This is a genomic window from Bacillus sp. BML-BC051, assembly GCF_019656175.1.
Taxonomy (GTDB): domain Bacteria; phylum Bacillota; class Bacilli; order Bacillales; family Bacillaceae_G; genus Bacillus_A; species Bacillus_A mobilis.
The window spans coordinates 1-57,671 of sequence record NZ_BPLI01000002.1 but is presented as its reverse complement, the minus strand read 5'-3'; the positions used below and the strand labels follow the sequence as shown (position 1 = coordinate 57,671).

At 33.7% G+C, this 57,671-nt stretch carries 59 protein-coding genes and 1 pseudogene (1 of these 60 running past the window's edge); 42 read left to right on the top strand and 18 right to left on the bottom strand.

The window, feature by feature from the left end; all coding sequences use genetic code 11:
- The 4 genes in view from K5S59_RS00480 to K5S59_RS00465 are tightly spaced (at most 20 nt apart) and all read left to right on the top strand, a layout consistent with a single transcriptional unit that may run on beyond the window.
- Positions 1-905, top strand: partial view of an ABC transporter substrate-binding protein gene (locus K5S59_RS00480; RefSeq protein ID WP_000714680.1) — the 3' portion only. Its footprint begins 121 nt before the window's first position; the window shows 905 of its 1,026 coding nt (coding positions 122-1,026); its start codon lies beyond the left edge, outside the window; its stop codon occupies positions 903-905.
- Between the two features lie 12 nt (positions 906-917).
- The gene (locus K5S59_RS00475) at positions 918-2,588 is read left to right on the top strand and encodes an ABC transporter permease (RefSeq protein ID WP_000248141.1); all 1,671 of its coding nucleotides are present in this window, start codon (positions 918-920) and stop codon (positions 2,586-2,588) included.
- The gene (locus tag K5S59_RS00470) at positions 2,585-3,847 is read left to right on the top strand and encodes an MBL fold metallo-hydrolase (protein WP_033656023.1); all 1,263 of its coding nucleotides are present in this window, start codon (positions 2,585-2,587) and stop codon (positions 3,845-3,847) included. The genes K5S59_RS00475 and K5S59_RS00470 overlap by 4 nt, the downstream gene beginning before the upstream one ends.
- Positions 3,848-3,867: 20 nt before the next feature.
- The gene (locus K5S59_RS00465; RefSeq protein WP_000755323.1) at positions 3,868-4,701 is read left to right on the top strand and encodes a hypothetical protein; all 834 of its coding nucleotides are present in this window, start codon (positions 3,868-3,870) and stop codon (positions 4,699-4,701) included.
- Positions 4,702-4,753: 52 nt separating this feature from the next.
- Here the strand turns inward: K5S59_RS00465 and K5S59_RS00460 are convergent, their stop codons facing one another.
- Positions 4,754-5,176, bottom strand: a complete 423-nt coding sequence (locus tag K5S59_RS00460; protein ID WP_097843285.1) for a YfmQ family protein — start codon at positions 5,174-5,176, stop codon at positions 4,754-4,756.
- 41 nt (positions 5,177-5,217) lie between these two features.
- On the opposite strand from K5S59_RS00460, the gene K5S59_RS00455 reads away from it, so the two are divergent.
- The 7 genes and pseudogenes from K5S59_RS00455 (at position 5,218) to K5S59_RS00425 (ending at position 9,390) form a co-directional block, all read left to right on the top strand.
- Positions 5,218-5,334 (top strand): hypothetical protein, encoded by a 117-nt coding sequence (locus K5S59_RS00455; protein ID WP_002011946.1) that lies wholly within the window; start codon positions 5,218-5,220, stop codon positions 5,332-5,334.
- Positions 5,335-5,399: 65 nt separating this feature from the next.
- Entirely contained in the window at positions 5,400-5,561 is a 162-nt protein-coding gene (locus K5S59_RS00450; RefSeq protein WP_000109005.1) for a hypothetical protein, read from the top strand.
- 141 nt (positions 5,562-5,702) lie between these two features.
- A complete protein-coding gene (locus tag K5S59_RS00445; RefSeq protein ID WP_000098967.1) occupies positions 5,703-6,338 on the top strand; it encodes a cupin domain-containing protein in 636 nt (211 codons plus the stop codon).
- 97 nt (positions 6,339-6,435) lie between these two features.
- Positions 6,436-7,527: a serine hydrolase gene (locus tag K5S59_RS00440; protein ID WP_120449809.1), complete on the top strand. Its 1,092-nt coding sequence runs from the start codon at positions 6,436-6,438 to the stop codon at positions 7,525-7,527.
- Between the two features lie 50 nt (positions 7,528-7,577).
- Complete coding sequence (locus tag K5S59_RS00435) at positions 7,578-8,219, top strand: DUF3885 domain-containing protein (RefSeq protein WP_098259193.1); 642 nt, start codon at positions 7,578-7,580, stop codon at positions 8,217-8,219.
- A 157-nt stretch (positions 8,220-8,376) separates the two neighbouring features.
- A pseudogene (locus tag K5S59_RS00430) lies at positions 8,377-8,929 on the top strand (histidine phosphatase family protein).
- Between the two features lie 89 nt (positions 8,930-9,018).
- On the top strand, positions 9,019-9,390 hold the full coding sequence (locus tag K5S59_RS00425; protein WP_000461767.1) for a hypothetical protein: 372 nt from the start codon (positions 9,019-9,021) through the stop codon (positions 9,388-9,390).
- A 39-nt stretch (positions 9,391-9,429) separates the two neighbouring features.
- Here K5S59_RS00425 and K5S59_RS00420 read toward each other — a convergent pair whose 3' ends face one another.
- The 3 genes from K5S59_RS00420 to K5S59_RS00410 are packed head-to-tail and all read right to left on the bottom strand — an operon-like array spanning position 9,430 to position 11,029.
- Positions 9,430-10,269 carry an alpha/beta fold hydrolase gene (locus tag K5S59_RS00420; RefSeq protein WP_000531691.1) on the bottom strand — a complete coding sequence of 280 codons (840 nt, stop codon included), beginning with the start codon at positions 10,267-10,269 and terminating at the stop codon, positions 9,430-9,432.
- Between the two features lie 36 nt (positions 10,270-10,305).
- Positions 10,306-10,635, bottom strand: a complete 330-nt coding sequence (locus K5S59_RS00415; protein ID WP_098259191.1) for a DUF3147 family protein — start codon at positions 10,633-10,635, stop codon at positions 10,306-10,308.
- On the bottom strand, positions 10,619-11,029 hold the full coding sequence (locus K5S59_RS00410; protein ID WP_000654271.1) for a MarR family winged helix-turn-helix transcriptional regulator: 411 nt from the start codon (positions 11,027-11,029) through the stop codon (positions 10,619-10,621). The genes K5S59_RS00415 and K5S59_RS00410 overlap by 17 nt, the downstream gene beginning before the upstream one ends.
- Before the next feature lie 124 nt (positions 11,030-11,153).
- Between K5S59_RS00410 and K5S59_RS00405 the strand changes: the two genes are divergently transcribed.
- Complete coding sequence (locus tag K5S59_RS00405; RefSeq protein ID WP_002071245.1) at positions 11,154-11,981, top strand: PP2C family serine/threonine-protein phosphatase; 828 nt, start codon at positions 11,154-11,156, stop codon at positions 11,979-11,981.
- Positions 11,982-12,023: 42 nt separating this feature from the next.
- Here K5S59_RS00405 and asnB read toward each other — a convergent pair whose 3' ends face one another.
- Positions 12,024-13,847, bottom strand: a complete 1,824-nt coding sequence (asnB, locus tag K5S59_RS00400; protein WP_120449812.1) for an asparagine synthase (glutamine-hydrolyzing) — start codon at positions 13,845-13,847, stop codon at positions 12,024-12,026.
- A 267-nt stretch (positions 13,848-14,114) separates the two neighbouring features.
- On the opposite strand from asnB, the gene K5S59_RS00395 reads away from it, so the two are divergent.
- Together K5S59_RS00395 and K5S59_RS00390 are read left to right on the top strand one after the other, a co-directional pair.
- Positions 14,115-14,681: a sigma-70 family RNA polymerase sigma factor gene (locus K5S59_RS00395; protein ID WP_000840022.1), complete on the top strand. Its 567-nt coding sequence runs from the start codon at positions 14,115-14,117 to the stop codon at positions 14,679-14,681.
- Complete coding sequence (locus tag K5S59_RS00390; protein WP_120449814.1) at positions 14,678-15,784, top strand: DUF4179 domain-containing protein; 1,107 nt, start codon at positions 14,678-14,680, stop codon at positions 15,782-15,784. The genes K5S59_RS00395 and K5S59_RS00390 overlap by 4 nt, the downstream gene beginning before the upstream one ends.
- A 40-nt stretch (positions 15,785-15,824) precedes the next feature.
- Here K5S59_RS00390 and K5S59_RS00385 read toward each other — a convergent pair whose 3' ends face one another.
- On the bottom strand, positions 15,825-16,898 hold the full coding sequence (locus K5S59_RS00385; RefSeq protein WP_000825338.1) for a WD40/YVTN/BNR-like repeat-containing protein: 1,074 nt from the start codon (positions 16,896-16,898) through the stop codon (positions 15,825-15,827).
- Between the two features lie 265 nt (positions 16,899-17,163).
- Here K5S59_RS00385 and K5S59_RS00380 point away from each other — a divergent pair, with 265 nt between their 5' ends.
- Together K5S59_RS00380 and fbpA are read left to right on the top strand one after the other, a co-directional pair.
- Positions 17,164-18,063, top strand: coding sequence for a cation diffusion facilitator family transporter (locus K5S59_RS00380; RefSeq protein WP_000510059.1), 900 nt, complete (start codon positions 17,164-17,166; stop codon positions 18,061-18,063).
- A 193-nt stretch (positions 18,064-18,256) separates the two neighbouring features.
- Positions 18,257-18,427 carry a Fur-regulated basic protein FbpA gene (gene fbpA, locus K5S59_RS00375; protein WP_000098304.1) on the top strand — a complete coding sequence of 57 codons (171 nt, stop codon included), beginning with the start codon at positions 18,257-18,259 and terminating at the stop codon, positions 18,425-18,427.
- Positions 18,428-18,483: 56 nt separating this feature from the next.
- On the opposite strand, the gene K5S59_RS00370 is transcribed toward fbpA, so the two are convergent.
- Positions 18,484-19,155, bottom strand: a complete 672-nt coding sequence (locus K5S59_RS00370; RefSeq protein ID WP_097843272.1) for a GntR family transcriptional regulator — start codon at positions 19,153-19,155, stop codon at positions 18,484-18,486.
- Between the two features lie 16 nt (positions 19,156-19,171).
- Positions 19,172-20,137, bottom strand: coding sequence for a DMT family transporter (locus K5S59_RS00365; RefSeq protein WP_000371447.1), 966 nt, complete (start codon positions 20,135-20,137; stop codon positions 19,172-19,174).
- A gap of 254 nt (positions 20,138-20,391) precedes the next feature.
- Here K5S59_RS00365 and K5S59_RS00360 point away from each other — a divergent pair, with 254 nt between their 5' ends.
- From K5S59_RS00360 to fumC, 3 genes are all read left to right on the top strand, one after another.
- Complete coding sequence (locus K5S59_RS00360; protein ID WP_097843270.1) at positions 20,392-21,051, top strand: class I SAM-dependent methyltransferase; 660 nt, start codon at positions 20,392-20,394, stop codon at positions 21,049-21,051.
- A 325-nt stretch (positions 21,052-21,376) separates the two neighbouring features.
- Complete coding sequence (gene nhaC / locus K5S59_RS00355; RefSeq protein WP_097843269.1) at positions 21,377-22,780, top strand: Na+/H+ antiporter NhaC; 1,404 nt, start codon at positions 21,377-21,379, stop codon at positions 22,778-22,780.
- A gap of 124 nt (positions 22,781-22,904) precedes the next feature.
- A complete protein-coding gene (fumC, locus tag K5S59_RS00350; RefSeq protein WP_000456600.1) occupies positions 22,905-24,293 on the top strand; it encodes a class II fumarate hydratase in 1,389 nt (462 codons plus the stop codon).
- A gap of 91 nt (positions 24,294-24,384) precedes the next feature.
- On the opposite strand, the gene K5S59_RS00345 is transcribed toward fumC, so the two are convergent.
- Positions 24,385-24,807: a PH domain-containing protein gene (locus K5S59_RS00345; RefSeq protein WP_000669082.1), complete on the bottom strand. Its 423-nt coding sequence runs from the start codon at positions 24,805-24,807 to the stop codon at positions 24,385-24,387.
- Between the two features lie 145 nt (positions 24,808-24,952).
- On the opposite strand from K5S59_RS00345, the gene K5S59_RS00340 reads away from it, so the two are divergent.
- Positions 24,953-25,132 carry a hypothetical protein gene (locus K5S59_RS00340; protein WP_000230644.1) on the top strand — a complete coding sequence of 60 codons (180 nt, stop codon included), beginning with the start codon at positions 24,953-24,955 and terminating at the stop codon, positions 25,130-25,132.
- A 36-nt stretch (positions 25,133-25,168) separates the two neighbouring features.
- Here the strand turns inward: K5S59_RS00340 and K5S59_RS00335 are convergent, their stop codons facing one another.
- A complete protein-coding gene (locus K5S59_RS00335; protein WP_033656311.1) occupies positions 25,169-25,954 on the bottom strand; it encodes an MBL fold metallo-hydrolase in 786 nt (261 codons plus the stop codon).
- A 227-nt stretch (positions 25,955-26,181) separates the two neighbouring features.
- On the opposite strand from K5S59_RS00335, the gene K5S59_RS00330 reads away from it, so the two are divergent.
- Positions 26,182-26,946 carry a DUF2087 domain-containing protein gene (locus tag K5S59_RS00330; RefSeq protein ID WP_098257695.1) on the top strand — a complete coding sequence of 255 codons (765 nt, stop codon included), beginning with the start codon at positions 26,182-26,184 and terminating at the stop codon, positions 26,944-26,946.
- Between the two features lie 99 nt (positions 26,947-27,045).
- Entirely contained in the window at positions 27,046-28,455 is a 1,410-nt protein-coding gene (locus tag K5S59_RS00325) for an MATE family efflux transporter (RefSeq protein ID WP_120449816.1), read from the top strand.
- Positions 28,456-28,511: 56 nt separating this feature from the next.
- Here K5S59_RS00325 and K5S59_RS00320 read toward each other — a convergent pair whose 3' ends face one another.
- Positions 28,512-29,210 carry a peptidase E gene (locus K5S59_RS00320; RefSeq protein WP_120449818.1) on the bottom strand — a complete coding sequence of 233 codons (699 nt, stop codon included), beginning with the start codon at positions 29,208-29,210 and terminating at the stop codon, positions 28,512-28,514.
- 380 nt (positions 29,211-29,590) lie between these two features.
- Between K5S59_RS00320 and K5S59_RS00315 the strand changes: the two genes are divergently transcribed.
- From K5S59_RS00315 to K5S59_RS00290, 6 genes are all read left to right on the top strand, one after another.
- Complete coding sequence (locus tag K5S59_RS00315; RefSeq protein WP_016088463.1) at positions 29,591-29,986, top strand: DUF3942 family protein; 396 nt, start codon at positions 29,591-29,593, stop codon at positions 29,984-29,986.
- Positions 29,987-30,096: 110 nt separating this feature from the next.
- Positions 30,097-30,513 carry a BlaI/MecI/CopY family transcriptional regulator gene (locus tag K5S59_RS00310; RefSeq protein WP_000495067.1) on the top strand — a complete coding sequence of 139 codons (417 nt, stop codon included), beginning with the start codon at positions 30,097-30,099 and terminating at the stop codon, positions 30,511-30,513.
- A 1-nt stretch (position 30,514) separates the two neighbouring features.
- On the top strand, positions 30,515-31,327 hold the full coding sequence (locus K5S59_RS00305) for a M56 family metallopeptidase (RefSeq protein WP_000871953.1): 813 nt from the start codon (positions 30,515-30,517) through the stop codon (positions 31,325-31,327).
- Between the two features lie 54 nt (positions 31,328-31,381).
- Complete coding sequence (ccdA, locus tag K5S59_RS00300; RefSeq protein ID WP_000990434.1) at positions 31,382-32,095, top strand: cytochrome c-type biogenesis protein CcdA; 714 nt, start codon at positions 31,382-31,384, stop codon at positions 32,093-32,095.
- Between the two features lie 18 nt (positions 32,096-32,113).
- Entirely contained in the window at positions 32,114-32,668 is a 555-nt protein-coding gene (locus K5S59_RS00295) for a TlpA family protein disulfide reductase (RefSeq protein ID WP_000733167.1), read from the top strand.
- A gap of 15 nt (positions 32,669-32,683) precedes the next feature.
- A complete protein-coding gene (locus tag K5S59_RS00290; RefSeq protein ID WP_000454862.1) occupies positions 32,684-33,364 on the top strand; it encodes a prolipoprotein diacylglyceryl transferase family protein in 681 nt (226 codons plus the stop codon).
- 50 nt (positions 33,365-33,414) lie between these two features.
- Here the strand turns inward: K5S59_RS00290 and K5S59_RS00285 are convergent, their stop codons facing one another.
- On the bottom strand, positions 33,415-33,960 hold the full coding sequence (locus K5S59_RS00285; protein ID WP_000427651.1) for a helix-turn-helix domain-containing protein: 546 nt from the start codon (positions 33,958-33,960) through the stop codon (positions 33,415-33,417).
- Between the two features lie 150 nt (positions 33,961-34,110).
- On the opposite strand from K5S59_RS00285, the gene K5S59_RS00280 reads away from it, so the two are divergent.
- Positions 34,111-35,451, top strand: coding sequence for a D-serine ammonia-lyase (locus tag K5S59_RS00280; protein ID WP_000015620.1), 1,341 nt, complete (start codon positions 34,111-34,113; stop codon positions 35,449-35,451).
- A gap of 160 nt (positions 35,452-35,611) precedes the next feature.
- The gene (locus K5S59_RS00275) at positions 35,612-36,859 is read left to right on the top strand and encodes a DUF445 domain-containing protein (protein WP_000058326.1); all 1,248 of its coding nucleotides are present in this window, start codon (positions 35,612-35,614) and stop codon (positions 36,857-36,859) included.
- Between the two features lie 29 nt (positions 36,860-36,888).
- On the opposite strand, the gene exsE is transcribed toward K5S59_RS00275, so the two are convergent.
- The 4 genes from exsE to K5S59_RS00255 are packed head-to-tail and all read right to left on the bottom strand — an operon-like array spanning position 36,889 to position 39,827.
- Positions 36,889-37,845, bottom strand: a complete 957-nt coding sequence (gene exsE, locus K5S59_RS00270) for an exosporium protein ExsE (RefSeq protein ID WP_001261407.1) — start codon at positions 37,843-37,845, stop codon at positions 36,889-36,891.
- Entirely contained in the window at positions 37,842-38,912 is a 1,071-nt protein-coding gene (locus tag K5S59_RS00265) for a hypothetical protein (RefSeq protein ID WP_001039096.1), read from the bottom strand. The genes exsE and K5S59_RS00265 overlap by 4 nt, the downstream gene beginning before the upstream one ends.
- Positions 38,905-39,348, bottom strand: a complete 444-nt coding sequence (locus K5S59_RS00260) for a hypothetical protein (protein ID WP_000150235.1) — start codon at positions 39,346-39,348, stop codon at positions 38,905-38,907. The genes K5S59_RS00265 and K5S59_RS00260 overlap by 8 nt, the downstream gene beginning before the upstream one ends.
- A complete protein-coding gene (locus K5S59_RS00255; protein ID WP_001195472.1) occupies positions 39,345-39,827 on the bottom strand; it encodes an RNA polymerase sigma factor in 483 nt (160 codons plus the stop codon). Before K5S59_RS00255 ends, K5S59_RS00260 begins: the two co-directional genes overlap by 4 nt.
- A gap of 283 nt (positions 39,828-40,110) precedes the next feature.
- On the opposite strand from K5S59_RS00255, the gene K5S59_RS00250 reads away from it, so the two are divergent.
- The 5 genes from K5S59_RS00250 (at position 40,111) to K5S59_RS00230 (ending at position 45,223) form a co-directional block, all read left to right on the top strand.
- Positions 40,111-40,749, top strand: coding sequence for a response regulator transcription factor (locus K5S59_RS00250; protein ID WP_000694099.1), 639 nt, complete (start codon positions 40,111-40,113; stop codon positions 40,747-40,749).
- Between the two features lie 4 nt (positions 40,750-40,753).
- Positions 40,754-41,854 carry a sensor histidine kinase gene (locus tag K5S59_RS00245; protein ID WP_000397637.1) on the top strand — a complete coding sequence of 367 codons (1,101 nt, stop codon included), beginning with the start codon at positions 40,754-40,756 and terminating at the stop codon, positions 41,852-41,854.
- A 136-nt stretch (positions 41,855-41,990) separates the two neighbouring features.
- A complete protein-coding gene (locus K5S59_RS00240) occupies positions 41,991-42,929 on the top strand; it encodes an ABC transporter ATP-binding protein (protein ID WP_001093839.1) in 939 nt (312 codons plus the stop codon).
- A 37-nt stretch (positions 42,930-42,966) separates the two neighbouring features.
- Entirely contained in the window at positions 42,967-44,076 is a 1,110-nt protein-coding gene (locus K5S59_RS00235) for an ABC transporter permease (protein WP_001020159.1), read from the top strand.
- Between the two features lies 1 nt (position 44,077).
- Positions 44,078-45,223: an ABC transporter permease gene (locus tag K5S59_RS00230; RefSeq protein WP_000651865.1), complete on the top strand. Its 1,146-nt coding sequence runs from the start codon at positions 44,078-44,080 to the stop codon at positions 45,221-45,223.
- A 45-nt stretch (positions 45,224-45,268) separates the two neighbouring features.
- On the opposite strand, the gene K5S59_RS00225 is transcribed toward K5S59_RS00230, so the two are convergent.
- Entirely contained in the window at positions 45,269-46,207 is a 939-nt protein-coding gene (locus K5S59_RS00225; protein ID WP_001225401.1) for an esterase/lipase family protein, read from the bottom strand.
- Positions 46,208-46,326: 119 nt separating this feature from the next.
- Here K5S59_RS00225 and cls point away from each other — a divergent pair, with 119 nt between their 5' ends.
- The 5 genes from cls to K5S59_RS00200 all read left to right on the top strand — a co-directional run bounded on the left by cls (position 46,327) and on the right by K5S59_RS00200 (position 53,771).
- The gene (gene cls, locus K5S59_RS00220) at positions 46,327-47,538 is read left to right on the top strand and encodes a cardiolipin synthase (protein WP_000591901.1); all 1,212 of its coding nucleotides are present in this window, start codon (positions 46,327-46,329) and stop codon (positions 47,536-47,538) included.
- Between the two features lie 172 nt (positions 47,539-47,710).
- Complete coding sequence (locus tag K5S59_RS00215; RefSeq protein ID WP_000261439.1) at positions 47,711-48,766, top strand: ComEC/Rec2 family competence protein; 1,056 nt, start codon at positions 47,711-47,713, stop codon at positions 48,764-48,766.
- Between the two features lie 4 nt (positions 48,767-48,770).
- Positions 48,771-50,081: an ABC-three component system protein gene (locus K5S59_RS00210; protein WP_080000256.1), complete on the top strand. Its 1,311-nt coding sequence runs from the start codon at positions 48,771-48,773 to the stop codon at positions 50,079-50,081.
- Positions 50,071-50,649 (top strand): ABC-three component system middle component 1, encoded by a 579-nt coding sequence (locus K5S59_RS00205; protein WP_000228157.1) that lies wholly within the window; start codon positions 50,071-50,073, stop codon positions 50,647-50,649. Before K5S59_RS00210 ends, K5S59_RS00205 begins: the two co-directional genes overlap by 11 nt.
- Positions 50,649-53,771, top strand: a complete 3,123-nt coding sequence (locus tag K5S59_RS00200; RefSeq protein ID WP_000511537.1) for an AAA family ATPase — start codon at positions 50,649-50,651, stop codon at positions 53,769-53,771. The genes K5S59_RS00205 and K5S59_RS00200 overlap by 1 nt, the downstream gene beginning before the upstream one ends.
- Positions 53,772-54,538: 767 nt before the next feature.
- On the opposite strand, the gene pyrH is transcribed toward K5S59_RS00200, so the two are convergent.
- Positions 54,539-55,282: a UMP kinase gene (pyrH, locus tag K5S59_RS00195; RefSeq protein WP_000806134.1), complete on the bottom strand. Its 744-nt coding sequence runs from the start codon at positions 55,280-55,282 to the stop codon at positions 54,539-54,541.
- A 377-nt stretch (positions 55,283-55,659) separates the two neighbouring features.
- On the opposite strand from pyrH, the gene K5S59_RS00190 reads away from it, so the two are divergent.
- Positions 55,660-56,931 (top strand): cation:dicarboxylate symporter family transporter, encoded by a 1,272-nt coding sequence (locus K5S59_RS00190; RefSeq protein WP_000713277.1) that lies wholly within the window; start codon positions 55,660-55,662, stop codon positions 56,929-56,931.
- A gap of 24 nt (positions 56,932-56,955) precedes the next feature.
- The coding region (locus K5S59_RS00185) for a lyase family protein (RefSeq protein WP_259653012.1) at positions 56,956-57,671 on the top strand (716 nt) is incomplete at its 3' end.

Sequence of the window (57,671 nt, the reverse complement as noted above, 5' to 3'; positions counted from 1 at the left end):
AGAAAATTGTTGTATATAGTGCAGGACCAAAAGGATTAGCAGAAAAGATTCAAAAGGACTTTGAAAAGAAAACAGGTATAAAAGTAGAAATGTTTCAAGGAACAACAGGTAAGATTTTAGCGAGAATGGAAGCTGAAAAGAAAAATCCAGTCGTTGACGTAGTCGTACTTGCCTCATTACCAGCGATGGAAGGATTAAAAAAGGATGGGCAAACGTTAGCTTATAAAGAAGCGAAACAAGCTGATAAGCTTCGTTCTGAATGGTCGGACGATAAAGGACATTATTTCGGATATAGTGCTTCAGCGTTAGGAATTGTGTATAACACAAAAAATGTGAAGACAGCGCCTGAAGATTGGAGTGATATAACGAAAGCGGAATGGAAAGGAAAAGTGAATCTTCCAGATCCAGCACTTTCAGGTTCAGCTTTAGACTTTGTAACTGGATACGTGAAAAAGAACGGGAAAGATGGATGGAATTTATTTGAACAGCTTAAGAAAAATGAAGTTACAGTAGCGGGGGCAAACCAAGAAGCATTAGATCCAGTTGTAACAGGTGCAAAAGATATGGTCATTGCGGGTGTTGATTATATGACGTACAGTGCAAAAGCAAAGGGTGAACCGGTTGATATTGTTTATCCAAAAAGCGGAACAGTTATTAGCCCGCGTGCAGCAGGGATTATGAAGGATAGTAAAAATGTAGAAGGTGCAAAAGAGTTTATTGATTATTTATTATCAGAGGATGTGCAAAAACAAGTTGCTAAAGCGTATTTATTACCGGGCAGAACAGATATAAAAGCTGAAAATAGACCGAATGTAGAAGAGATTCCAGTATTACATATTGATTGGAAAACAGTTGAGAAAGAACAAGATGAAATAGGAAAACAATTTAAGAAAGTATTTCAATAAGATGGTGATTACATGGTAAATCGATTCGTATCAGTACGGCAAATTGGAATGACGGTAGCGCTGTTACTTGTGGCGATGTTAATCGTCATTCCGCTTTTTCTCATTTTATTTTCTAGTGTATATGAAAATAGTAGTTGGAATTTTTTAAAGCCTTTTGAAGTGATGCAGAATGGTGGGTTAGCTGGGATTTTTCTAAACTCGATGCTTTTAGGTGTACTCGTAGTAATAGGAGCAACCATATTTGCATTTCCATTAGCGTTCATTATGAGCAAAACAGATGTTGGAAAGTATAGTAAATTGGATATTGTTTTTATGATTCCATTTATGACACCGCCGTATATTGGATCGATGGGCTGGATTTTGTTCATGCAACCGAACGGCTATTTCGAGCAGTTTTTCCCGATGCTAAAGACGATTTCATCTTCGTTTTTCAGTTTAGGTGGTATGGTTTTAATTATGAGTCTGCATTTATTCCCATTTCTTTACTTCATGTTGAAAAACACGTTACTTCAAATTGGGAGTAGTAAAGAAGAAGCTGCAGCAGTTCATGGTGGAGGCTTTTTCTACCGTTTAAGAAAAATAATATTGCCATTATTAGTTTCAAGTTATGTAATGGGTGCTTTACTTATTTTCGTAAAGACGATTGCTGAATTTGGAACACCGGCTACATTCGGACGTAGAATAGGATTTCATGTATTAACATCAGAGATTCATAAATTTATTTCGAGTTGGCCGATTGATTTTAGTAGTGCAACAGCATTATCTTCTTTATTGCTTAGTGCATGTATGCTCATTTGGTATATGCAAAATGTATTGAATCGAAAGTATTCATATGCAATGGTTAGTGGAAAAGGCGTGAAATCTAAAAGGTATACTTTGTCTATATTTACAAGGGTTGTAGCATGGTTTTATGTAATTGGTTTATTAATTGTATCAATTGGGATCCCGTATTTTTCTATACTGATTGCTTCTTTGTCAAAATTAAGAGGCGGCGGCTTACATATAAACAACTTTACAACGAGCCATTATGAAGCATTGTTTACAATTGGATCTCCAGGATTAGAGGCTTTATGGAACAGTTTTCTTTTTTCACTTATAACAGCGATTATTGCTGCTACTATTGGAGTCTTTTTGGCGCTTATGATTCGAAAAGGGAAAAAGTCCTCTGAAAAGTGGCTTGATATGTGCGGTATGTTACCGAATATGGTACCAGGAATCGTGATGGTTGTAGGGCTTATTTTATTTTGGAATTCACCCTATATGCCCCTGTCAATTTACAATACACCCGTCATGGTTATCGTAACGTACGTCGTTCTTTTTTTACCTTATACGGTGCAGTATGTAAAATCATCGCTCGGGCAAATTGATGATTCTCTTGTACAGGCAGGAAGTATTTTTTCTGGGAATTATATTTATATTTTTAGAAAAATAATATTACCTCTTATTATCCCGGGCATTCTTGCTGGATGGGCGATGACATTTACAATCTCGATAAGAGAGTTAGTAGCATCGCTTCTCGTACTACCTCCATCAGTAGAAACGTCAGCAACATTTATTTTCGCTCAATTTGAACAAGGAGAAGTATCTATTGGGATGGCGATGGCTGTCGTTTCAGTTGGACTTACAACAGTATGTTTATTACTTCTGCAACATATGGAGCAAAAACGAAAAGGGGTAGCATGATGAGGATAGAAGTATGGGGAGGAGCGGGGGAATATGGTCGTTCCTGCTACTTCGTAAAAAATAAAGAGACGAAAATAGTATTTGACTGTGGTATTAATCGGTCATATGAGGATAGTTATCCAAAAATAGAGAGGGAAGTTGTACCATTTTTAGATGCAGTATTTTTATCACATATTCATGAAGATCATACGATGGGATTACCTTTATTAGCAAAGTATGGATATAAGAAAAAAATTTGGACGACTCGTTATACGAAGGAGCAACTTCCCGCTTATTATGAAAAATGGAGAAACTATAATTTGACGCAAGGTTGGAATGTACCTTATAACGACCAAAATGTTAAAGATTTAAATTATGTATATATTGATGAGATTAGTAATCCAAATGAATGGATACAGATTACTCCTACATTGCGTTTTCAATGGGGGTATAGTGGGCATGTATTGGGGGCTGTTTGGTTTTTAGTGGACATGAGTCATACATATGTATTTTATTCTGGCGATTATTCAGCAGAGTCTAACATACTACGAGCTAATTTACCTGAGAAGTTGCGCGGCGATATAAAAGTCGCAATCGTAGATGCCGCTTATCATACTGATGATGTTTCGCAACACGAACGAATAAACGAACTGTGTACAGAAATTGAACGAGTTGCGCAAAAGAAAGGAATAGCATTATTGCCATTGCCACCGCTTGGTAGGGCGCAAGATATCGTATTGTATTTGTATAAAAAATATAAAGAACTTCCCATTATAGTAGATCAAGAAATTTTGGATGGATTCCAAGAGATGTTCGTATATAAAGATTGGATCAAAAATAATGAAGAACTTGAAGGGCTTATGGAGAGTTTAAAAAGAAACATAATCGTTATGGATCATGACGTCGGTACGCAAAATAGTTATGGAATAGTTGTAATGAGTGATGCGAATATGCAAACGAAACGAGCGCAGTTATATTATGAACAACTGCGATATGAAGAACGAAATTCCATTATATTTACTGGACATATTGCTAAAGGGAGTTTTGCATACAAAGTTTTGAAAGAACGTGTAGGTAAAGAATGTAGGGTGAAGCGAGTTCCATATAAAGTTCACCAAAGTATAAGAGATGTGAAAGAGATGTTAAATACATTATTACCAGAACATACGGTGTTAGTACACGCTTTAAAAGAGGATACGGATCGTTTGCAGGAAAAGCTTAGCATAGCAGGGTATGAAAATGTGTATTCACTTACTATGGAGCGTATAGAAGTCATTTAAAATGTAAAGGGGATCGGTATATGAAAAAAGTATTTGTATTCGTAAGCATTTTCTTTTGTTGTTTCCTTTATAACGTTAAGGAAGGGTTTGCTGCCAGTCCGATGACACCTAGTTTTGAAGTGAAATTATTATTAAAACCAGAACAAGTATTAGGTTATAACAAAGAGATAAATCAAGAGGTACTCGAATATTTCAAGGCTGGTACAAATTATGAAAGAATACAAGTGCAATTTTTAGATACGGCAAATAAAAATTTAAGTAATGAAGGTTGGTTTGCGAGAATTCGAAAGAAAGAATTTAGTAAAGATTTTGAGCTAACATATAAAAAAAGATATCCCATTCAAAATGGTGTAATTCAAGATGCACTAGAAGTGGCTAAAAAGGATGGATTTGATAGTAAAACTGATAACTATGAGGCAGAAATAGATTGGGGATTTGAGAAGAAAACGTTAAGTATTTCAAATAAGAAAAGCTACAGTGCTAAAGGGTATGGAGTACTTGATTTACCAAACGAACGAGATGCTCAAAACATGTTAATAGAAAAGTTGCCAGGGAAAATGAACAAATGGTTGTATACGAATTGGGGAGAAGAAATGCTCAACAATTCTCGTATTTACGGTCCTGTATTAATGAAACGGTATACAGCTGAATTTGAAAATATTAAAACGAATATTGAAGTTTGGCCACTAAGTAATACAGGGAAAATAGAAGATGATTTCGTAATAGAAGTATCGTTTAAAACAAAAGAGGAAAGTATCGCAACAAAACAAAGAGAATTATTAATGAAGAGTTTAGAACAAAAAGGATGGTTGTTACCGAAAGATAGTTTGAAGACAGAGCTTATTTTTCAGTGAATAGTAAAAAGGAATCCATATTCCATGGATTCCTTTTTCTAATATATGAGTATTAAGCTAAATCAGCTGACACGAACATATCATTATTTTGAAGGTTTTTAGAGCGTAAACTATAAGCAACTACTTTCTTTTTATGTTGCTTTACAACATCAACATGCTCTTCATGACTATAAATGTAAAAGATAAAATCTTTTTTACCACGTTTTGCATTGATAATTAAAGGCGTGCCCTCATTGTGTGGCGGTGCATAATAGCGATCTAAAAATAAACCTTCGTTAAAATCATGAATAATTTTGGATTTTTGTTCGCCTTCTAAGTTATTTCCATTGATTGTAACAGTCGCATTCTCTTCTTCAAGTTGCGGATGTGTTTCGTACTTGCTAATAATGGATTCAATAACAGTGTTAGGAAGGCTCGAAACGATAATTTTAAATGCTCCAAATACAACTAACATAACAATAAACCAAGTCGTCATAGTATATCATCCCCTTTTTCCTATTAAATAATATAACTCATATGGTAATAGTACATATGGTGAAGTTTTGTATAATTTGTGAAAAATATGCCATTTTTACGAATGAAATATTAGAAAAATCAATTTTGTTACAAAAAGTTGAAATCGAAGTATTTTAAGAGAAAAAGGTTTATAATAAAAATATAACTAATAACCACATTACTAATTATAAGGAAGTGTAACTATGAGTACTGTAACAATCGTGTATGGTATTATTCTTTCCACAATTATCATTTTATTTTTCGTTGGGGTTTCACGTTATATTCATAAATGGAAAGAAGGCGTTGCGAAATTAAATCACATTGAAGAAGAACTTAGTGATTTAATGTTACATCATGGTAAGTAAAAAATGTGAAGAATATCACAAAACATGCTCTCCTTATGAAGGCATGTTTTTTTGTTATATGAATGATAGGCACATTCATACATTTTTTCCATACGATACAGTATGAAACTAGAAATGTTCGGAGTGGAAAAGAGGGATAAAATGAGTAGTTCAGGTTATGTTCCAGATAATAAAAATTTAAAGAAAAGTTCAGGAACTCCAAACCTTTTCTTTGATTCGAGAAAAAATATCTTTTTTAAAAGGGATGAGAAAAACGTTGCATATGAAGTTACGTCAACGCAGTTACCAGCGATGATAGGTGGAGCATTTGTTGATTTATTTATGACGAAAGGGCATATGCGAGAACCGCATTGGCATCCGAATGCGTGGGAGTTGGATGTTGTAGTATCAGGAGAAGCAGTTACATCCATTTTAAATCCCGAAACGAATCAATTGCAAAATTATCATGTAAAAGCGGGGCAAACCGTCTTTATTCCAATGGGATGGTGGCATTGGATCACAGCGGTAACAGAAGAAGTACAATTACATTTGTTCTTCAATAACGATCAGTTTGAAACAGCAGAAGGATCAGACATACTTAGATTAACACCGCCAGAAGTATTTCAAGCTGCATACGGTGTAAGTGCGGAAAAATTAGGGAAGGACCTTTCGCCAATTAAGGAGTCAGTTGTAATTGGTCCTCCTAACTCCAATCGATTAAAAGGTTTTAAAGAAAGTGACGACTCAAATATAATTGTTACGTTAAATGGACAAATAACATCATGTGAAATAGAGTAACTCTTTCTTTTTTAGGAAGAGTTACTCTGTTTTGTATAATTTTGTAATTGTATTCGTTATAATCATATAGAAGGGAATTTAGTAAAGGGGGCACATTGTGAACATATTAAAGATTATAGGAATTGTTGCAGGAGTTATTATAGTAGCCGTTATAGCTTTCTTTTTTATTATGAAGTACTACTTGTCAAAAGAAGATCCGGATTACGTATTAAAGTACATAAAAGAACATAAAGGTGATAAAACATGCTCATTACTAATTAGAAAAAATGGGGAAGTATTAACATCTATAAATGAAGATGTAAAATTGCCATTAGCGAGTATGGCCAAAATTGTAATAGCAGTTGAATTTGCTAAGCAAGTGTCAGAAGGAAAAATAAGTCGTGATGAACAAATTTCATTGCAGGAGCTAGAAAAATATTATGTTAAAAACACTGATGGTGGAATGCATCCTGACTGGTTAGAAGATGCTAAAGCGAGAGAATTAGTGAAAAATGGACAAATCGCTTTAGAAGAAGTCGCTAAAGGGATGATTCATTATAGCTCTAATGCAAATACAACATATTTGTTAGATAAGCTTGGAATAGAAAGGGTAAATGATAGTTTAAAAGAATTAGAGCTTACTAGTCATGACAAGTTCTCTTCGTATACTGCTTCACTATATATGAGAGGGTATGTAGAAAAAGAGCTTCATGAGCCAGAAAATCGATCGTTAGAAATGATACGTAACATGTCAAAGGATGAGTATAATAAGCATGTTTTACAAATTCATGAATGGATGAAAGATGAAGAAGAATGGAAAAAACGGGATATCCCCTTAAAAGTAGATATGGAATTTCAGCGAATTTGGTCAGATCGATTAGTGGGTGCAAAAGCTAAAGATTATATGAGTATAATGGAAAAAATAAATAGTAGAAAGTATTTTCCAAAATCAATGCAAGAAGAAATCGAGAACATTTTCAAAGGAACAGTTAAAAATAGTAAGTTCGAATATGCTGGTCAAAAAGGTGGTTCTACCGCATTCGTATTGACAAAAAGCTTGTATACTACAGATAAAAAAGGTAATAAGGTAGAAGCTGTCATTATGTTTAACGATATAGAAGATCAAGTTGTATACCAAAAGCTGAGAAATAATGTAGATTATTTTATTCGAGACATTATAACAAGTGAGGAATTCAAAAATAAATTATAATAGAATAATTTTATTATGTAAACAAGATGCTATTAAAGGTAGGTGTTGAGATGAGGTTGAATGAGTATATGCTTGAAACGTTTCCAAATTTAGAACTTAGACCACCTCTATTTTATAATGGGGATATTGGTATTCGCTTTAGATTAGGTGTGAACTATGATCGCAATAACATTTATGAAAACTGCCCATATTTAGAAGGCGTTTATAATAGAGCGATTACTTTATTTCAGTCTTTACATGCAACAGAAGATGATATTTATATCGTAGTGGATGTAAATGACTATGCAGACGGTGAAACTTTCAAACACAAATTGAATATCTTTTCTAAGTATGTAAAAGAGAAGTCCGATTTGTTTAAGTTACAGAAAAATACAATCCCTTATATTTTTCCAGAAGACGATGAAGACGGGGTATATAAAACTCATAGATATTCTTTGAAATGTAAAGTTTCAGACTTGAAATACATTCCTATGCTAAAAGCAATTTGTAATCAAGATATGGGAATAAAACCGTGTATTTTTCATAGGGTGTATTTCATAAATATTAACAAGAATACTATATTTCACGTTTATGATGATAGGGGTTGTGATGTATTAGCTACCTCTCCTAATGCAATTAGAGGTATTTATCATACATATAATGATTGGATATTAGAATACGACAGAAATAAAATTGATAAAGTATTTAATTGAATGTAGTCTATTTTAAATGAGGGAAATACCATAGAGGTGTTTCCCTTTTATTAATATGAAAATCAACATTCAAATTTGACAGCGCTTATTATAAAGGTAAAGGGATTTGATGGTAATGTATTGAATTTGGATAGAAACAGAAAAGGGGGATGAATGAATGACGACAATATATTTTGTTCGCCATGCTCACTCTATATATACAAAAGACGAAAGGGTACTTAGATGTAGAGAATGTAACACGCTTATTAAAAGATAAGCATATTGATGTTGTGATTTCTAGTCCGTATAAAAGGGCGATTCAAACGGTACAAGGAATTGCGAATACATATCATGTATTGATACAAATAGAAGAAGATTTACGTGAAAGGTTATTAAGTACAGAGCCGGTACAGGATTTTAATGATGCTATGCAGAAAGTGTGGGGAGATTGGAATTATGCATACGAAGGCGGGGAATCAAATGATGCAGCACAAAGACGCGTTGTAACATGTATGCAAAGTATATTAAAAAAATATAAAGGCAAGAATATTGTAATAGGTACTCATGGGAATATTATGGTATTACTAATGCATTATTTTGATTCCAAATATGATTTTCAATTTTGGAAAACAATTCGTATGCCCGATATATTTAAGTTGAATTTTCATAATGAAGATTTAGTTTCTGCCGAAAGGATAGAGAATACGGGTCATCAGATAAATAATTTGTAAAAGTTTATCAAAAAAAGAGGAAAGGGAGAAGTTATTGTAGAAGTATGACTTTGTAACATAAAAATTATGTGTTAAAGGAGGCTGTTTACATGTTTGAGAAAGAGAAAGAAGGGCTTATTGAAGTTCACAACGTATATGAAATTGCACCAGCAGATGGAACAATTATTGGTATGGCAACGGAAGAAGAAATGGAAATTGCTGCTGAACTAGAGCTGCAGTACTATGCCCATTCTCGTTTGCTAGAAGCAAATATTCAGTTAGACGGTTCCTCCTACAAAGAGTTACTTCAGGAGTTCCAGGAATACGAAAGAAAATCAATGAGCTTTTGGCGAGCAATACATAAGCGTTTAGCTGTGCCATGGGCATGGGTATTACGTATTGACGTTGCGAATGGCCCTATATATGTAAGTAATGGGAATTCGTATTACGAAGAAATCGATGATGAAGAAGATTATGAATAGATAAGTAAGGAAGCAGCTTTAGTTGCTTCCTTTTTTTATTTATAGAGATTGAACAGCCTCAATAATAATATCTGGTCGATCAATTTCGATTCCGTGACCAGCATGTTCGGCAAGTATATATTGGCTATGTATTGAGAGTTGTGATTGTTCATGAATTAGTTCTTGCCACATTGATTCAAGTTGCGTCGCTTCCCCTTTTGGCATGCCGCCTTCAGTCAACTGAGTAATAGAAAATTGAGGGTCTCTACCGATAACGATTAACGGTACTTTTAATGTTTTATATAGCTCTTTTATTGAGCGAGCACAATTTTTCCACTCACATAGTTCGGAAGCTGTTGCTTTATATAATAGAGGAGAGGTAGAAAATTCAATGTACTGTCTTGATTGGTTAACGAGTATAGGTTTTAGTTCATTATAAAGCATGTCTACATTCATTTTGGAGTATGTATTATATTTTTGAAGCCACATATCATCCGAGTCAGTCAGATCAGAAATTGGTAAATGAAGCTCATCTAATCGTTGTAAGTTCATGGAAGTAGAATCAACTAAAATAAGTGCTTGCAGCTTCTCTTCATGTAACATCGCAAAATGCTGTGCGCATAAGCCGCCATAGGAATGCCCGATTAGAATGATTGGCGCGTGAATATCTAGTTTTTGTAGTAGCATATGAAGTTCTTTTGTTGCTTGTTTTGTAGTACGTGAATGATTTCCTAGTTCGCTTTTTCCGTAACCTGGGCGATGGTATGAAACGACTGTAAAATGTCGTGAAAGTTTTTCTATAATAGGGAGCCAATCATAAAATGAGCAACCCATTCCGGTTTGAATGACTACCGTTTGTTTACTACTTCCTGCTATATATACTTCTATAGTTTGCCCCAATACCTCTACAAGTTTATAAATAATAAACCCTCCTAACTAAGCTTGAAATAATTTTTGACAAGCAAAAACAATACACCAAACCCCTATCCCGAACAGGACAGATGTACTAAGTGAAAATGAGTTTCTTAACCCAATATAGACGATAAATAATAGTAGTGCGGATGCAGGAAATCCATATAATACACCTATAGCAAATTGACTTAATTCTTGCTTGTTCCCGCCTTCGAAAGAAATCCAAAATAGGCTTAGTAAACTAACGAGTGGAAGGGCAGCGATAAAGCCACCTATCGTACTATAATGTTTAGCGACTTCAGTAATAACGCCGATAATAAGTGCGGAAACGATTACCTTAACGAGGAAATGCATATTTTGCCTCCTTCGCTAATAAAGAAAAGGCTTTTTCGATTAATTGTTGTTCTTCTTTCGATAACTGCGATTCTAATATTTTTATCTTTTCTTTATCTAGTAAAGTATGCTTTTCTAATCCTTCAATGCCTTCTTTTGTTAATGTAAGGTTTACAACCCTTTCATCTTGTTTATTTCTTTCTTTCATGATAAATCCTTTTTGAATAAGGCGCTTTACGTGTTCAGACGCTGTGTTATGGGAGAGACTAAGCTCAGTAGCCAATTTTCCAATTGTTATATCTTTCTCACGAGAAATGAGTTGTAAAATACGAATAGCTTGATGAGAAAGGTTGTCTTCATACTCATATCGTAAGTGATAATAAATACTCTCCCAATGTTGATTCATGTCTTTCATAATGATAAATCCTCCTGTTTTTATATCGTATAATAAGATATATTCGTGAGTATAGAAGTAAAATCCTTTTATTTGGATGGAAAATGTTGAAAAAGTTTATTTTTATTGAAATATAAGGTAATCTATGTGTAAAGGTATACATTTAGCAAGAGAGAGGATGATAGCTGTGAATACATTCAAATGGATGAGTCATGAACAGATGTATGTAGATGAAATACATGTTGAAAAATGTGGTCCTCTTTCAGTCGGCGTATATGGGGGAAATCAAGAAAGTGATGCATATGAAAGAGGAGATGCGGTGCTTGCTTGGTGGGATCCTGAATTACAATTTGAATTTGTTATGATTTTTGATACACATCACAAAACAAAAAATATAAATTATATAATAGAAGCCATTTCAGAAAGAAAAGAGAAATTAAAAGAGTTATTTTCCTACCCGATACATTTAGCTTTTCACCATACACATATGTACTTATTAGCGTTATTTACAGATGAGTTGTTTATTGAAAAATGTGATCAAGATGATGAAGAACTTGCATGCTTAATTTGTTTGCGAAAAGATGAATTTTTATATTGGTTATCAGTTGGTGATTGCTTCGCATATTTATTCCATTCTGAGAAAACGAAGAATGGTAAAGGGCGATTAAATAAACGGAAGAATTACGAATATATCGGTAGGAAAAATATTTTCGCAGCAAATACCCCTTGTTTTACGTCAGGTGTAAGAGGATTAGAAAAAGGAATAAATCACATTGTAATGGCAACGGACGGTATTTTAGAATGTGATAAACGAAGGTTTGATGATGATCAATCTTTAGTAGAAATATTGCACGACGGAAATAGCTTGCAGATTGAGCCGGTATTAACAAATGTGCTTCAGTGGAAAGGAAGAGATTGTGCCACTATTATTGGATGGTCTATTGATACTGAAAATAAACGATGCGCTAATTAATATAAAAGGAGTTCAAGGTTTTTATCCTTGAACTCCTTTTTGTTAAGCGATATGGATGTGATACGTTTTTAACCATTCATTTACTTGAAGCATATATTCCATAGCACTTCTTGCTTCAAAGTTATTAATTTCTTTATTGCTTTCATCGGCAATGGCAAGTAATGTGGAATGATTAATAAGTGAGAAAATAGGATTGTTTTTATTACTGCACATGTCGAGTGATAAATGACGGATTGTTTGCAGATAATGTGGATCTTGTGAAGTTGGATAAGCACTTTTTCTTCTATTACGTACATCGTCAGGTAAAGCAGGTTGCAGTGCTCTACGTAAAATGCCTTTTTCAATATTATCAATGCTTTTTATGTTGAAAGGAACGTTCCATAAATATTCAACTAATCGATAATCGCAAAACGGTACACGAACTTCAAACCCTACAGCCATACTCATACGATCTTTACGATCAAGTAAGAACGGAAGAAATCTCGTTAAAAATAAATAAAACATTTGACGTTGTTTTGCGGATTTTTTACTTTCGCCTTCAAGAGTAGGTACTTCAAGTATCGCTTCTTGGAATCGTGCATCAATATAGTTTTCTAGGTTGCATTGGTTATTTACTTCATTTAGTAGAAGAGGGGAAGTGTTCTTCCAATTTGTTAGCCACGGAAATTTATCTACATATAGTAATTCTTCTTGGTGAAACCAAGGATACCCGCCGAATACTTCATCAGCAGATTCTCCAGATAAAGCTACAGTTGCATCTTTTTTCATTTCGCAAAATAGTAAATATAGTGAAGTTTCCATTTCACCAGCACTCGGCAAATCTTTTGCACGGAGGGGAACGAATAAGTGATTTGCTAATTCTTCAGCATTCACAATAATATCATGATGAGATGTCCCTACATGTTCAGAAACGCGTTTTACCCAAGGAGCGTCTAAACCAGTGCGAGCAAATGTTAGCTCGAAATCTTTTGCGCTATTTACAAAATCAACGGAATACGTATGAAGTGTTTTATTTTCAGCAGCAAATTCTTTCCCCGCTAGTGCAGTAATGCCGCTAGAATCTAATCCGCCTGATAACATACAGACGAGAGGAACATCAGCAATTAATTGTCTTTTTACTGTATCTTGTAAAATAGATAAAATATGTGATGATGTATCTTCAGTAGAGTCTGTATGAGCTTTACTTTCTAAATTCCAATACTTCGTAACTACTTTTTTATCACGTGTAAACGTTATACAATGTCCAGCGCGCACTTCTTGAATATGTTTAAAGACGCCACACCCTGGAGTTCGAAATAAGCCTAATCCAAATATTTCATTTATGCCATCCGCATCAATTTCAGCAGGGACAGATGGATGCGCTAATAATGCTTTTATTTCAGATCCAAAAATAATGCTGTCATTTCTTTCTGTGTAAAAAAGTGGCTTTACGCCTAAATGATCACGCGCTAAAAATAATTGTTGTTTCTGATCATCCCATAAGGCAAAAGCGAAAATTCCATTCAAATGTTGTACGCAATCTTCTTTCCACTCTAAATAAGCATGTAGTAACACTTCTGTATCTGAATACGTTTCAAATGCATGACCACATTTCCTAAGTTGTTCTCTAAGCTCACGGAAATTATAAATTTCTCCATTATAAGTAAGAGCATACGTATAATCACCAGCACGAAATGTCTTCGGCTGTGTCCCGCCTTCTGGATCAATTACAATTAAACGCCGGTGTGCAAAGGCCGCACGAGGTGAAAACCAAAATCCTTCAGCATCAGGACCACGATGCCCAATACTATTTGCCATCTTTTCTAAAATAACATGTTGATTTGAAAGATCTTCCTTCCAATCTACCCAACCTGTAATTCCACACATACACATCTCATCTCCTAATTTAAAATGTTGAAAAGTAGATTAATGAAATAAAATGTACACTAAGTTACAGAGTGACTATATAAATAGTGTACTACATGAATTAAAAGGCAGACTTGAGAAAATTTTTTGTAATACATAGTATGTGAGACAATGGCTAAGGGAAAGTATTCCATAACATACAAAAAATAAAAAAGATGAGAGAAATTTTTTTGTAAGACGTTATATAGGGTGTAAAAGCTTTTACAAAAAAATAAGGGGAATCGCTACATGAAATCAAATGAGAAAAATTTTATAAAAAGATTACAACGGCAAAAAGAAGATGCGCTAGAATTTGTTGTCGATACATACTTACCACTCATAAAAGGAATCACGCACAAAGTTCTACTTCCAGTTCAAAATGACGGACTCATTGAGGAATGTGTAAACGATATATTTCTTTCCATTTGGAATAACGCAAATAAATTTCATGGAGAGCCAAGTGACTTTAAAAAATGGATTGCGGCGATTGCGAAATTTAAAGCGATTGATTATTACCGGAAAGCGACTAGAAAAGTAGAAATTATTTCAGATGAGTTTCATATTAGTACGGAAAAGTCAGCGGAAGACGAATTAATCGTTATGGAAGATAGGGAAGAGTTATTAAAGCTTATTAATCAATTAGAACCGTTAGATCAAAAGGTGTTCATTATGAAATATCTTCTCGGTATGAAGACAGAAGAAATAGGAGACAAGTTAGGGTTAACTCGGGCAGCGATCGATAATCGCGTGTACCGTGGGAAAAAGAAACTACAACAAAATGCTACGAATATTAGTTTTGGAGGTAGTGCCATATGAAAGACATTTATGAACTATTAAATGACATTGATATAGATGAAAAAGAACTTGAGGAAATTGAGGCTTCTGAAATTGAAAAAGAAAAAGTGAAGCGTAACTTAAAACAATCGATACGTACGAAGAAAAAGATGAAAAGTTGGAAAAAAGGTGTTGCTGCTGCATCTATTTTAGTAGGATTATCAGTTGCGACGCTTGGTATCGGGTTTCCTACATATGCCGGTGGATTGCCAATTGTAGGTGACATATTCCGATTTTTAGATAATGGTAGAACAGGGTTATATGAAAATTATAAAGAGTTTTCGACTGAATTGAATATGACGAGAGAGAGTAATGGGGTTAAGGTTACAATTAATGATGCTGTGTTCGATGGTAGAACAATTACAATAACATATTCTATTGAAAGCGAAAAAGATTTAGGAGAGAAACCGTTCCCATTTGGAAGTCCGCAAGTGATGGCCTTTAATGGCGGAGGAGGTAGTTCAGACGTGACAAAAGTTGGAGAGGGAAAATATGTAGGTATGACTACGATGAGTGGTCATGGTAGTGAAAGGTTAGATGTTGCAAATGTTTGGTGGGATATAGAGGCAATAAATATGTATGAGGAAAAGAAATCTATAAAAGGGAATTGGAATTTTGCTCTTACTTTAAAGGCGATGGATAGTAAGGAAGTAAAGGTTAATGGGGTTTCCGAAAAAGAAGGTATAAAAGTAAATATAGACAAAATGGAAGTAACACCTATGTCCTTTATCGTTTTTTACAATCAGGAAGAATCTAAGGCATTACGAAGTATATGGGATAGCGCTGATGTAGAATTAGAAATAAAAGATGATTTAGGAAATAAATATGCAGGTGAAGGAAATGGCGGAACTAGTACAGTAGCAGAACCGCATAAAAGTAGTTGGAGTTCCACATTCCAAAAATTAAACGAAGATGCAACAAAGCTTATCGTTACACCTCGCGTACACTTACGAGTTCATACACCTGAAAATCATGGTGGAGTGGAGTATGTGAATGGAAAAGAGAAGAAAATTGAAGTGCCGAATAAAGAAGCGAAGAGCAAAGATATTGTTCTAGATGATATCGTAATTGATTTAAAGAAATAGAAGAGAGACTGCCTAAAACCGTTAGGCAGTCTTTTTTTCGTTAAGAACTAGTAACGATTAATGCATGCGGATGCTGCGTTTTATACTCATCTTTCCACGGAATGTTTAGTTGTTCCCAAGATTCGCCGCTATCATTGGATTGAAACACGCCATTGTTATTTAAAGTGTAAAATGTATGTGGTTCGGCTTCGTTTGTCGCAAACATCGAAATGACTGTACCGATTGCAGATGGTAGTCCTTGCTGTACTTGCTGGAAAGGAGTATCTTTCGTTTTTCGATAAATATAAGATTCATAAGGAATACGGTGATGAGCGAGGTCAGCACTCGGTGCGGCAGAAACGAGAATTGTATCACAATCAGCCGGATCGATAGCCATGCTATATAAATAATGGTGTTCAAGTCCTTCACTGCATGAGATCCAGCTGTTTCCGCTGTTATAACTTTCAAGGTATGCGCGATCAGGTCCGCCCATAAAGCCATCACCACATGATGCATAAAGGCGATTTGGAGCTTCAGGGTGCATAAGCAATTGATGCGCATCGATAGGAGCACCGAATTTTTTATCCATCCATGTATGCCCTCTATCATTACTTTGAATAACAGCACCTGCTTCAATTGAAACATGGATTGTCTTTGGATTGTTTGGATCAACTGTAATCCAGCGAACGTGATGGGTAAAAGGTCTAGGCGGAAAAGCCCACGTATAAGAAGATAATAATGATTTCATATTTTTAAGTTCAGTCCACGTTTCACCACCATTTTCTGAACGGAATAAAGCGCTCGGTTCTGTGCCGACATAAACGACGCCATAGCCATTAACTTGTTCATTTGAGCTTATCGTTATGGAAGTGATAGAGGAGTGCAGAATACCATCTTCTTTAGGGAAATCAAAGTAACGATAGGAATCTCCAATCGGTCTCCACGAATCTCCACCATCGTCGCTTAACCATAAACCTCGTCCAAATGTTCCGCAATATACACGGTTTTGTTGGAATGGATCAACTGCAATACAAGTAGGCTGCATATTTTGTAAGTGATAGGATGCTTCATAGTTACCATATCGTTCTTTTACAACAACAAGTTCACGCTCCATACAGAGAAATAAACGTTTCATATTAGTAACCTCCTCAAATTTCTTTCATTAGTAAACAATATGAAGCTGAAAAAGAAGTAGTCTTATTTTTTGTTGAGAAAAAGGACTTGTTTGAAAAATAGCGAAGTGTGTATACAGAGGAAGTGGGATAAAGTGAGACTTTAATCAGTGTGTGTGGGCATTTTCACTGATTATTAGCTTTCACTAATCGGGCGTTAATTCGGGATAAAGATGGGGAGTTTGTTTCATACTAACATACAGATATTGCACTTAAAGGAGTATTCGTATGGGACATTCACATGATCACGGTCATTCTAACAATAAAAAGGCGCTACTAATTGCTTTCGTACTAACAACGAGTTTTATGATTGCTGAAGTAATAGGAGGATTTGTAACAAATAGCTTAGCACTACTATCTGACGCGGGGCATATGTTAAGTGATGCGGTATCTTTAGCTTTAAGTTTACTTGCGTTCAAGCTTGGAGAAAAAACAGCAACAGCTGCGAAAACATACGGGTATAAGCGAGTCGAAATGTTAGCGGCATTATGTAACGGTGTCGTTCTTATTGTCATTTCAGTGTACATTTTTATTGAAGCAATTCGCCGTTTTACAGAACCAGTTGAGATTGCTAGTAATGGGATGCTCATTATTGCTGTACTTGGTCTGCTTGTTAATATTTTATCAGCTTGGATATTAATGAGAGGCGGAGATGTGAAAGGTAATTTGAATTTAAGAAGTGCTTTCTTACACGTATTAGGCGATCTATTAGGATCAGTCGGAGCGATTATTGCAGCGCTATGTATTAAATTTTTCGGATGGACTGCTGCAGATGCGATTGCTAGTATTCTTGTGTCTATTTTAGTCATTATTAGTGGATGGCGTGTAACACGTGATACGGTCCATATATTAATGGAAGGTGCACCACAGCACATAAATGTTGAAGAGGTAAAAACTACATTATTAAATATTACGATTGTAAAAGAAGTTCATGATTTGCATATATGGTCTGTCACATCTGATTTTCAAGTATTAACTTGCCATCTGATTATTAAAGGGAATGAAACGCAAAGTGTATTAAAAGAGGCTACGGATGTATTAAAGGAGAAGTTTCATGTAGAACATGTCACCATTCAAGTAGAAATAGATGGTGAATTTAATCATAGTGAGACAACTTGCAAAGTATGAAAGAAAAAGGATAAGAAAATGTGTCATAACATTTTTCGCACGGCATACATATATATAATGTGGCCACAAATACTTTGTAAGGTAAATATTTCATGAAATTACTTTACTTATAAAGAGTCATCTTTTATAATCAGAAGTGGTAATTGATAAAGATTATCATTTTCAATGATCGTAGAAAGGAGTTTTTTAAAAGATGAGTAGTCAACTCCGTTTTGCTGTTGAAAATCGTAAGAGGCATTTAATTGATGAGTTAATTGGAGCAGGTGTGTTTAAGATTCGCGACCGACAATTATACGAGCTGTCTTTAGAGGAATTGGAAAAAGAGTACGAAGATATGGAAGAATATGCAGATATTCAAGCATAACTATATAGATTAGTAAAAGGTGAGCTGGTTACGATTTTGTGTAACCAGCTCTATTCTTATTTCATAGAAATTATTTTCTGTATTTCTTTCATTGGACGGAGCCAGTTTTGAGACATCATTTGTTCCATTTGTTGTTCGTTCTGCTTTTGCAGTGCTTGAATGATAGAGTGATGTTCTTCAATAGATTGACTTGCTGGAACAAAGTTTTTGAAAAACAAGTATTCAAGACGTAAAACGTGAAGTTGCATATTTTCTAGAAATGGTTCAATATATTGGTTTTTAGCAATAGAAGAAATTGTATTGTGAAATTGTATATCTAGTTGTAAAGCTTGTTTTGCATTTTTTTCCTCTATAGAGCGCTGAAAGTCATCATTTATTTCAGAAAGTAGTTTCAAATCAGCGTCTGTAATGTTTTGAAGTGCTTGCTTTCCTATAATAGAGTGAAGACCAGCCATCGTTTCATAAATGATAGGAATGTCGTCTAACTTAATAGGAGCAATTTTTGTTTTTTGCCCAGGTACCATTTCCACTAATCCAGAAAGTTCTAATATTTGAAGTGCTTCTCTCACAGGTGTTCTGCTTACCCCTAGTGCTTCAGCCAATTCTCCATCATTAATTTTTTCATTAGGCTGCAATACACCTTCAATAATCCAATCTTGTAGTTGATTTAAAACGAGTGATTTTGCCGAAACTCTTCCTTGTTTTTTATAATTTTGAGGGATAGGCATAGTGAATTCAATCCTTTCATTGTATATTTTCCTTTTTCTCATGAACAAGCTTTAATTCGGGTTTCCCTTCATCTGGTTTTTGGCTTAAGATAAGCACCATTACAATGACACAAAGAGCTCCTAATAACTGAAAAGATTGAAACGGTACGTGTAATATAAGTACAGAAGAAATAATAGCTGCGAGTGGTTCAGTACAACCGAATAATGTCGTTTCTTTCGGAGTCAAGTATCGTATGCTGTCTAAGTATAAATAAAATGCGATGAGTGTCCCGAAAATGACGACAAATGTGATGAGCGGTAGTGTACTTAGTTTTACATATTTCATAGTTGATAATAAAATGAATTCTCTTGTAGAAATAAAGTGTACAATCGTTACACCAATACCCCCAATAATCATGCCCCATCCAACGATAACAGAGGAAGACCATCTATCTAGTAATTCTTTTGAATATAAACTATAAAAAGCAAGAGATAATCCAGATAAAATGCCCCAAACGATAGCTGGTGTAGAAACAGCTAAGTTATGAACAGACCCGTTTGTTAGTAAGAGAAAAGTGCCTACTAATGAAAGGGCAATTGAAATGAAATCAATTTTTGATGGACGAACGTTCCATTTGAAAAGTAAGTATACAGTAATAAATATAGGTGCTAAATATTGCAATAATGTTGCGACGGCGGCATTTCCTTCTTTAATAGAAGCGAAATACGTGTACTGTACAGCAAGCATACCGAATAGGCCAAACAATATCATTTTAGTAGCATCAGATTTTTGTTTCCATATGCCGAATATTTCTTTTTTGTTCGTTCCGAATGATGAAATAATGAGCAAGATAACGCCCGATATAAGCAATCGGATTGTAACTAACCATTCAGCAGAAACATGTTCATATTGAAAAAGTTGTTGTGCAGCTGTTCCGGACAAACCCCATAAACAAGCACCAATTACAACCATAATGATTCCTTTTAAACGATTTGGATCCATATAGTTTTATTTCCTTTCTCTAAATATAAATTTTGAATACAATATGCAATATATCACGAAATGCATAAAAAATAAACTGAAATTTCTGTTTTGTGAGGTGGGAATTTTAGTAGTTCCAGTTATCTTTACGATACAAGTGAGTAGGTTAAATAAAACGAGGTAAATTTGTAAAATTAAATCATAATCAAGAGGATAAAAAAATAAAGATAAGAGTAATTTGGTTTGTTAAAAATATGTGTAGAAGGAGAAATGTGATGAGCTGGGTTACTCATAAACCAACATTTGAATTTGATCAATATAGTCCATATATTCGAATGAATTCTGCGTGGATAGGACATTTAAACTTTGCTTATGATTTAGTAAGATTTGAAAAGCCAGAAATATTAGTTGAGTTAGGTACACATCAAGGCGCTTCTTTTTTCAGTTTTTGTCAAGGGGTAAAGGATGGGGGATTAGCTACAAAATGTTTTGCTGTAGATACTTGGACAGGAGACGGGCATACAGGTCCATATGGAGAAGGTGTTTTCCAAATTGTAGATAAAGTGGTGAAAATGAGTTATCCAAATATAGGTAATTTAATTCGATCTACTTTTGATGAGGCCGTTGATCAATTTCAAGATGGGACGATAAATTTGTTGCATATTGATGGTTATCATACGTATGAAGCAGTTTCTCATGATTATAAAACATGGTTACCGAAACTTGCGAATAACGGTATTGTTTTATTTCATGATATTGAGGTGAAAGAGAGAAACTTCGGCGTGTATAAATTTTGGGATGAGGTCAAAGCGAAGTACCCTCATTTTCAGTTTGAGCATTCATATGGACTCGGAGTATTGTTTCCAAAAGGGTGTAGCGATAAGTTTGTGGAAATACTTAAAAATAAAGAAGCAATACAAAATATGTATAAATAAAAGTGGAGCATGCATCATTTTAATGATGTGTGCTTTTTTTTGTGGAGAAAAATAGTAGCCCTTAAAAGTGAGGATAATAGTAAAAAGTTTTGTTGTGGCAAATATTAAAAAAGTTATTTTTGGATTGTTCTATATAAAAATGTAACATTTTTTATATTTTCCATTGCGAAAAGTAACATCTACTTTTACAATAGAAAAGGTGTTATATTATACTGGAAAAATAAATCGAAATAATATGAAAATTTTGTTTTGTCTTCGCTAATTGTATATTACATACATGTAAGACGACATATGTCATGTTATCGACTTGTAAGGAGAGAAAAAAATGAAAAGTGTAAGATTACCATCGATGCTAGAAATCATAGTTCTTTTATTACTATTTCTTGCTGTTGTCTTTTCCTTCCAAACGATTTTTGATCTCCCAATTCAATTAGCGCTATTTATTTCATGGTTTTTAGTAATTGCGCTTGGATTAAGATTAGGATTTCGTTATCAAGAATTGCAAGATGCAATTACGAAAGGGATTTCTAACGGATTAGAAGCAATACTGATTTTAGTTGCAGTAGGTGCTTTAATTGGAACTTGGATTGCTGGTGGCGTAGTACCAACATTAATCTATTATGGATTAGAGTTTATTCACCCTAGCATATTCTTACTGGCAACATTAATTATTTGTTCGATAACTTCTATCGCGACAGGAACATCATGGGGAACAGTAGGAACAGCGGGTATTGCTATGATGGCGATTGGTGAAGGACTTGGTTTACCACTTCCGCTTGTTGCTGGTGCAGTTCTTTCAGGAGCTTATTTCGGTGACAAATTATCACCACTTTCTGATAGTACAGTTCTTGCAGCTTCTATGGCGAAAGTAGATGTTATTGCTCACGTTCGAGCTATGCTCGTATTAGATGTTCCGGCTTATATTATTACTAGCATTATGTTTACTGTAGCTGGTTGGATGTATGGTGGCGATAATGTAGATTTGAATCGAGTAGAGTTTTTAAAAGAAGCTTTATTAAAGCAATTTGATATTAAAATATGGATGCTTGTTCCGGCGGTTATTGTTATCGTTCTATTAGCGATGAAGAAACCGTCTATGCCGACAATTGCAATGGGAGCTTTAATTGGTGCAATTTGGGCAACTCTTTTCCAAGGAATGAACTTTGGAGAGGCGATTGGAACAGCGTATAACGGATTCTCAATTCAATCTGGTGTTGAGTTTGTTGACAAGTTATTAAACCGTGGTGGAATTAACGGAATGCTTGGCTCAGTGGCCGTTATTATTTTCGGCTTAGGATTTGGTGGCTTACTTGAAAAACTAGGTGTTTTAAAAGTAATCGTATCCAAATTCGAGAAAAAATTAAATTCTGCAGGTAATGTAACATTGTCTACATTAATCGTGGCATTCTTAGCTAATATATTTGGTTGTGCGATGTACGTATCACTAATTTTAACTCCGAAAATTATGGAAGATAGCTATGATAAATTAAAAATAGACCGACGTGTATTAGCGCGTAACTCAGAAGTAGGTGGAACGTTAACTTCTGGTATGGTTCCGTGGTCGGATAATGGTATTTTTATGGCTGGTATTTTAGGTGTAGCAACGTTCTCATACGTTCCGTTTATGTGGTTAAGCTTTGTTTCATTAATTTTGGCGGTTATTTATGGATATACAGGCAAATTCATCTGGTATGTAGATGACGTTGAAAAAGGAAAGCAAGCATCATAAAAAAAATACCTTCTGCGATGGCAGGAGGTATTTTTTTATATATACGAGTGAGAATCCTTATCATCTGGGTAAAAGTCTGTTAATATAAGAAATGTAGGTATTTTATTTTCAAGGGGATGAAAAAATGGAGTACAGAATTGAAAGAGATACAATAGGAGAAATAAAAGTTCCAGCTGATAAATTATGGGCAGCACAAACACAACGTAGTAAAGAAAACTTCCCGATTGGAACAGAGCAAATGCCGCTTGAAATTGTAAAAGCATTTGCGATTTTAAAAAAGAGTGCAGCACTTAGCAATCAAAAATTAGGAAAGCTATCAGAAGAAAAAGCAAAAGCAATTGTGGCAGCAGCTGACGAAGTCATTGAAGGGAAATGGAATGAACATTTTCCACTTGTCGTATGGCAAACAGGTAGTGGTACTCAGTCAAACATGAATGTGAATGAAGTAATTGCAAATCGAGGGAATCAAATTTTGAAGGAGAAGGGATCTGACGTACATATTCATCCGAACGATGATGTGAACATGTCTCAAAGTTCAAATGATACATTTCCAACAGCGCTTCATGTAGCATGTGTAATCGCAGTAGAAAATCACGTATTACCAGCAATTACGAAATTAAAAGAAACGTTAGCAGAAAAAGTAACTGCATTTGAACATATTATAAAAATTGGTCGTACACATTTACAAGATGCAACACCGTTAACATTAGGACAAGAAATTAGCGGATGGCACCGTATGCTTGAAAAAACAGAGCGTATGGTTGCAGAGAGCAATACATATATGAAAGAGCTTGCGATTGGTGGTACTGCAGTTGGAACTGGTATTAATGCCCATCCTAAATTTGGTGAGATGGTGTCAGAGGAAATTAGCCAATTTACAGGTAAGCAATTTATTTCTGCACCAAATAAGTTCCACGCCTTAACGAGCCATGATGAAGTTGTATATACGCATGGTGCATTAAAGGCATTAGCTGCTGATTTAATGAAGATAGCTAACGATGTACGCTGGTTGGCAAGCGGTCCACGCAGTGGTCTAGGCGAAATTATTATTCCGGCAAATGAGCCAGGAAGCTCTATTATGCCAGGTAAAGTAAATCCAACGCAAAGTGAAGCGTTAACGATGGTTGTAGCGCAAGTGATGGGAAATGACGCAACAATCGGATTTGCTGCGAGCCAAGGTAATTTTGAATTGAATGTATTTAAACCTGTTATTGCATATAACTTTTTACAATCCGCTCACTTATTGGCAGATGCAATTGTTTCATTTAATGATAATTGTGCAGTTGGTATTGAAGCAGATGGAGAAGTAATTAAAGAGAATGTGAATCGTTCATTAATGCTTGTTACAGCATTAAACCCGCATATCGGATATGAAAATGCAGCGAAAATTGCGAAGCATGCTCATAAAGATGGGTTAACGCTAAAAGAAGCAGCACTGCAATCTGGACTACTAACAGAAGAGCAGTTTGATGAAATTGTAGATCCGAAAAAAATGATTGCTCCGAAAGAGTAATAGAAAAAGCCAAGGTTCTTTGTTTAGAATCTTGGCTTTTTTGATATATTTGTATGTCTTCCATTTGTATTACTGCAAGTGCCAAAATATATTATTTGTTAGCAGGACTATTCAATACTTTCATTTGTGGACAGTTTTCTTTTAAGAGTGCAATGAATTTTTCTTCTTCTTTGGGTACGAAAGTTGTCACAGAATCAAATAAATTGTAATGGATTTCTAATTGCTGCCTAGTCCACTTCTCTGAGCGAAGTGTTTTGCCGGAGAATTTAACGTGACGAATATCTTCAAATGGAATTTCAGTATGAAATACAAAACCATGTTTTACAACAAGAGATGTTTCCGTTACATTGTAGTGAGAAAAATAGAATGAAGAAAGATTCACGACATTTAGTAGCATCATGAGAGTGAAAAAAATAGAATTTTCATTTTGGAAGAATAGTGAAACGAGAAAAATACTGATAAATAATGTAATAAAAATGACGTGAAATGGATTCTTTTTCGCTTTAAATTTCAAGTTAGTCACCTCGGTATCCGCGTACTCTAATTAAATTAAATCACAACATCGTAATAAAACGTGTGAATATGCAGAATTGCATATTCACACGTTTTATTATTCATGTAAAATTTCTTGATGGGGTAAATTCAAAGGAAGTTTTTTAGTGGTGGAGTGGCATGAAGTGGCTTATAAGAATAAAAAGTTAGCATTAGTCATAATTAGTTGTATGATGATTATGGGTAGCTGTGCTAATAAATTTGTTGAAGATCGAAGCCTAAAGCATATATTCGTACAGGCAAGTAAAGTATTACTAGAGATTGCAAATAGAATATATAATGGATAAAAGGTGTTTTCGTATACGGAAACACCTTTTTTGTAGTTAAAACTGAATACTAAAGTTTTGGAATGAGTGAGTACCGGTTCCATGGTGAACGAGGTTGTTATCACTCAAGTATTGAATAGCGTATTTTAGTTCTTTCAAAATAGTAGGTGGAAGGCCAAGAGTATGATGTGAGCCGTAAATTTGTTTAATAGGGGAGAAATTTATAATTTTCTTTAGAGACTGGACTAAGTCTACAGGGTTTGTCGATGGATAAAACGCAAAAATCGTTCCTTCATAAAGTAAATCTCCTGTGAATAAAAACGCAGTTTCATAATCGTATATACAAATATGTCCTGGCGAGTGACCTGGGGTATGTATAATTTGAATTTTCCTATTTCCGATATCAATAATGTCTCCATCTTGTAGTAATTTTGTTGGTGTTCCTTGAAATGGAATGAATGCTTCAGGTTGAAATGTTTTAGGTGTAGGTAAAGTAATATCACGAGCGATGTCGTGCCTAATTTGAGTAATAGAAAGTCCTTTTATGCCGTTAATGAGCCAATCTGCTTCTAAAGCATGTACATAGATTTCTTCATATTGTGCGTGACTACCGATATGATCCCAATGGACGTGAGTTGTAACAACGGTAATTGGTAAGTTTGTTAGTTGATCAGTTATACGTTTTAAATTATCGATACCAAGTCCTGTATCGATAAGAATTGCAGCAGTATCGCCTACCAGCAAGAAGGAATGTACTTTCTCCCAATGTCCATATTCACTAATGGCATAAGTATTTCGAGCGATTTGTTTAACAGTAAACCAAGGATCTGGCAGAGTTATCATCATGTTTTGTTTCACATCCTATCGTAATTTATGTATTATATACATTCGTTTTTCATTGCTTTAAGTCCTTCTATAGGATTATTTAATAGACGTTTTTATAAAAGTTTATAAAATGGGTAAACGAAACATTGAAATGTTTGTTTGTTGTATGTTAAGATGATGAAGTGGTAGTAAACGTTATTGGGAAATGTCTATTTTTAGATAAACATTTTAAAGGAGTGTTTAGTATGAGTGATATTTCAGAGAAGTTTTGGGATGCTTCGATTGAGGAATTGAAGAAAGGGTATGTATTTGAAGCGGAAGCAGAGGGATATATTTGTTTAGCTTGTGGAGAAGCATTTATTAAGGGCGTAATTTATCAAGATAATCAAGTTTTGTATGAAGCTGAGAAGTTTGTACAATTGCATGTGCAAAATGAACATACGTCTATGTTTGATTATTTATTAAATCTTGATAAGAAGTATACTGGTTTAACTGATTTGCAAAAGAAAATGGTTCAGTTTTTCCATATGGGGCTGAATGATAAAGAGATTGTAAAAGAGATGGATGGCGGAAGTACTTCAACCATTCGCAATCATCGATTTACACTTCGAGAGAAAATGAAGCAAGCGAAAGTGTTTTTAGCTTTAATGGAACTGTCAGAAGAAAAATCAAAAGTACAAACGAAATTTGTACCTATTCATAGAACAGCGACGATGGTAGATGATCGCTACAATATTACGGAAGAAGAAAATAATGAAGTATTAAAAGCACATTTTACAGAAGGATTAGATGGACCGCTTTCTAAATTTCCGAAAAAGCAAAAGCGTAAATTAATTATATTACGCCATTTAGTGAAGAAGTTTGATAGTAATAAAAAGTACACTGAAAAAGAAGTAAATACTGTCATAGAAAGCGTATATCCGGATTTTGTAACGTTAAGAAGATATTTAATCGAATATGGGTTTTTAGATAGAACAGCTGATGGAAGCCAATATTGGGTGAAGTTATAATCATACGGAAAAGAAAATGAATAGAAGCACATTATTATAACAACTATACAAAGAGATAGAAGTTGAAAAACAGATTTTTAATAAAAGGAGAAATGGAATTTGAAACCACCTACAGATAACAATAAAGAAGGTGTGGAGTCACATAAGTTAGAAAGGGAGAGTAAACCGATTTGGAAGTCGATGTCCATGTTTTTAGTACCGTTACTATTAAGTAATGTATTACAATCGATTGGACAATTATTCGGTATGGTAGTAGTGGGAAGATGGCTAGGAGTTAATGATTTAGCAGCCATATCAGCATTCTTCCCTCTATTTTTCTTACTCGTTTCATTTGTAATTGGTATTGGTTCAGGTAGTTCTATTTTAATTGGTCAGGCGTTTGGCGCTAAAAACGAAGATCGTTTAAAAGCTATCGTTGGTACGACGCTGACATTTACATTTATTATTGGAGTTGTGTTGGCGATAGTAGGCAGTATTTTTGCAATGGATATTATGCGCCTTATGGGAACGCCAGAAAATATTATTGAAATAAGTGTACATTATGCACGGATATTATTTATATCGATGCCAGTCTTATTTTTATATTTCGCATATACAACATTTATGAGAGGTACAGGAGATTCCAAAACGCCATTTTACTTTTTAATTGTAAGTACAGCGCTAAATATGATCTTATTACCAATTCTTATTTTTGGATGGTTAGGAGCTCCGAAATTAGATGTGTATGGAGCAGCGTATGCTTCTGTTATATCTACAGTTATTACGTTTATTGTCATGTTGGTGTATTTAAAGAAGAAAAATCACCCACTACAATTAGATAGTACGGTAAGGAAATATCTTCGCATGGATGGGGAGCTATTGAAGCTATTGCTACGACTCGGTATTCCGGCGAGTATTAATATGATATTAGTTTCATTATCTGAAATTGCGGTCATCGCGTTTGTAAATCGTTACGGTTCGGATGCAACAGCAGCATATGGCGTCGTGAATCAGGTTGCAAGTTATGTACAAATGCCAGCAGTTAGCCTTGGTATTACAGTTTCCATTTTTGCAGCACAATCAATTGGTGCAAATCAATTTGATCGATTGCAGAAAGTCGTGAAAGCCGGAATTATTATGAACTATGTCATCGGTGGTGTGCTAATATCTCTTATTTACTTGTTCTCAAGAGACATTCTATCACTATTTTTAACGAGTCAAACTACTATTGATATTGCTCACAGCCTCGTTATGATTACATTATGGAGCTATTTAATTTTCGGTCATGCGCAAATTATTAGTGCGACAATGCGAGCAAGTGGTACAGTATTATGGCCAACTGTTATCGGCGTGGTATCAATTTGGCTTGTTGAAGTACCTGTAGCGTATTACCTTTCTTACCATACAAGTCTTGGTATAGAAGGGATATGGATTGGATACCCAGCAGCATTTATTGTCAGCTTAATTTTACAGTATGCATATTATAAGCTTTCATGGCAGAAGAAACGAATTACACGATTAGTGAGTTAAATCATGCAAATGTCCCTAAGTTGTTATACTTAGGGACATTTTTTGTAAGTATAAGTTTATAAATAGCTTTTTAACGTAATATCAAAATGTTGTCTAATGAGTTTGTTATCACTCATATAAAACTCCCACGCTTTTTCAGGTTCGCCGATAATTTCAAAAGATTCTTCTGTAATATATAAAGCGCAATTATCCTCTAGTGCAATTCCTTCTATATTACCTTGATGGTTTTGTAAAAAGGAATGGAAGGCGTTCATTCTATTTAATTGATTATAATGTGGACAAAATCTTTTGTTTACAATCCCCCAGCCGTTGCTCTCAATATAACCAGAACTTTCATAATCGGATCGGATACTAGATGTGAACCAACACATAGCACCGGCGCTATACCCCGCAATGAGCGTTCCTTGCTGCAAAGCAAATAATAATTTTTCATCTAGTTTATGTTCTTTCCATTGTGTAAGCATGTGAATATAGTTCCCGCCACCGAGATAAATTAAATCAGCTGATTGAATCATTTCGTCTATTTCATATTTAGAAGGTGTATCGGCTATAGTACGTAAAATGTGTACTTCACAGTGTAATTGTTTTTCGAACGTATCTAAAAATAGTTTTATATAGCTTTCATCATCATGACTTGCTGTAGGAATGAATAATACTTTTGGATACTGTTTATTTGTTAATGCTATAAGTCGTTCATTAATAGGCGAGTGATTTGAATCTTGCAAGTCACCGCCACCAATGACAGCTAATTTCATAGTAAAGCACCACCTAATCATTTTCGTTATATAAAAATTCGATAGAAGAGACTTACATTCCTTCTCTATGTAATGAATAAGTAGAAAATGTAGTTTCAGTATATCGGAATAGTAAAGGTGGTGAGAGCTGATAAAGGTTTCACTTTATCGATATATAATACTTCATACTATTGTTTCAAAATATGGAAACAATATGTTTAAATAGATATAACAAAGCATGAATTCATATTGAATTAGTACCTATACTTAAAAAAGAATCGGAAATAATAGAGATTTTACAAATGAGTTTTTACTTTTAATAGGAACTTGAATCACAATATGGTAAAATTATTTCAATATATTTATTTAATATAAAAATACAAAGAGGGAGCGTGAAAAAAGTGGATTTTCGATTTGAATTTACAACGAAGGTGAAAGAATACTTAGATGATGAGAAGGATGAAAAAATAATAAAAGATGGACATAGAGATATCATTTTTCAGTATTTATACCCATTAGAGAGTGAAATTGGCATTTATAAAAATCCTAACTTTACTTTTTTGGCATCAGGAAGACGCTCACATATCGTATTAGAAAATATTGAATTTAAAACAGAGGTAAATGTCAAAAGTAACATCATTGAAATTACAAAAATAGTGGATAATGTCGTTATTCCATTAGATACTATCGTAGCGAAAGATCGGGAATTATTTGCACTTGGGCGTAATGAGAAGTTTAGTGTACAAATATTAGAGCAGTATCTCTTTGAAACATTTGGAGAGAAGCTAGGATTATAATGAATGGAATGGCGTACGTATTTATAGGTAGTGAATTTTAGTGTATCCTATTCGTGTTTGACCTTTCATTTAATTTATACTACAATTCGTAGTGTGAAAGGAGCCGCATTATGTTTACTCAAAACTATAAGTTAAATGAGCAAGGGTTAAATCATTTCTTTGGACCGCTTGAAGCGAAAATTATGGAGATTGTTTGGTCTACCGAGGGTATTACGATTAAAGAAGTGCAGCAGAAATTAAGTGAAGAATCACCTGTGAATTTTAATACGGTCATGACAGTTATGAACAGGTTAGTAGAGAAATTTCACTTAGAAAAACAGACTGTGAAAAGAAGTGGCATATATCGTGCTGTACAAACAAAAGAAGAATTCTTATCCAATCAAACGAAGAAAATGACACAGGAATTGATGGGGGAGTTTGGAGATTTAGTTGTAAATCATATGCTAGATGAGTTAGAACAGGCTGATCCGATTTTATTAAAAAAATTAGAAGACAAATTGAATCAGTTAAAAAAAGAGGATCAATAAAATGAAATGGCAAATGCGTAAAATCGTATTGTTAGCAGTGATTGTTAGTACCCTCTTTTTCAGTATGTTAGTGTATTACGTTACATATCCATTCCTGTTTCAAAATAAGGCGTTCTTTCTTTCAAATTTTTGCTTGTTCCAATTAGAACAACATATGAAGGAATTATCGCTCATTCGTATTATAATTACTGGATTTTTACTACTTACTGTGTTCATCGTGTGCAAAAGAATTTGGAGGCAATTTTTCTATAGTAAAAAGTTACAAAAAGTACTTATCCCTTTCATTCGAAAAGGAAAACAGATATATATATTGCCGACCGAGGAAGTTGCGGCATTTACAATTGGGTTATTTCGTCCGAAAGTTGTCATGTCAGAAGGTATGCTTCAAACATTTTCAGATGAAGAAATGGATGCAATTATTTTCCATGAAGAATATCATCAAAGTAATCGAGATCCGTTAAAATTATTTTGTTTTACGTTATTAGCAGAAGGAATGATATACATCCCGATATTAAAAGGCCTATTGCAACGCTATCATGTGTATCAGGAGTTAGCTGCAGATAAATATGCAATGCGAAAAATGAAATCTAAATTCGAGTTAGGTAGCGCATTATTAAAAATAATTAAAATAAAGACAATGGAAAATCGATGTGTGACAGCTTCATTTGCAAAAACAGCAATAAATTTACGAATCGAGCAAGTGTTAAATGAAAAAGTCGTAAAGCTTAATATTCCATTACATACGAATTCGGTATATGTAACATTAGCTTTATTCTGTATATCGATTGTACTTATTGTCGGAGAGTGCATATAGCCTCTTTTTTTAAGAATTAACACTACTCATTGTAGTGTGTTTAGGGGGAATAAAATGAATGCAGCAGATTTAACAATTTGGCTTGTAGCTGGGGCAGGGGTATTGTCATTTATATCACCATGTTCTTTACCGCTATATCCATCTTATTTATCATATATTACAGGTGTCTCTATTCAAGATTTAAAAGATAATCGTGGGATGATGCAAAAATCAGCGATTATGCATACCGTATTTTTTGTGATTGGATTTTCGGTTATATTTTATGCGTTAGGTTTATCGGTAAGTTGGATTGGAATAACATTTTCATCTAACCAAAAATTGATTCAACAAATTGGTGGGATTTTCATTATTTTGATGGGATTGTTTATGACGGGCTTATTTCAACCTAAGTGGCTTATGGCAGAGAAAAAAGTGCAGTATAGAAGTAAATCGACTGGGTATATTCGCTCTATTATAGTCGGTATGACATATGCAGCGGGGTGGACGCCATGTGTTGGACCGATATTTTCAGCTGTACTCATGCTTGGTGCGACGAATCCTGAAGGAGCACTTCTTTATATTACCGCATATACTCTTGGGTTCGCGGTTCCGTTTTTCGTGATGGCATTCTTTATTGGGAAGGTAAAATGGATTGTTACATATGCCAATGTCATGATGAAAATTGGCGGCGGAATGATGATTATAACAGGTGTTTTATTGTATACAAATCAAATGACGAAAATTACAGCATTCTTTATTCGCCTATTCGGTGGATTTACAGGTTTTTAATAATGAGGAGGAAGAAAAGTGAAGAAACTAATTGCGATTATACTAGCCGGGGCACTAATTTGGGCCGGAGTGAACTTTTATAATACAAAAAAAGAAGAAAAAGAAAGAAAAGCAAAACAAGCGGAGTTACAAGAAACAGAAGTATTACCACAAGTGGGGTTTAAAGCGCCAAACATAACATTAAAAGGATTAGACGGGAAGCTGCATTCGTTAAATGATGCAAAAGGAAAACCATATCTTATTAATTTTTGGGCATCATGGTGTGGCCCATGTGAAATGGAGGCACCTGACTTAGTTCATTTGTATGATAAATATAAAAAGGATGTTGAAATTTTTGCGGTAAATGCGACAATTGGAGATCCAGTACAAGAAGCGAGCGCATTTGCAGATCGTCACGGATTTAAGTTTCCTGTTTTACTAGATATGGACGGAGTAGCTGGATTAGATTATAAAGTATTTTCGTTACCAACGACATTTTTTGTTAATAAAGATGGAATTATTGTAGAGCAAGTACGAGGTGTATTACCTCCAGATCAATTAGAAGAGAAATTTAAGAAATTAATTGAGAGTTAAGGGGATTTTGTATTGATGGAGTGGATCGTGAGGTTACAACCTGTATCTCTTATAATTGGAAGTCTATTTGGATTTATGTTGATGAAACGAAAGATGAAGAACGAAAGTGTACCATATGAAAAAATGATGGATGCAGTAACAAATGCTTTTCTAATCATCGTATTTGTATGGAAATTTGCACCGGCAATTATAAATCCAGTATGGGCTTTTAAATCGCCATTGCAAGCATTATTAGCTATAGGAAGTATGAAGCATATTATAGCAGGCTGTGTAATTGCGAGTGCATATATTGTTTGGGAAAGTAAAAAAGAGCAATTTTCGCTTCGGATTTTACTTGATGCATTGCCTATTGGGCTATGTATGAGTATTATTTTTTATTTTCTATTCCACCACAAAATAGGTGTACAAACGACACTGCCTTGGGGTGTGAAAATATATGAATCTAAATTTTTATATCATCCCATTTTCATATATGAAATCATCCTTGCCCTTTGTATACTGGGCTTGTTATGGATGAAAAATGAAAGACTTGGAAACGGAAAGAATATAAGTGTTTTTCTAATAGTTGAGGGGTTTGCTCATATTATTATTTCGCTTGTTAGTGAACAAAACTCGGTTCTATTTGGTTTATCGATGCAGCAAATACTCAGTTTTTGTGTTATGAGTTTAGGGATTTTGTTCATGCCGAAAAAATAAAAATAGCCATGTACGGAGGAATCCGCACGTGGCTATTTTTATTACATCTATTAAAAAATCGGCGGAGTAACGGAAAATAAAACAATGGCATTTTTCTCGAATTGATTTACCCATTTATGTTTTAAATAGGCGGGTATTTTTACGCTATCACCTGTTTCTAATATGTATTCTTCTTCGTTTAAATGTAATGTGATTGTCCCGTCTAATACAAATGCCAATTCTTCACCTTTATGTTCTAGTACATTTTCTGATGAAGCTGTATTCGGCGGAACAGTCATAATTGCTGTTGCTAAATTTCCTGTGAAATCAGGTGATAACAATTCATATGATAAATTATCGATAATCATTTTTTTTCGTTTATGAGAACGTACAATTAAATCGTCTGTATTTGTATCTTCAAGTAAAAAGCTAAATGTTGGAACATCTAACGCTTTTGCGAGTACTTTTAATGTTTGAATAGAAGGGTTAGCAGACCCACGCTCAATTTGACTTAACATAGATGGTGTAATACCTGCCATCTTTGCGAGTTCTTTACTCGTTAAACCCTTTTCTTTTCTTTGTTTTTCGATCTTTTTACCAATATCTATATTTTCCATAATGACAAGCTCCTTAATTATTATTAAATTATATTTAAATAAATTAAATTAAAATTAACCATAGTGAATAATTTGTGTTAAACTATATTAAAATTAATTTAATTATAATTTATTGAATCGTAAGCTACAAGGTTATGAGGAGGAAGAAAAATGAGCGGATTAGAGAATTTAAAAGAGGAACATCCACTAATAAATAAATTAATCGAAACAGAAGAAGTGTTTTGGCTGAATCCGAACATGGCAAAGTATGAAACGGCTATAAAAGATTCTCCATTGAATGAAGAAAATGTAAAAGATGCCGAAGAGAGGTTAAAGCGTTTTGCACCATATATTGCGAAAGTTTTTCCAGAAACGAAAGAGACGAAAGGCATAATTGAATCACCTTTAGTCAAAATCCCTTCAATGAAACAAGCTTTAGAGAAACATTACGAGCAACCTATTTTAGGAGAATTATTATTAAAATGTGATAGTCATCTTCCGATATCAGGGTCAATTAAAGCTAGAGGCGGCATTTATGAAGTGTTGAAACATGCTGAGAAATTAGCGTTGCAGCATGGAATGTTAACAGAAAATGATGATTACTCTATTTTAGATAATGATACATGTAGAGAGTTTTTTGCGAAATACTCAATTGCGGTAGGTTCTACAGGTAATTTAGGGCTAAGTATTGGGATTATGAGTGCGAAACTAGGTTTTAATGTTACGGTTCATATGTCAGCAGATGCGAAAGAATGGAAAAAAGATTTATTAAGAAGCAAAGGTGTAAATGTTATTGAATATGAAGCTGATTATAGTAAAGCTGTAGAAGAAGGAAGAAGGCAAGCAGATGCAGATCCTAGCTGTTATTTTGTAGATGATGAAAACTCCCATGATTTATTTTTAGGATATGCAGTAGCGGCATCGCGTTTACAAAAACAATTAGAAGAGTTAGAGATTGTAGTAGATGAAGAACATCCTTTATTCGTTTACCTTCCGTGCGGAGTAGGGGGCGGACCTGGCGGAGTCGCATTTGGTTTAAAGTTATTGTATAAAGACAACGTGCACTGTTTCTTTGCGGAGCCTACGCACTCTCCTTGTATGTTACTCGGTTTAATGACAGGACTGCATGATAAAATTGCTGTTCAAGATATCGGGATTGATAATGTAACAGATGCGGACGGACTAGCGGTAGGAAGACCGTCTGGATTTGTCGGTAAAACGATGGAACCATTTCTGAGTGGAAATTACACAGTAAATGATGAAGAGTTATATAGATTGTTGAAAGAACTAGCTGATACAGAAGATATTTATTTAGAGCCTTCTGCATTAGCTGGTATGATAGGGCCAGTGAAAGTATGTAAAGAAGATGGGTATTTACAAAAACAACAGTTAACAGAGAAGATGAAGAAAGGTACTCATATTGTGTGGGGAACTGGTGGTAGCATGGTTCCAAAAGATGTGATGAATGGATATTATAAAACAGGTGAAGCATTAACGATATTAGAAAAATGAGGCTAATTGTGGCCTCTTTTTTTATTTAAATGACATATGTATTGTTATAAATTCTTTGTTATTTTCGCATTAGTTCATTATAGTATAGATATAAAGAACGAATATGAAATACATATAACAAAAAAGCTTTATTTTACATAATTAAGAGGATGTGTATACGATGTCATTACAGACTAAATATATAGCGGGTATTTCGCTTGGGGTTATGGGAGTAGGTTTTGCCGCTTCTATCCCTTTTCAAGGAACGGTAGCTGGAGAGATTATTCAAGGGGGATTTGAAGCTGGGTTAGTTGGCGGACTTGCGGATTGGTTTGCAGTTACAGCATTATTCCGTCATCCGATGGGAATTCCAATTCCACATACAGCGTTATTACCTAAAAATCGTAAACGAGTAACGAAAGGGCTCATTAACACGTTAGAAAATGAGTGGCTGACGAAAGAAAGTATTACGAATAAAGTAAAAGAAATGCAGCTAGCACAAATGGTGCTGCAAATTGCTGAGAGAGAAATGCAGTCTGATGCTGTGAAAAAAGGAATTGTAACGATTGCTGAGAAAGCGATTGTTTCAATAGATACAGAAAAGCTAGCTGTTATTATTGAAAAAGAACTCAAAACGTATTTGCATACAATTAATACAAGTAACATCTTACAAGTGCTTGTTGATCAATTAGTTGTGCAAGAATATGATGAAAAGACACTTGATTACATATTAGTAAAAGTGAAAGATTGGACAGCGCAAGATGAAGCACGTTACCAGCTCGGAAGCTTAGGTATGAAGGCGATGGAAAATATAAAAGTAGATGGATTCTTGCAGTTTACTTTGAAATCATTTATGAATATTGTAGATGAAGATAAAATTGGCGGCATTTTGCAGAAGTTTATCATTAGCAATATTAACAGCTTACAAGATGCTGATAATAGCACAAGACAACTTATTTTAACAAAAATTCGTCAAGAAATTATAAATGTAAAAGAAAATGAAGCTTTACTACAGGAGTTAGAAAATTGGAAAGAAAAATGGATTGCGAATTGGGATGGTACTGACAAAATTAAAGAGATGCTTGAGCAAGTACAACAAAGGGCAATTACTTTTGTGAAAAATGAAGAATTTACGGATAAGTATGTTATTCCATTTTTACAAACACAAATGAATAAAATAAAAGAAGATGAACAAACTGTTCAAAAAATAGAAGAGTGGTTACAAAAGCAAGTTGTCACCCTCGTTGAAAAGAATCATTCGAAAATTGGAAAGCTTGTACAAGAAAACCTTGATAAGTTAGATGATAAAACGTTAATCGAAATGATTGAAAATAACGTCGGTAAAGATTTACAGTGGATCCGAGTAAACGGGGCTGTTTGCGGATTTATGATTGGATTAGTGTTAGAAGGAATTAAAGCGATTATATGAGAAAAACCTTCCACAATTGTGGAAGGTTTTTATTTTTCAATAATACTCATATTGATATTATAAGCCTTTTCAATATTTAACTTGTACGTCCCATTTCCTGTTTTAATCGAATTTTTATACCAATGTTCTTGCTCGTTGAATTCTTTATTTTCTTCTAAAGTATTCTCTTCTTTTTTCGTTAAATCTTCAACTTGTTCCCAAGGTGTGTTTCCATGTGCTTCTTTTTTGTTTGTTACGGCGATTAAAGATATATCACTTTCTTTTGTTAAATGAACAGATACATGCGAACTTTCCTGTACAAACCAATTATTTTGTAATTGACCTGGATAAAGGGATAGTTCGTTATTTGAAGCTCGTACTTCTACATATTTATTTTGCGGAAGAACGAGTGTCGGTTTGACCTGTGGTGCTGAATTCCATAATGTATGTTGAACTGGTAATGATTTTAAAGTGATATACATCGTTTCCCCAGCTGTTTGAACTGAAAGGAAATCTTCTTGTTTTAAATTAAGTTTTTCATTAGTTTTCGTCGTCATTTCATATGTTCCAAGAAGGTGAATTTGATTTGTATCATTTCCCTCTATTGTTAGAGGGTGCTGTCCTGCATCCACTACAATTTTTTTGATAGATTCAGGTATATCAAGTTGTCCACTTGGAATATTACTCGTTTGGCGAGTTGTACTAATAGAATGACGAACTTCATCTAGTAATCCAGTTGATAATAAACAGTAAAAAGCAATTCCAACGCTTCCTAAAACGCCGATAAAGAAAATACTAAAAATATCATATTTAATAAAGGATTGTTCCTTCTTAGAAAATAGAAGGTATAGTAAAATTTCCACGCCAAGTATAATAAGTAAAACAGGCCACCATGCTGTTAAGGAATCTAATACCTCAGTACCTTTTATAACTGAAAATAGTAAGAAGCAACCTAATGAAATAATAGAAAGCCCCATTGAAAATGTTCCAACGCGCCATGTTCTCATTCTTTTTTACCACCTTTGTTTTCTTTATTTCCAAGTAACAATTTAAAGCCGCCACCAATTAAGAGGAGTGCAACGATAGATGTTTGGAAATAGCGATAATATAGCTCGCTAAGATGAATGTTAAATATAGTTGCAAAGTAATCATTCAAAATAGGAAGGACTGTTTGATCTAATAAATAATACCCACCGAGTGTAATTAACCCGATACCGATCCATCTTTGATGATTGATAAAATAATCAATGATAGGCTCGTCATTTACACGTTCTTTTCCATACTTTGCGGTTTGTTGTAAAGCGTCAAAAAAGCTATAGAACCAAATGATTGGAACTAAAAATAAAAACGCAGAAAGTCTTAATAAGTCAAGTAAATAGATGGAAAGTAAAAAGGCTGCCATAAGCTGAAGGCCGCGGCGTTGTAAACCTAAATACATATGTCCTGCTCCGGGGAACATCGCTAAAATAGAAGCGAATGTTTTATTCTTCTTTCCTTGTTCACGATGCTCTTCAAACTCTTCGAAAATAGTACGATCATCTAGTTGCTCGCCACGTTCTTTTTTCTGGAGTTGCTGAACAACATCGAAGAAATTGTAAATCCATAAAACAGGTAATGTAATAAGGAAGATTAGAAAACTTTCTTGCGATGTTAAAAGTGCAACGAAAATAATCATACTTCCGATTCCTGTGCAAGCTACTAAAAATGTAAGTCCACGTTGCATAAGCCCTAATTGAAAATGTCCAAGTCCAGGGATGATTGATAGAAGAATGATATAAAATCGTTCGCTCTCTTTAGAGGACTCTGTAAATTCTCCGGTTGCTTGTTTTTTCGATTGATTAATAATAGTGATGACTAAATCTAATAAATTGATCGCCCATAATATGACTAGTAAAAATAGAGAAAGAAAAGCAATATCGCGCGCTCCTAATGCTATTGTACAAAATGCTGCAAAGATAAATAGAAATACAGCCCCTCCGCTATATAAAATAAACCGTCCAAACTTCTTTAAATATAAATGTCCAAGCCCGGGAATTAGCCCTAATACAAGTGCTAAAAAGGGATTTTTATTCATGTTTTAAACCTCCGTCCTTTTTTGATGTGTCTACCGATTTGTTAACAATTTGTTGTGAGATGGAAGACTCGTTATGTTTTGAAGATTTCTCGAAATTTGATGTTGCTGTGAAAATATATTGGAATAAACCACTTACCATAAAAATAATTGTAGCTGCGGTTGCAATTATGTAGTGAATAATCGTTCGCTTTAGTGAGTTTGTTTTTATATTTTCATTAGGTTGTAGCGTTTCAAAATCAATTTGCGTCATAACTTCGTGCGTAAATGAATCATCATTTATCATTGGAAGGTTTTCATGTTGATCATCGATACTTTCTATATAAAGCGCTAAGCAATGATCACATTCATAAAGGTGTTCTTCCATAGATTCACGTTCATTGTTTTCTATAAAATCTAAAATATAATTGCGCCAATCTTCTTTTGAATAATGCGTCATAGAAACTCTTCCTCCTTCCAATGTTTTTTAATCCATTTTCTTGCCCGATACAGTTTCATTTCGACTGTTTTCACTTCGATATTTTCTTGCAAAGCAATTTCTTGATAGCTTTTTTCTTCTAAGTAATGTGAGAGAACGACGTCACGATAATTTTCGGGAAGTTCTCTCAGTTTTTGAGCAATGAGTAATTTTTGCTCTTTCGTCAATAATAAAGCCTCAATATTATGAGAGGATTTTATATTTTCCTCAGTTTCTTTACATAAGGAGAGTTCTTCGTTTTCTCTAGCTTTTTTTCTCTTATAATCAATAGCGTGATTGGTGGCAATACGCGCCATCCACGTTTTTAATCCGCGAAATTGATAATTTGGGAGAGAGGCGTGAATTTTTACGAATACTTCTTGTGTAACATCTTTCGCATCTTCTTCATGTCTTAAAATAGAAAAGATAACTTGGAAAATATAGTGACGATATGTTTGCACAAGGATACGAAAAGCATGTTCGCTTCCTTGCTGTGCTTTTTCAATTAATTGTTTTTCCTCAATGGGTCTCTCCCTCCTTTTTGACGCATTCTATTATATAGACGTAAGAAATGACTGGTCCCCCTACACATGTTGTAAAAAAAGAATAATATATTTTTAGAAAGGAGGCTATATGAAAAAAGGTGTGAAAAAATGGTAAAGAGAAGTATATAATGAGCAAGTGGGAAATGTTACAGGAAGAAAGGATGTGAATGTTAGTAGGGGAAGGTCCATACTAACAAACATGAAAATAAAAATATTAATAGCAGATGATAATTCTTTTATTAGAGAAGGCATGAAAATTATTTTAAATACATATGAAGAGTTCGAAGTGGTAGATACAGTAAATGATGGGAAAGAAGCAGTGGACTATTGCAAAAAGAACGACGTTGATATCGCTCTTTTAGATGTTCGTATGCCAAACATGAATGGGGTAGAGGCGACGAAATTCATTTGTGAAGAGACGAAAACGAAACCGCTAATTTTAACGACGTTCGATGATGATGAATATATTTTGGACGCAGTAAAAAACGGAGCGAAAGGTTATTTATTAAAAAATAATGATCCAGAGCGTATTCGTGATGCAATAAAAGGAGTATATAACGGTCAAACTGTTATGCAAGATGTAGTGCTTGATAAAATTAAGTGCAATTTAATGGAAAGCAAAGAGGAAGAATGTAAAATAGATACAAGTCTTTTTACAGAAAGAGAGCTTAGTATTATCGCATTAATTGCGAAAGGTTTCTCGAATAAAGAAATTTCAAAGCAACTTTTCATATCAGAAGGAACGATTGCAAATTATATTACATCAGTTTTAGGGAAAACTGGACTAGAACATCGTACACAAATTGCGATTTATTACTTAACAGGGAAAGTAGATTAAAGATATGGAATTTTGGTTAATTGTAAGTAAATTAATTGTCTTTATATATATTGTGTTTAGTTACATTTATTTAAATGTCGCGAACTTACCATGGATTATACTGACTTTGCTTTTATATCTTTCTATAAACGTGCTGATTTCTATATTTAAAAAAGATATGTACAAAAACATATTAACTTCTGTGTCAATTTGCGTAGTTATGTTATTTACATGGAAGGTTCATCCGTTTTTTATTTTGTTTTTACCATTGAACTTATATGAAATTATATTTCGTTATATAGAGAAGAAATGGCAGCTCTTTCTCATTATGATGATTCCTATTATCTTTACGGATGAAAGTATTCGAATGACATATGGATTAATTGTTGCATTTTCTTTCATCATATTAACTATGGCAGAACGGTATATATCGCGTGTATTAAAGCTTGAATCGCAAAATGATAAGATGCGAAAAGATATGCAGAGGCTGACGAAAAGCTTACATGAAAATAAAGAGTACATAAAGCAATCAGAGTACACATTTAAGTTAGAAGAGAGAAACCGGCTCTCTCAAGAAATTCATGATAAAATTGGCCACTCGATGACAGGGGCGCTAATTCAAATGGAAGCAGCAAAGAGATTAATGGGGATAGATAAAGAAAAATCTGCTGAGTTATTACAAAATGCAATTCATATTTCGAAAGATGGAATTGAAAGTATTCGGGTTACATTAAAAAATATGAAGCCACCAACTGAGCAAATTGGTATTCATCGTATGAAATTATTCATAGAGGAATTTGCCGGTAAGCATGATATAAATATTCCTTTCGTATATAAAGGGAATTTAGATATGATTTCACCGATTCAGTGGAAGATTATCGGTGAAAATGTTACGGAGGCACTAACGAACGCGATGAAATATGCTGATGCGACAGTCATTTCAATCGATATTCATGTACTTAATAAGATGGTGAAAGTACAAGTGAAGGATAACGGAAAAGGTGCAGCTCTCGTTAAGAAAGGTCTCGGGATTATGGGGATGGAGGAGCGAACAGCGTCAGTAAACGGAAAAATTATTGTAGACGGAACAAGTGGTTTTTCAGTAACAATGCTGTTGCCCATATAGGAAATTATGACGAGGATGAATCATCTCATATGAAAAAAGTGAATAATTTCATGTGAAAAGAATGAACTTCTGCACTGAGCAGGTTCATTTTTTTTGTTTATACTAAAAGCAGAGAAACCGAAATAGGGGTGAAATGATGAATACATTAGAAATTAAAAATTTAACGAAAAAATTTGGTGATTTCATCGCGGTAGATAATATGTCTTTATCTATTAAAGAAGGAGAGATATTTGGCTTTTTAGGATCAAATGGTGCTGGTAAAAGTACAACGATAAATATGATTGCTGGGTTGTTAAGAAGTAATGAAGGTGAAATTAGCATATTAGGAAAAAATATAAAGAAACATAGTCGATTTGCGAAGATGAATATAGGAATCGTTCCGCAAGATATTGCGATTTATGAAGAGTTAACTGCCTATGAAAATGTGAAATTCTTTGCTGGATTGTACGGGTTAAGAGGAGCTGAGCTAAAAGTGAGAGTAGAGGAAGCACTTCAGTTTGTAGGGCTTAGTGATAAACATAAAAGTTACCCGAAAAACTTTTCTGGCGGGATGAAACGAAGACTGAATATCGCTTGTGCGATCGCTCATAGACCGAAGTTAATTATTATGGATGAGCCGACAGTGGGAATTGATCCACAGTCAAGAAATTATATTCTCCAGTCTGTTCGAAAATTAAATGAAATGGGAAGTACCATTATTTACACGAGCCACTACATGGAAGAAGTAGAAGAGATTTGCACGAAAATAGCAATTGTAGATCACGGTAAAGTAATTGCAGAAGGTACGAAAGAACAGTTAAAAGCGATTATTACTGATACGAAAGATATTTGGGTTGAGGTGAAGTCAGTAGAAAATTTAGATGTAGAACAGTTAAAAGAGATAAATGGTGTGAAAGCTGTTCAAATTGAAGAGAACGTAATTAAAGTAAACTCGGATGCAGGAGTAAATAATTTAAATAAAATTATTCAGCACTTCATTAATCATGATATTGAAATTCGTTCGTTAGAGGAGCAGGCTCCAAACTTAGAAACAGTATTCCTTACTTTGACTGGAAGAAACTTACGAGATAAATAAAAGGTAAATGAAGAAAAGGTAAAGGGAGGTTCATCAATTGAACATCTTCAATATTGCAATTATGCATATTAAAAGAGATTTCAGGGACGTAAGAACTTTAGTTTTTATGTTAGCATTTCCGATTGTGCTTATGCTTGTGTTAGGAACGGCGTTAACGAATGCATTTAATAGTGATAGTCAATCGATTAAGGATATACAAGTGCTGTATAAAGATGAAGCGAGTAGTACACTTTCTCAATCGTTTGCAGCATTTACAAAAGAAGTCGATAAATCGGGTATTCATTTTAAAAAAGCTTCCGGCAGTATAGATGGGAAAGAAGAAGTGAAGCAAAATAAATATGCTGCTTATGTAGAGTTAAATAAAGATGGTGCAAAATTGTACGGAAGTGACAAAAGTAGTATTGAGGGAAGTATTGTGGAAGGCATGCTTACAACATTTGTTGATAAGTACAATGTAGCGGCCGAAGTTGCAAAAGTTGATCCTAGTAAGGTGAGCGCAGTTATTTCAAATGGAAATCATAATGATTATATAAAAGAAACATCTTTACAAGCTGCGAAAAAACCAGGTTCTATGGATTACTATGCGGTTGTAATGACAACGATGATTGCACTATATGCTGCGATGGGAGCGAGTTCTTTAATTCGAGGAGAACGAATACGTAAAACGGGAGATCGTCTCATTGCTGCACCTATAAGTAAGGCTGAAATATTCATTGGAAAAGTACTTGGTAGCCTAGTCGCAAATGCCCTGTGCATATTACTCGTTATGTTATTTAGTAAATATGTTTTTCAAGCAAATTGGGGCGACCATCTTGGAATCATATTTATTATTTTATTAACACAAGTCTTTCTAGCAATTAGCTTTGGTTTAGGAATTGGATATATTACAAAAACACCGGAATCATCTAGAGCGATTATTATGGTTATTGTGCAATTAGCTTCTATTTTTGGTGGTGCATATTTCGTAATAGAAGAAAATTTTGTTACGAATTTATCACCATTAACGTGGGCAAACACAGCTGTCATGAAAATTATTTATGCAAATGATATAGGAGCAGCACTGCCAGTAATATGTTTAAACCTTGGAATTTCAGCATTCTTTTTATTAATTGCGATTATTGCATTACGTAGACGGGAGGGGCTATAGTATGAAAGATATTTTATGGCTCATACAAAAAACGTTATCTGTACTTTTGAAAAATAAAAAAGGGTTATTCATTATTATTAGTTTGCCAATAATCGGAACACTAATCTCCTTCTCAATGTATGGGAATGTGGGGCAAGGGACGTTAAATATCGGGGTTATAAATAAAGAAAATCAATCTATAGCAAATGATACGGTGAAATTTTTAGAAGGATTAAATCATGTAAAGGTAAGTGAAATTAAAGAATCTGAAGTAGAAGATAAACTCACTTCCAAAAAACTTGATGGAGTTATTACATTAGATTCTGGTTTTTCAAAAAGTGTTCGAGAAGGGAAACCAGCTCATATTGAAATTGCATCGATTAAAGGTGATCAAGTAACAGGATTTATAAAATCATATTTATACAATTATGTTGATAATGTAGCAGCTATTAGTAATGTAGCAGGTACAGATCAAAGTGCATTTGATAGTATGTACGCAGGATATCAAAAAGGTTCTATTAAAATGAAAACGGACACGTTAGAAGATACTTCGAAAAATAAAGATATGACAAACCAAACGATGGGTTATCTTATTATGTTTATGCTATTTTCAGCAGCGAACTTATCAGGTTATATTTTAAAAGAAAAAGAAAATAGAACGTATTTTAGACTCTTATCAACGCCGATAGATGGGAAGAAGTTCATATTATCTAATGTCGGGGTAAATATGATGCTATTAACAGTACAAATTCTGATTACAATCTTATTCCTAACGAATGTTTTTCATATAAATATCAATATGCCTTTCATAGTGATGATTGGTGTACTCATGCTATTTGCTTTAATAGCGATTGGAATATCGTTAGTGCTTGTCGCTTTTTCGAAAAACTCAGCATCGGCAAACGCACTGCAAAATATGATCATTGTACCGACATGTTTACTCGCTGGATGCTATTTTCCGTATGATATTATGCCGAAAGCAGTGCAAAAAGTAGCTGATTTTCTTCCGCAGAGATGGCTATTAGACACAGTATCAAAACTACAACAAGGAATTCCATTCTCTGAGTTGTATTTAAATATTTTAATTTTATTCGCCTTTGCGATTGCATTCTTCTTAATTGCTATTTATAAGTTTGGAAGAAATAATGATGCGAGAAACTTTGTTTAAATATAAAAAGGTGTGGCTTCATGCCGCACCTTTTTTGTTCGTAATTTAGAGTATCTTTTGTAAGATAGGAATGCTTTTATAGAGCACTTCGTTATGTGAAGCATGCACAATATATTTATTTCCCTCTAGAAGAAAAACGCTATTTAGAACAGCGTTACCGTCACCATGTTTTGTAAGTATATCACCGACCACTTTGCCGTCTGTCCATTTCAGTTTGGAATGTGAAGGGACAACTTGTAAATATTGAATGGTTTCCTCTCCATCTCCGGCAATAAGTGTAGTTTCAATATTTTTTTTTTGTATCATAAATCTATTTTCATTTAATGTATCGAGGAAAGGGTTTTTCGTGTTCATCTTACTATAAGGAAGAAATGTAATCGAAGAGCCGAATCTTGTAAATAAATAATTTCCGTAATCTTTACACGGAATAACATCTTGTAATCCTGGGAAGTAAAGATGTATCGCCTCAACTGTATTCATGTTATGTAAGGTGCCTAGATAGTGAATGTATTGTTCCATATAAAAATGGACGATATTTATTTTAGAAGAGGCATGGACAGGAAGACTGCCCTCAGTCCAATAACTATAATTTGCTGGAGATCCAGCGTTTGGTGTACAGAGTATAATAAGCTGATTCACATCATTTTTATATTCGTCACTTTGAACGTAAGTACGTCCAAGAAGTCCGCCCATACTATGACAAATGAGATTTAATTTATCGCAACCTGTAATTTTCTTAGCATAGTCAATCGTTTGTAATAAATATTTTTGTGTAGAAAAAACAATGCGCTGCTGCCAGTCATAAAAACAGATGAACAAGTCTTTATTTCGTTTGTACCCCATACTTTCTAACGTCATGATGAATGGTTCATAAACAAACGCAGAAAGTCCAAAGCTCCAATTACCGGTACCCGGAATAATAATATTACTCATAGAACCGAAAAGCCCTGGGATAAAAACAATAGGGGTTTTTCCTTTTCTCATATTCTTCACTCCTTTACCTGGTTAACATCGATAAAAAATTAAGAAATACATTTCGTATGAAAACATATTTAAATGAAACACTACGGAGTAGAAAGTAATTTGAGCGGAAGGAAATCAAAATGATTAAAAAAATATTGCGAGTTACTTCTATTATTATTGCGATTGCTATTTTTATATTGATTTGGATGCATATTGACGTTACGCTCGGAAGAAAAATGGAAGCCGGGAAAAATATGCCGACAGAGTACACTCCTCATCATAGTGACTTTCAATTATATGTAGAAGGGAAGTCATTTTATAAACAGTTATTTACTGATATAAGGGAAGCGAAGCAATCTATTTACACGTACTTTTTTATTTTGTCGGATGATAAAAGTAGCCATACTTTTTTAAACTTATTAAAAGAGAAGGCAAAAGAAGGAGTAAACGTCTATTTATCCGTTGATCGCATTAATGATTTATCATTTGAAAGCAAGATGATAAATGAATTGCGGGAAAGTGGTGTACATTTTACATATAGTAGAAAACCTAAATTGCCATTCGGATTTTATTCACTTCACCATCGTAATCATCGCCGTATTACGACGATTGATGGAGAGATTGGCTATACAGGTGGTTTTAATATAGGGGATGAATATTTGGGGAAAGATAAAAAATTTGGATATTGGCGTGACTATCATGTGAGGCTTAAAGGGGAAGGAGCAAAAGATTTAGAAGAACAATTTGCTTTAGATTGGAAACGAGATACGAAAGAACATATAAAGAGAAGTACGAATAAAGCGAGTAAAGGGAATACATTACATACGATGGCTTGCTACAATGGACATCACGTCGCTGAAACATATATCGAATTAATACAACAAGCGAAGCATTCAATCGTAATTACAACACCTTATTTTATAGCGAAAAATAAAGAATTTATGAATGCTTTAATGGAAGCGCAAAAACGTGGTGTTACAGTGAAAATACTTTGGTCATATAAACCAGATATTCCTCTCATTAAAGAGGCAGCGTACCCTTATATTCGTCAAGCTGTTAATAATGGAATTAAAGTATATGGTTATAAAAAAGGAATGTTTCATGGGAAGTTAATGTTAATTGATAATGAACTAACTGTTATCGGTACAACGAACATGACTGCACGTAGCTTTTATATAAATGATGAGATGAATTTGTATATTCACGGTGGGACTATCGTATCAGAAGTGAATGAGGCATTAACAAAAGATTTTCGTGATTCGAAAGAGATGACGAAACAATTTTTTGAGAAGTTATCGTTTTGGGAGCGTTGTAAGGAGAAGGTGGCGGGATTAGTGGATTTTTATTTATAAGGAGAAATGGAAGATTAACGATTAAATATCGTGTTTTCTTCCATTTTTTTATTTTAAACGTTGATTTTAATTTAAGTGTGTTAATAAAGGTCGAAATTGTACAAGGGTACACTAAATGTTAAGATATAGATAATATGTTTCAGTAGAGTAGAATACATAAGGAGTGTAAGTCATGGTGGTTCAATTAAAGGTATTTCCAGCAAATAAGGGAGATGCAATATTAATTAGTCATACTCATGAAGAGGAGACTCAAAATATCTTAGTGGACGGTGGAACGGGTAGACAAATTTATAGAATTTTAAAGGAGGAATTTAAGAGGATAAAAAATGAAGATGAGTTTATCGATTTATTAGTTATTACTCATTGTGACGATGATCATATTAAGGGAATAATAGATATTTTTCAAGATATTAATGTTGATAAAACGATAATTAAAGAAGTGTGGTTTAATTCAGGTGGGCTGATTGCTGAAAGGTTAGAGGAAAAAACTGAAGAAAATAGAGATATACCAATAGTGTTAAATAATTCCAGAGAAAAAAGTATTACACAAGGTATAACTCTGGAAAAGGAATTGGAAAAATTAAATTGTTGGAGTAAAACATTGGTTAGGGGACTTCTTCAGTCCAAAATTGGGGATATGAAACTTACAGTACTTTCACCTAATGAGCAGGGGTTACGAAAGCTAAATAAGAAATGGGAAAGGGAGATAGATAGCAATAAGCAACAATCTGGAAATAAAACTGATTATGAAGTGCCTATGGTAGAATTGCTAACTAATAAATTTGAAGAGGATAAAAGAGTACCTAATGGGAGCAGTATAGCATTTTTATTAGAGACTGAAGAAAATAAAATTTTAATGTTAGGTGACTCACACCCTTCTGTTATTGAAGAATCATTACTAGAATTAGGTTACTCAAGTGAGAATAAGTTGAAGGTAGATGTGGTTAAAGTATCACACCATGGTAGCAAGCATAATTCAAGTGAATCACTATTTAATATAATAGATTGCCAAAATTTTATAGTTAGTACGGATGGGAAAAGTCACGGTCATCCGAATAAAGAATGTTTTTCTAGGATTGTTCATACACGTCAAAATAAACAGGAAGATACTAATTTTTATTTTAATTATGATTTAAAAAGTATATTTCTGAAGAGGGATTTTGAAGATTTTAAAATTAATAGTACCTATTTATCGGAGAATGGATATATATATGAATTGGGTGAATAGACATATGGATATTTGTGATTTTTATGAAATAGTAGCTGTTAAAGTTGAATGTAATGGAAATATTGGCAGTGGGTGTTTGTATCAACCTAATACTAAAGACTATTCTTATGTGTTAACAGCAAAGCACTGTTTAACAGGTAAGGATAATGAAGAAAAGAAATTTACGATTGCTGACATTGTAATAACAACTTCCAAAGAGATAGAGGCTCATCAAAAAATAAATCCGATTGATTATATCATACATAAAAATATGGACTTGGCAATTATTATTATTGATTTTGTTCCGGATTTGCCAAAGTATATAATTGCTAGCCCAATTCTGGGAAGTGATGTTAGATTAAATGGTTTCCCAGCATTTATGAAGGGAAGCCGGAAAAGCATAACTAATACAGTTCATGAATGTTCACAAGGTAAACCATTATTTGAAATAGTTGTGAAAAATAATCAAATAATTAACTATGGTAACAGTGAAAGTGCTCTAGTTGAGGGTTTCTCAGGATCAGGTGTATTTATGGAAAAGGAGGGGCATCCTTATTTGGTAGGGATGTTTCCTCGTTTTACTGCAGAGGAAGGGGCCTATCAATCTTTAACGGTTATAAAAGTAGAGGAATATAATAATATATTAAAAGATAGAAAGAAAGCGCAACTAATTCCTAGTTACCTATCTAGTTTTAAAGAATACATCATTCCGGCTTTTGAAGCACGGTCAGAAAATATCGCTATGATATTGAATGATAAGGCAGAAGGTTTAGAAAAAATAACGCCTATGATGATAAAAGAACTACTAAATGAAAAGATGATATTACCGTATGGTGAGGTTGACTTGAATAATAGAGATATGTGGATAGGTTGGATAACATTACTGACATATTTAAATATTGAATCTAAAGAGAGCGATTTTTCTTTAATGTGTACAAGAAGCCAAGGTGGTAAGAAACAAAAAATACGAATGTTTTATTCGTATACAGATAAACGACTTGCAGATTTATATAAAGTCATTTTGCATGATAAGAACGTATATAATGATATTGGACCAAATGACTGTATTGTAATCAATCATGAAGGTAGTGCAGGAGAAATATTAAGATTGAGTAAAGAAAAAATGTCAAAGATAGTAACGGATATTGGAGTTTCTAAATTGAAATATATGCATAAAGTTCCTCGAATAGATCAACCGACTATTACGAAGGATATTTCACTAGTTCATGTGGATAGTTTTAAAGAAAAATTTAGAGCGCATGCTGAAATTGAAGACTTTGTAGAATTGGAAGAAAATTTGAGAAGTAGTATTAAAGAGGTGTTAAATGGTGGATAATTTTAAAATGTTGAAAAAAAGTGGTGTTGTTGGAGATTTAAAGAAAAACATTGAAATTTTTAATAAAAATAATGTGAAGAGTTGGGTGAAGCCTCAATCAAACTACAATATTCATATTTTTACTGCGATTTTAAAAGGAAATGTAGAATTAGCGCAATTTTGGGAAGAATTCACAAATGGTATAGCGATTCATTTTCAAAGTGAATTAGAGAAGAATATTGAGATATGGAATGTCTATGTAGTCTTTTTTGTAGAGGGAGCGGTCAAAAAAGAGCTTAAATATGAAATTGAACAGGATAAATATTCTTCAAGAAAAATCGTATATGATTGTTTTGAAATTTGCAACAAGGACGTTGATTTTGAAATAAAAAGCATATTAGATAGTAAGCTATTTGCGTTTCAACTACAGCAGGATGAAAATGAAGGTCAAATTACGAAAGATTTACGTAGTGTAGAAGAAATTATTAAAGAACGAGATATGAAGTTGTATCAGTTAATTAAATATTCGCAAAAAAATTCTAATATTAAATCAGGGAAGTTGCTTGATTTATATAAGGAGCAAATTTAATGGGAATCAAAATTAAAAGAATTGAATTGGGTGCCTTTAGAGCTTATGAAGAGAATCAAACATTTGATTTTATCAATTCTAAAGGACAAATAGCAAATTTAGTGGTTATTTTCGCTCCAAATGGTTTTGGGAAAACCTCTTTATTAGATGCGATTGAATGGGGACTTACAAAAGAAATTCATAGATTCGCTAATAATGAAGTATTAAAAAAAGTTACTAAAAAAGAGACAGGAATAATACTTAAAAATAGAAATAGTTCCATGGCAAATGGGTTTGTCCAATTTACTGATGACCAAGATAAGTCTTTTTTAATAAATACAAAAGTAACTGGTCGTAAGTATCGTAGTGATTACAATGATGGTGTAGAGACTGAAAGTGGTTCGGATTTACAAAAAATTAGAGAAGGAGGACTAGCGAAAGATAACATTCTTTCACATGATAAGATTGAATCATTTTTACTTTTTTCTTCGGGAGAAGAAAGGTATAAAGCATTGGCTAAGTTTTGGGATTATTCTAATGATAGTGAGAATTATAAAACAATCTACATGTTATTAAATGAAGTGAAAAAAGAGGTAGCAAATAAAAATAAGATATTGAAAGAAAAATCTAAAGAAATTAAAGAAATTCATTTACCATTAGAAGAAATTAATTTATGTGTAAGTAAAATTAATAACTTTGAGCTGAAAGAAAAAAATATTAATAGTATAAATAATAACATTTCAGAAAAAGAGATAGATGAAATAATAATAGAATTAATTAAGCAAAAATCTTTGGTTAAAATTAGAGAAAGTGAAACACAAAAAAGAATATCAAATGTGATTTTCTTATTTGAATCTTTGGAAAAGTATAATGAAAGTGTAGATAGCCAAAAAAAATTAGATGTAAAAGTAAATAGGTTACAAAATCACATTAAGGTATATAAATTAAGGATGACCTTACAAGAACAAAAGAAGATAGAAAATCGACAATTAAATTTTATACAGAAAAGATTAGAAATGATAAATAAATTAAAAGAATCGAGTTACGGTTTCGAGCAATTACAGGGAATTGTACAAAAAAAAGAAACTGAAATAGATGAAAAGAATAAAACCATCCTTTATATAAAAAAAATAAACAACCAACTATCTTCTGAAGTTTTAGATTTAGAATTACAATGGGAACAAACGAAAGAGAATTATGAAAGTAGTTTGAAAGAGAATGATAGAATAATTGCTAACGCTGAATTGTATAAGAATCTTGATCAAGATATGAAAAAAACGAAAAGGAGAATTCAAGATTTAGATTTTGTCATTGGTGCTAGAAATCAAAGATTTCAAAGTATAGATTTTAAAGTACAAGAAATTGAGTTTTTGATGAAATTAAATGTTAAAGAGTTAATAAACTATGAATTTGAACTAGATAAATATAAGGAATTGATAGATAGTTTAACAAATCTAGATTCATCCATTGAATCTCAAATGAAAAAAAGAGCAAATAAAGAAGAGGAATATCTACAGCTAGTAGAACTGAACAATGATTTTAATGCCTTATTGAAAGTAGGTAAGAAAGTAATAGAAACATCAGAGACTTCTGATTGCCCAGTGTGTTCAACGCCCTTTAATAATTTTAATATTTTACTTAAACGTATAGACGAAAATATAGGAAATGTTTTTCAATTAGATATTATTAATCAAGAAATTAAGGAGATAAAGTCAGTAATTGAAAGTCAAGAGCATATTCTTGAAGAAACATTTACTATACTTCGTTCGAATTTGCAGAATGATTGGAATAGAATGCTACAAAGAAGAAATAAGGAGTACCACAAGCTACAAAGGGCGAATCTAGATTTGGAAAATGTCACAAGTAAGCAGACGAAGATTATTGAATCTTTACGACAGCTCGACTCTTATTTTAATGGACATTATAATCAATTTAATAACAATGATTTTGAAAATAGTATTCAATTGATTCGAAATCATTTTATTAATAAATTAAATTTTTTAAGAAAAGATGTAGATCAGCAAGAACAAATGTTGAGAATTTTAAAAGAAAAGATTAATGATAATAAGAAAAATATTATACAACATAAAAAGGGATTGACTGATATTGAGGGGGATATTCAAGAAGTTCAGCTCGATTCAAATTATAGAATGGTGATGGGAATCTTGGAAGAATTGGAAATTCCTTTTCATCAAAAGGATATTTTAGAAAAACATTCAAATTTAGAGTTAGATTTACATAAAATTCAAGATAAGATATTAAAAATAGAAAAAGAACTAGAAAATATTGATATAGAATTAAACAAACAGGAAAAATACGAATTATATGAATTAGAAAATATGTTGGAAAAACATAATGAGGAAAGAGAAAGATACTATAAATTTATAACTAGATATCAGGCTGAATTTAAAGAGCATGTTTCATCAAAGATAATTAATTCAGAGATACTGAATAATGAATTGTTGCGATTAAAAGGAATTTTAGAGTCAAAAAGAGATCTAATTAATTGCATGGAAATCTTAAATGAAAAACTTCAATATAGCAAAGAAGTGCTTGGAAATTCTGTAAAAGTAAAAGAAAAAGAAGAATTGGCTTTAGAACTGAAGAAATTAACTGAAATACAATCGCAGCTTGTAGAATCTTTGAAGATTAGTCAACAATTAATTGTCGAAAAGATAAATAAGGCATTTAACCTTGAAGTAATAAATAAAATATATAGTAGAATTGAACCTCATCCTGAATTGAAATTTATGGAAATATCACCGGCGTTTATTGAAGATAAACTTTCATTAGAAATATATGCACCAATAGGGGAAGATCGAAAAGATAATCCAGTGTTATTTTTTAGTTCAGCACAGTTAGATATATTATCGCTAAGTATATTTTTTGCTAAGGCAATAATGGAACAGGATCCAGTATTAAATACAATATTTATGGACGATCCTGTACATCATATGGATAGTATTAATATTCTTTCTTTTATTGATTTGTTAAGAACGTTTTCTTTGGAGTTAGATCGACAAATTATCATTACTACCCATAATGAGAATTTATTTAAGTTGATTGAACAGAAGGTAGATTCTCAGTATTGTAATTCGAAATTTATACAATTAGATTCACATGGGAAAATAGCGATAGAATGATGATTAGATAAATTGTTGTCGGAGGATAATTGTTTAAGGATCTAAAAAAGGATATAGCTATCAATTTTAGAGAAGTGTATCTGATGCTAAAAGCATTGGATGCACTTTTTTACAATTTTTGAATAAAATCCAGCATTTGAAACATACTCGAATAGAAATTCCTCAATAATCGGAGTTAATTAAAAAAATGACTTGCATAATGTAAAAATAGTATGTGAGCAAAATATTATAGCAATTGAAAAGTCTAATGCTTGATACCCTCATAAAGTATAACAAGCATTAGAAACCGCTTAGTGTAATTATTTGTACCAGTTATGAACTTAGATAATCTAGGCCTAATATTTTTGTGAAATGTGAGTTGGAACTAACTATGCTGATTCTAGAGATGAGATTTCTAATACTGTATCTTGACAACTGTTCCAAATATACAATGGTGTATTTCACAATATTCCTCTTAAACTTACAAAAATAAAAGCAGGAATTGAATTCGTAGACGAAATGAGCATGCTTTACTCTACTACTAACTTTTCTAACTTGGAAGAGTTTTTATAAAAAATATAAGAATTTAAAATTAATGGATCAAGATATGTTTTAAAGAGTATCGCGATATTCCATATTATTGTAAGGTCCATTAACAAAAAATTTAAGTCCCTCTGTAATTTAGATCAAGGGGACTTTTTATTAGTGCTTGTTTTATCACTAAACATCCAATTTAAATATCTCTCAACAGTTAAAATCTCATAAAATATTCTTGTAAAGGAGAATAATTAGTTTTCATGCACAAGCAATGAAGCATCATCATTAATCAATGTCCCCACATGCTCACCTAAGCAAATTCGTTTCATTACTCCAGGTTCATCAAAGTTAAAGACGTGTGCGGGTAAATTATAATCACGGGCAAGTAATAAAGCGGCTTGATCCATGACTTGAATGTTTTGCCTAACCACATCGTTATAGTTTAGTTTTCTGTACATTTTCGCTGATTTATTATGTTTTGGATCACTAGTAAAGACGCCATCTACTCCTTGTTTTGCGACTAATATTGCGTCACTATTCATTTCAATGGCTCTTTGAACACTTGGATAATCTGTCGTAACGAACGGTTGCCCGTTACCACCGCCAAAAATGACAACATAACCGTTATCTAAATGATGTACTGCTCTGAGGCGAATATAAGGCTCTGCTACTGCATTAAATGGGATGGAAGTCATAACGCGTACTTCTCTATCTGTTTTACTTGTTAAAACGCCGCGAAGCATTAAGCTGTTAATGATTGTACCTAATGTCCCGATATTATCAGCTTCTACACGATCAATTCCCCATTCTTCAGCTAGATGACCTCTGAAAATGTTACCTCCGCCGATGACAATGGATACTTCGATACCTAAGTCAATAATGGATATAATTTCGTTTGCGATATGTTCTAATCGTTTGGAGTTAAAGCTATTTCCGGATTGATCAGCAAGTGCGCCGCCGCTTAATTTAATTAAGACTCTTTTGTATGGCTTCATAACAATTCCCCCTATATAAATCGCAATAAAAAAGGAACAAAGGCAAATGCCTTTGTTCCTTTTTAAGAAAATGAAAAAGAAAAGAAGAAGATAGGACGAATTTTTGTACATAATTTTTCATACCATCCACTCCTTTTCATTTCGATTTGTTGTAAGTGTATATCTTTTTGATTATACGAAACAATCTGATTACTTATCAAGTATATTTTATTTCTTTTTCATGAAAAGGTGTCAATGAAAAAGAAAAGAAAAATTTTCGAATTTTTTGTGACGAACTTGTAGGTTTTTGTATGATTTTGTAGGTTCGCCTATATGATGTGTGTGTAAGCTTTTATAAATACGAAATGAAAGCGTTCGCATAAAGGGGATGAACATAAATGAAAAAATTCGGATTGGCAACACAAATTTTTGTTGCACTTGTTTTAGGGATTGTAGTAGGGGCAATCTTCTATGGTAATAAAACGGCGATTTCTTATATCACACCAATTGGGGATATATTTATTCACTTAATTAAAATGATTGTAGTACCGATTGTTATTTCAGCATTAATTGTTGCGGTAGCTGGTGTAGGAGATATGAAGAAGCTTGGGAAACTGGGCGGGAAGACAATTCTTTATTTCGAAATCATTACGACGATTGCTATCTTAATGGGATTACTTGCGGCAAATATATTCCAACCAGGTACTGGCGTTGATATGAGTAATTTACAACAAAGTGATATTTCTTCTTATAAACAAACGGCAGATGCTACAGAGAAGAAAGGATTCGCTGAGACGATTGTTCATATTGTACCGAAAAATATATTTGAGTCTATTACACAAGGTGACTTATTACCGATTATCTTCTTCTCAGTACTATTCGGTTTAGGAGTTGCAGCAATTGGAGACAAAGGAAAGCCTGTCTTTAACTTCTTTGAAGGTGTACTCGAAGCAATGTTTTGGGTTACAAATCAAGTTATGAAATTTGCACCATTTGGTGTATTCGCATTAATTGCGGTTACGGTTGCAAAATTTGGTGTAGCAACACTACTTCCTTTAGGAAAACTAGTGCTAGCTGTATACGTAACTGTTATACTATTCGTTGTGATTGTATTAGGTATTAATGCACGAATGGTTGGCGTAAACATTTTTACATTAATGAAAATTTTAAAAGAAGAACTTATTCTTTCATTTACGACAGCAAGTTCAGAAGCTGTTTTACCTAATATAATGAGAAAAATGGAAGAGTTCGGTTGTCCAAAGGCAGTTGCCTCTTTCGTAATTCCGACAGGTTATACATTTAACTTGACTGGATCGGCTATTTATCAAGCGTTGGCGGCATTGTTTGTTGCACAAATGTACGGTGTGCACATGTCACTGACCGAGCAAATCACGTTATTATTCGTTCTCATGTTAACATCCAAGGGAATGGCGGGAGTTCCAGGTGCATCGTTCGTTGTTGTATTAGCAACGTTAGGTTCAATGGGGTTACCACTAGAAGGTATCGCATTAATTGCGGGAATCGACCGCATTTTAGATATGATTCGCTCATCTGTCAATGTATTAGGAAATGCATTAGCGGCCATTGTTATGTCTAAGTGGGAAGGCGAATTCGATAATGAGAAAGCAAAACAATATATAGAAACAGTCAAAGAAACAAAAGCAGCATAAGAAATCGTTAAGGAGTGAATAATCATGGCAACATTAACTGAAGTTAAAAATGGTGTTCGAATTGAAAAAGATTTTTTAGGTGAAAAAGAAGTACCAAACTATGCATACTATGGCGTACAAACAATGCGTGCAGTTGAAAACTTCCCAATTACAGGATATAAAATCCATGAAGGCTTAATTAAAGCATTCGCAATTGTAAAAAAAGCTGCAGCACTTGCTAATACAGATGTAGGAAGATTGGAATTGAACAAGGGCGGCGCGATCGCAGAAGCCGCTCAAGAAATTCTTGATGGAAAATGGCATGATCATTTCATCGTAGATCCAATCCAAGGCGGAGCTGGTACTTCGATGAACATGAATGCAAATGAAGTCATGGCCAATCGTGCTCTTGAATTATTAGGAATGGAAAAGGGAGACTATCATTATATTAGTCCAAATAGTCATGTGAACATGGCACAATCAACAAACGATGCATTCCCAACGGCGATTCATATTGCAACATTAAATGCATTAGAAGGTTTATTACAAACGATGGGTTATATGCACGATGTATTTGAATTAAAAGCAGAACAGTTCGATCATGTTATTAAAATGGGTCGTACACATTTACAAGACGCTGTGCCAATTCGTCTTGGGCAAGAATTTAAAGCGTATTCTCGCGTACTTGAACGTGATATGAAACGTATCAAGCAATCACGTCAACATCTATATGAAGTAAATATGGGAGCAACTGCAGTTGG

What these genes read in the sequence shown, in the direction of transcription:
- K5S59_RS00475 (WP_000248141.1), top strand. Translation starts at nt 918, where the DNA reads ATGGTAAATCGATTCGTATCAGTACGGCAAATTGGAATGACGGTAGCG.
- K5S59_RS00470 (WP_033656023.1), top strand. Translation starts at nt 2,585, where the DNA reads ATGATGAGGATAGAAGTATGGGGAGGAGCGGGGGAATATGGTCGTTCC.
- K5S59_RS00465 (WP_000755323.1), top strand. Translation starts at nt 3,868, where the DNA reads ATGAAAAAAGTATTTGTATTCGTAAGCATTTTCTTTTGTTGTTTCCTT.
- K5S59_RS00460 (WP_097843285.1), bottom strand. Translation starts at nt 5,176, where the DNA reads ATGACGACTTGGTTTATTGTTATGTTAGTTGTATTTGGAGCATTTAAA.
- K5S59_RS00455 (WP_002011946.1), top strand. Translation starts at nt 5,218, where the DNA reads ATGGTAATAGTACATATGGTGAAGTTTTGTATAATTTGTGAAAAATAT.
- K5S59_RS00450 (WP_000109005.1), top strand. Translation starts at nt 5,400, where the DNA reads ATGAGTACTGTAACAATCGTGTATGGTATTATTCTTTCCACAATTATC.
- K5S59_RS00445 (WP_000098967.1), top strand. Translation starts at nt 5,703, where the DNA reads ATGAGTAGTTCAGGTTATGTTCCAGATAATAAAAATTTAAAGAAAAGT.
- K5S59_RS00435 (WP_098259193.1), top strand. Translation starts at nt 7,578, where the DNA reads ATGAGGTTGAATGAGTATATGCTTGAAACGTTTCCAAATTTAGAACTT.
- K5S59_RS00425 (WP_000461767.1), top strand. Translation starts at nt 9,019, where the DNA reads ATGTTTGAGAAAGAGAAAGAAGGGCTTATTGAAGTTCACAACGTATAT.
- K5S59_RS00415 (WP_098259191.1), bottom strand. Translation starts at nt 10,635, where the DNA reads ATGCATTTCCTCGTTAAGGTAATCGTTTCCGCACTTATTATCGGCGTT.
- K5S59_RS00410 (WP_000654271.1), bottom strand. Translation starts at nt 11,029, where the DNA reads ATGAAAGACATGAATCAACATTGGGAGAGTATTTATTATCACTTACGA.
- K5S59_RS00405 (WP_002071245.1), top strand. Translation starts at nt 11,154, where the DNA reads ATGTGTAAAGGTATACATTTAGCAAGAGAGAGGATGATAGCTGTGAAT.
- asnB (WP_120449812.1), bottom strand. Translation starts at nt 13,847, where the DNA reads ATGTGTGGAATTACAGGTTGGGTAGATTGGAAGGAAGATCTTTCAAAT.
- K5S59_RS00395 (WP_000840022.1), top strand. Translation starts at nt 14,115, where the DNA reads ATGAAATCAAATGAGAAAAATTTTATAAAAAGATTACAACGGCAAAAA.
- K5S59_RS00390 (WP_120449814.1), top strand. Translation starts at nt 14,678, where the DNA reads ATGAAAGACATTTATGAACTATTAAATGACATTGATATAGATGAAAAA.
- K5S59_RS00385 (WP_000825338.1), bottom strand. Translation starts at nt 16,898, where the DNA reads ATGAAACGTTTATTTCTCTGTATGGAGCGTGAACTTGTTGTTGTAAAA.
- K5S59_RS00380 (WP_000510059.1), top strand. Translation starts at nt 17,164, where the DNA reads ATGGGACATTCACATGATCACGGTCATTCTAACAATAAAAAGGCGCTA.
- fbpA (WP_000098304.1), top strand. Translation starts at nt 18,257, where the DNA reads ATGAGTAGTCAACTCCGTTTTGCTGTTGAAAATCGTAAGAGGCATTTA.
- K5S59_RS00370 (WP_097843272.1), bottom strand. Translation starts at nt 19,155, where the DNA reads ATGCCTATCCCTCAAAATTATAAAAAACAAGGAAGAGTTTCGGCAAAA.
- K5S59_RS00365 (WP_000371447.1), bottom strand. Translation starts at nt 20,137, where the DNA reads ATGGATCCAAATCGTTTAAAAGGAATCATTATGGTTGTAATTGGTGCT.
- K5S59_RS00360 (WP_097843270.1), top strand. Translation starts at nt 20,392, where the DNA reads ATGAGCTGGGTTACTCATAAACCAACATTTGAATTTGATCAATATAGT.
- nhaC (WP_097843269.1), top strand. Translation starts at nt 21,377, where the DNA reads ATGAAAAGTGTAAGATTACCATCGATGCTAGAAATCATAGTTCTTTTA.
- fumC (WP_000456600.1), top strand. Translation starts at nt 22,905, where the DNA reads ATGGAGTACAGAATTGAAAGAGATACAATAGGAGAAATAAAAGTTCCA.
- K5S59_RS00335 (WP_033656311.1), bottom strand. Translation starts at nt 25,954, where the DNA reads ATGATAACTCTGCCAGATCCTTGGTTTACTGTTAAACAAATCGCTCGA.
- K5S59_RS00330 (WP_098257695.1), top strand. Translation starts at nt 26,182, where the DNA reads ATGAGTGATATTTCAGAGAAGTTTTGGGATGCTTCGATTGAGGAATTG.
- K5S59_RS00320 (WP_120449818.1), bottom strand. Translation starts at nt 29,210, where the DNA reads ATGAAATTAGCTGTCATTGGTGGCGGTGACTTGCAAGATTCAAATCAC.
- K5S59_RS00310 (WP_000495067.1), top strand. Translation starts at nt 30,097, where the DNA reads ATGTTTACTCAAAACTATAAGTTAAATGAGCAAGGGTTAAATCATTTC.
- K5S59_RS00305 (WP_000871953.1), top strand. Translation starts at nt 30,515, where the DNA reads ATGAAATGGCAAATGCGTAAAATCGTATTGTTAGCAGTGATTGTTAGT.
- ccdA (WP_000990434.1), top strand. Translation starts at nt 31,382, where the DNA reads ATGAATGCAGCAGATTTAACAATTTGGCTTGTAGCTGGGGCAGGGGTA.
- K5S59_RS00290 (WP_000454862.1), top strand. Translation starts at nt 32,684, where the DNA reads ATGGAGTGGATCGTGAGGTTACAACCTGTATCTCTTATAATTGGAAGT.
- K5S59_RS00285 (WP_000427651.1), bottom strand. Translation starts at nt 33,960, where the DNA reads ATGGAAAATATAGATATTGGTAAAAAGATCGAAAAACAAAGAAAAGAA.
- K5S59_RS00280 (WP_000015620.1), top strand. Translation starts at nt 34,111, where the DNA reads ATGAGCGGATTAGAGAATTTAAAAGAGGAACATCCACTAATAAATAAA.
- K5S59_RS00275 (WP_000058326.1), top strand. Translation starts at nt 35,612, where the DNA reads ATGTCATTACAGACTAAATATATAGCGGGTATTTCGCTTGGGGTTATG.
- exsE (WP_001261407.1), bottom strand. Translation starts at nt 37,845, where the DNA reads ATGAGAACATGGCGCGTTGGAACATTTTCAATGGGGCTTTCTATTATT.
- K5S59_RS00265 (WP_001039096.1), bottom strand. Translation starts at nt 38,912, where the DNA reads ATGAATAAAAATCCCTTTTTAGCACTTGTATTAGGGCTAATTCCCGGG.
- K5S59_RS00260 (WP_000150235.1), bottom strand. Translation starts at nt 39,348, where the DNA reads ATGACGCATTATTCAAAAGAAGATTGGCGCAATTATATTTTAGATTTT.
- K5S59_RS00250 (WP_000694099.1), top strand. Translation starts at nt 40,111, where the DNA reads ATGAAAATAAAAATATTAATAGCAGATGATAATTCTTTTATTAGAGAA.
- K5S59_RS00245 (WP_000397637.1), top strand. Translation starts at nt 40,754, where the DNA reads ATGGAATTTTGGTTAATTGTAAGTAAATTAATTGTCTTTATATATATT.
- K5S59_RS00240 (WP_001093839.1), top strand. Translation starts at nt 41,991, where the DNA reads ATGAATACATTAGAAATTAAAAATTTAACGAAAAAATTTGGTGATTTC.
- K5S59_RS00230 (WP_000651865.1), top strand. Translation starts at nt 44,078, where the DNA reads ATGAAAGATATTTTATGGCTCATACAAAAAACGTTATCTGTACTTTTG.
- K5S59_RS00225 (WP_001225401.1), bottom strand. Translation starts at nt 46,207, where the DNA reads ATGAGAAAAGGAAAAACCCCTATTGTTTTTATCCCAGGGCTTTTCGGT.
- cls (WP_000591901.1), top strand. Translation starts at nt 46,327, where the DNA reads ATGATTAAAAAAATATTGCGAGTTACTTCTATTATTATTGCGATTGCT.
- K5S59_RS00215 (WP_000261439.1), top strand. Translation starts at nt 47,711, where the DNA reads ATGGTGGTTCAATTAAAGGTATTTCCAGCAAATAAGGGAGATGCAATA.
- K5S59_RS00210 (WP_080000256.1), top strand. Translation starts at nt 48,771, where the DNA reads ATGGATATTTGTGATTTTTATGAAATAGTAGCTGTTAAAGTTGAATGT.
- K5S59_RS00205 (WP_000228157.1), top strand. Translation starts at nt 50,071, where the DNA reads ATGGTGGATAATTTTAAAATGTTGAAAAAAAGTGGTGTTGTTGGAGAT.
- K5S59_RS00200 (WP_000511537.1), top strand. Translation starts at nt 50,649, where the DNA reads ATGGGAATCAAAATTAAAAGAATTGAATTGGGTGCCTTTAGAGCTTAT.
- pyrH (WP_000806134.1), bottom strand. Translation starts at nt 55,282, where the DNA reads ATGAAGCCATACAAAAGAGTCTTAATTAAATTAAGCGGCGGCGCACTT.
- K5S59_RS00190 (WP_000713277.1), top strand. Translation starts at nt 55,660, where the DNA reads ATGAAAAAATTCGGATTGGCAACACAAATTTTTGTTGCACTTGTTTTA.